At 41.8% G+C, this 57,671-nt stretch carries 49 protein-coding genes and 1 pseudogene (2 of these 50 cut by a window edge); 22 read left to right on the plus strand and 28 right to left on the minus strand.

The features are described from left to right. The 10 genes from NVS78_RS09965 to rpsA form a co-directional block, all read right to left on the minus strand. Positions 1-577, minus strand: partial view of a DUF4843 domain-containing protein gene (locus NVS78_RS09965; protein ID WP_286359078.1) — the 5' portion only. 116 nt of this gene lie to the left of the window's left edge; the window shows 577 of its 693 coding nt (coding positions 1-577); its start codon is at positions 575-577; its stop codon lies beyond the left edge, outside the window. 29 nt (positions 578-606) lie between these two features. Then, positions 607-2,088 carry a RagB/SusD family nutrient uptake outer membrane protein gene (locus tag NVS78_RS09970; RefSeq protein WP_286359079.1) on the minus strand — a complete coding sequence of 494 codons (1,482 nt, stop codon included), beginning with the start codon at positions 2,086-2,088 and terminating at the stop codon, positions 607-609. Positions 2,089-2,112: 24 nt separating this feature from the next. Next, a complete protein-coding gene (locus NVS78_RS09975) occupies positions 2,113-5,469 on the minus strand; it encodes a SusC/RagA family TonB-linked outer membrane protein (RefSeq protein ID WP_286359080.1) in 3,357 nt (1,118 codons plus the stop codon). Positions 5,470-5,715: 246 nt separating this feature from the next. Further along, positions 5,716-6,906 carry a FecR family protein gene (locus NVS78_RS09980; protein ID WP_286359081.1) on the minus strand — a complete coding sequence of 397 codons (1,191 nt, stop codon included), beginning with the start codon at positions 6,904-6,906 and terminating at the stop codon, positions 5,716-5,718. 55 nt (positions 6,907-6,961) lie between these two features. Continuing rightward, positions 6,962-7,516: a sigma-70 family RNA polymerase sigma factor gene (locus NVS78_RS09985; protein ID WP_286359082.1), complete on the minus strand. Its 555-nt coding sequence runs from the start codon at positions 7,514-7,516 to the stop codon at positions 6,962-6,964. 474 nt (positions 7,517-7,990) lie between these two features. Further along, positions 7,991-10,264, minus strand: a complete 2,274-nt coding sequence (locus NVS78_RS09990; protein ID WP_286359083.1) for a Gldg family protein — start codon at positions 10,262-10,264, stop codon at positions 7,991-7,993. Positions 10,265-10,303: 39 nt separating this feature from the next. Next, positions 10,304-12,592: a Gldg family protein gene (locus tag NVS78_RS09995; protein WP_286359084.1), complete on the minus strand. Its 2,289-nt coding sequence runs from the start codon at positions 12,590-12,592 to the stop codon at positions 10,304-10,306. An 11-nt stretch (positions 12,593-12,603) separates the two neighbouring features. After that, positions 12,604-13,533, minus strand: coding sequence for an ABC transporter ATP-binding protein (locus NVS78_RS10000; protein ID WP_286359085.1), 930 nt, complete (start codon positions 13,531-13,533; stop codon positions 12,604-12,606). A gap of 206 nt (positions 13,534-13,739) precedes the next feature. Continuing rightward, positions 13,740-14,678, minus strand: coding sequence for a ribonuclease Z (locus tag NVS78_RS10005; RefSeq protein WP_286359086.1), 939 nt, complete (start codon positions 14,676-14,678; stop codon positions 13,740-13,742). A 7-nt stretch (positions 14,679-14,685) separates the two neighbouring features. Then, a complete protein-coding gene (rpsA, locus tag NVS78_RS10010; RefSeq protein WP_434802136.1) occupies positions 14,686-16,533 on the minus strand; it encodes a 30S ribosomal protein S1 in 1,848 nt (615 codons plus the stop codon). Between the two features lie 251 nt (positions 16,534-16,784). Between rpsA and NVS78_RS10015 the strand changes: the two genes are divergently transcribed. Continuing rightward, entirely contained in the window at positions 16,785-17,204 is a 420-nt protein-coding gene (locus NVS78_RS10015) for a carboxypeptidase-like regulatory domain-containing protein (RefSeq protein WP_286359088.1), read from the plus strand. Between the two features lie 480 nt (positions 17,205-17,684). On the opposite strand, the gene trmD is transcribed toward NVS78_RS10015, so the two are convergent. The 4 genes from trmD to NVS78_RS10035 form a co-directional block, all read right to left on the minus strand. Then, the gene (gene trmD / locus NVS78_RS10020) at positions 17,685-18,377 is read right to left on the minus strand and encodes a tRNA (guanosine(37)-N1)-methyltransferase TrmD (RefSeq protein ID WP_286359089.1); all 693 of its coding nucleotides are present in this window, start codon (positions 18,375-18,377) and stop codon (positions 17,685-17,687) included. Between the two features lie 368 nt (positions 18,378-18,745). Further along, positions 18,746-20,866, minus strand: a complete 2,121-nt coding sequence (locus NVS78_RS10025) for a S9 family peptidase (protein ID WP_286359090.1) — start codon at positions 20,864-20,866, stop codon at positions 18,746-18,748. 89 nt (positions 20,867-20,955) lie between these two features. Then, positions 20,956-21,735 (minus strand): amidohydrolase, encoded by a 780-nt coding sequence (locus NVS78_RS10030; RefSeq protein WP_286359091.1) that lies wholly within the window; start codon positions 21,733-21,735, stop codon positions 20,956-20,958. Positions 21,736-21,737: 2 nt separating this feature from the next. Continuing rightward, positions 21,738-22,286, minus strand: a complete 549-nt coding sequence (locus tag NVS78_RS10035; protein ID WP_286359092.1) for a 1-acyl-sn-glycerol-3-phosphate acyltransferase — start codon at positions 22,284-22,286, stop codon at positions 21,738-21,740. A 301-nt stretch (positions 22,287-22,587) separates the two neighbouring features. Between NVS78_RS10035 and rplU the strand changes: the two genes are divergently transcribed. The 6 genes from rplU (at position 22,588) to NVS78_RS10065 (ending at position 26,187) form a co-directional block, all read left to right on the plus strand. Further along, positions 22,588-22,899, plus strand: coding sequence for a 50S ribosomal protein L21 (gene rplU, locus NVS78_RS10040; RefSeq protein ID WP_041502054.1), 312 nt, complete (start codon positions 22,588-22,590; stop codon positions 22,897-22,899). Between the two features lie 33 nt (positions 22,900-22,932). Next, positions 22,933-23,193 carry a 50S ribosomal protein L27 gene (gene rpmA / locus NVS78_RS10045; protein WP_041502055.1) on the plus strand — a complete coding sequence of 87 codons (261 nt, stop codon included), beginning with the start codon at positions 22,933-22,935 and terminating at the stop codon, positions 23,191-23,193. Between the two features lie 134 nt (positions 23,194-23,327). Beyond that, positions 23,328-24,602, plus strand: coding sequence for a serine--tRNA ligase (gene serS, locus NVS78_RS10050; RefSeq protein WP_286359093.1), 1,275 nt, complete (start codon positions 23,328-23,330; stop codon positions 24,600-24,602). Between the two features lie 74 nt (positions 24,603-24,676). After that, on the plus strand, positions 24,677-24,979 hold the full coding sequence (locus tag NVS78_RS10055; RefSeq protein WP_059025688.1) for a DUF4286 family protein: 303 nt from the start codon (positions 24,677-24,679) through the stop codon (positions 24,977-24,979). Between the two features lies 1 nt (position 24,980). Continuing rightward, positions 24,981-25,535 carry a crossover junction endodeoxyribonuclease RuvC gene (gene ruvC / locus NVS78_RS10060; protein ID WP_059025687.1) on the plus strand — a complete coding sequence of 185 codons (555 nt, stop codon included), beginning with the start codon at positions 24,981-24,983 and terminating at the stop codon, positions 25,533-25,535. Positions 25,536-25,566: 31 nt separating this feature from the next. Continuing rightward, positions 25,567-26,187, plus strand: a complete 621-nt coding sequence (locus tag NVS78_RS10065; protein ID WP_286359094.1) for a LysE family translocator — start codon at positions 25,567-25,569, stop codon at positions 26,185-26,187. On the opposite strand, the gene glsB is transcribed toward NVS78_RS10065, so the two are convergent. Next, positions 26,184-27,137 carry a glycine N(alpha)-acyltransferase GlsB gene (gene glsB, locus NVS78_RS10070; RefSeq protein WP_286359095.1) on the minus strand — a complete coding sequence of 318 codons (954 nt, stop codon included), beginning with the start codon at positions 27,135-27,137 and terminating at the stop codon, positions 26,184-26,186. The two genes, NVS78_RS10065 and glsB, sit on opposite strands and share 4 nt — an antisense overlap. Positions 27,138-27,228: 91 nt before the next feature. Next, on the minus strand, positions 27,229-28,044 hold the full coding sequence (gene glsA / locus NVS78_RS10075) for a lyso-glycine lipid O-acyltransferase GlsA (RefSeq protein WP_286359096.1): 816 nt from the start codon (positions 28,042-28,044) through the stop codon (positions 27,229-27,231). A gap of 146 nt (positions 28,045-28,190) precedes the next feature. Between glsA and NVS78_RS10080 the strand changes: the two genes are divergently transcribed. Next, entirely contained in the window at positions 28,191-29,882 is a 1,692-nt protein-coding gene (locus tag NVS78_RS10080) for a tetratricopeptide repeat protein (protein WP_286359097.1), read from the plus strand. A gap of 76 nt (positions 29,883-29,958) precedes the next feature. Here the strand turns inward: NVS78_RS10080 and NVS78_RS10085 are convergent, their stop codons facing one another. The 7 genes and pseudogenes from NVS78_RS10085 to thrS all read right to left on the minus strand — a co-directional run bounded on the left by NVS78_RS10085 (position 29,959) and on the right by thrS (position 36,894). Next, complete coding sequence (locus NVS78_RS10085; protein ID WP_286359098.1) at positions 29,959-31,296, minus strand: PhoH family protein; 1,338 nt, start codon at positions 31,294-31,296, stop codon at positions 29,959-29,961. A gap of 69 nt (positions 31,297-31,365) precedes the next feature. Further along, complete coding sequence (lepB, locus tag NVS78_RS10090) at positions 31,366-32,739, minus strand: signal peptidase I (protein WP_286359099.1); 1,374 nt, start codon at positions 32,737-32,739, stop codon at positions 31,366-31,368. Between the two features lie 68 nt (positions 32,740-32,807). Then, positions 32,808-33,539, minus strand: a complete 732-nt coding sequence (dapB, locus tag NVS78_RS10095; protein ID WP_286359249.1) for a 4-hydroxy-tetrahydrodipicolinate reductase — start codon at positions 33,537-33,539, stop codon at positions 32,808-32,810. Between the two features lie 142 nt (positions 33,540-33,681). Further along, positions 33,682-34,035: a 50S ribosomal protein L20 gene (gene rplT / locus NVS78_RS10100; protein WP_041502065.1), complete on the minus strand. Its 354-nt coding sequence runs from the start codon at positions 34,033-34,035 to the stop codon at positions 33,682-33,684. A 90-nt stretch (positions 34,036-34,125) separates the two neighbouring features. Beyond that, on the minus strand, positions 34,126-34,320 hold the full coding sequence (rpmI, locus tag NVS78_RS10105; protein ID WP_286359100.1) for a 50S ribosomal protein L35: 195 nt from the start codon (positions 34,318-34,320) through the stop codon (positions 34,126-34,128). Between the two features lie 59 nt (positions 34,321-34,379). Continuing rightward, positions 34,380-34,913 (minus strand): annotated as a pseudogene (gene infC, locus NVS78_RS10110) (translation initiation factor IF-3); the annotation flags it as partial. 28 nt (positions 34,914-34,941) lie between these two features. Continuing rightward, positions 34,942-36,894: a threonine--tRNA ligase gene (gene thrS / locus NVS78_RS10115; RefSeq protein ID WP_286359102.1), complete on the minus strand. Its 1,953-nt coding sequence runs from the start codon at positions 36,892-36,894 to the stop codon at positions 34,942-34,944. A 298-nt stretch (positions 36,895-37,192) separates the two neighbouring features. Here thrS and NVS78_RS10120 point away from each other — a divergent pair, with 298 nt between their 5' ends. Together NVS78_RS10120 and NVS78_RS10125 are read left to right on the plus strand one after the other, a co-directional pair. Continuing rightward, entirely contained in the window at positions 37,193-38,677 is a 1,485-nt protein-coding gene (locus NVS78_RS10120) for an ABC transporter permease (RefSeq protein WP_286359103.1), read from the plus strand. 31 nt (positions 38,678-38,708) lie between these two features. Beyond that, a complete protein-coding gene (locus NVS78_RS10125) occupies positions 38,709-39,041 on the plus strand; it encodes a hypothetical protein (protein ID WP_286359104.1) in 333 nt (110 codons plus the stop codon). A 1,177-nt stretch (positions 39,042-40,218) separates the two neighbouring features. On the opposite strand, the gene NVS78_RS10130 is transcribed toward NVS78_RS10125, so the two are convergent. Further along, positions 40,219-40,854 (minus strand): redox-sensing transcriptional repressor Rex, encoded by a 636-nt coding sequence (locus tag NVS78_RS10130; protein ID WP_041502070.1) that lies wholly within the window; start codon positions 40,852-40,854, stop codon positions 40,219-40,221. A 264-nt stretch (positions 40,855-41,118) separates the two neighbouring features. On the opposite strand from NVS78_RS10130, the gene NVS78_RS10135 reads away from it, so the two are divergent. Next, positions 41,119-42,393: a bifunctional folylpolyglutamate synthase/dihydrofolate synthase gene (locus NVS78_RS10135; protein WP_041502071.1), complete on the plus strand. Its 1,275-nt coding sequence runs from the start codon at positions 41,119-41,121 to the stop codon at positions 42,391-42,393. 69 nt (positions 42,394-42,462) lie between these two features. Here NVS78_RS10135 and NVS78_RS10140 read toward each other — a convergent pair whose 3' ends face one another. Further along, the gene (locus NVS78_RS10140) at positions 42,463-42,885 is read right to left on the minus strand and encodes an META domain-containing protein (protein WP_041502072.1); all 423 of its coding nucleotides are present in this window, start codon (positions 42,883-42,885) and stop codon (positions 42,463-42,465) included. A 284-nt stretch (positions 42,886-43,169) separates the two neighbouring features. Between NVS78_RS10140 and NVS78_RS10145 the strand changes: the two genes are divergently transcribed. The 6 genes from NVS78_RS10145 to nqrF all read left to right on the plus strand — a co-directional run bounded on the left by NVS78_RS10145 (position 43,170) and on the right by nqrF (position 49,114). Continuing rightward, positions 43,170-44,525, plus strand: coding sequence for a Na(+)-translocating NADH-quinone reductase subunit A (locus NVS78_RS10145; protein WP_041502073.1), 1,356 nt, complete (start codon positions 43,170-43,172; stop codon positions 44,523-44,525). Positions 44,526-44,592: 67 nt separating this feature from the next. After that, positions 44,593-45,747, plus strand: coding sequence for an NADH:ubiquinone reductase (Na(+)-transporting) subunit B (locus NVS78_RS10150; protein ID WP_041502074.1), 1,155 nt, complete (start codon positions 44,593-44,595; stop codon positions 45,745-45,747). A gap of 22 nt (positions 45,748-45,769) precedes the next feature. Next, positions 45,770-46,453, plus strand: a complete 684-nt coding sequence (gene nqrC / locus NVS78_RS10155; RefSeq protein WP_041502075.1) for an NADH:ubiquinone reductase (Na(+)-transporting) subunit C — start codon at positions 45,770-45,772, stop codon at positions 46,451-46,453. Between the two features lie 5 nt (positions 46,454-46,458). Beyond that, positions 46,459-47,103, plus strand: a complete 645-nt coding sequence (locus NVS78_RS10160; protein WP_041502076.1) for an NADH:ubiquinone reductase (Na(+)-transporting) subunit D — start codon at positions 46,459-46,461, stop codon at positions 47,101-47,103. Positions 47,104-47,127: 24 nt separating this feature from the next. Continuing rightward, positions 47,128-47,748, plus strand: a complete 621-nt coding sequence (gene nqrE / locus NVS78_RS10165) for an NADH:ubiquinone reductase (Na(+)-transporting) subunit E (RefSeq protein WP_041502077.1) — start codon at positions 47,128-47,130, stop codon at positions 47,746-47,748. Positions 47,749-47,845: 97 nt separating this feature from the next. Then, positions 47,846-49,114, plus strand: coding sequence for an NADH:ubiquinone reductase (Na(+)-transporting) subunit F (gene nqrF / locus NVS78_RS10170; RefSeq protein WP_041502078.1), 1,269 nt, complete (start codon positions 47,846-47,848; stop codon positions 49,112-49,114). Positions 49,115-49,214: 100 nt separating this feature from the next. Here the strand turns inward: nqrF and NVS78_RS10175 are convergent, their stop codons facing one another. After that, positions 49,215-49,703 (minus strand): hypothetical protein, encoded by a 489-nt coding sequence (locus NVS78_RS10175; protein ID WP_041502079.1) that lies wholly within the window; start codon positions 49,701-49,703, stop codon positions 49,215-49,217. 45 nt (positions 49,704-49,748) lie between these two features. Beyond that, positions 49,749-50,231 carry a hypothetical protein gene (locus tag NVS78_RS10180; protein ID WP_041505404.1) on the minus strand — a complete coding sequence of 161 codons (483 nt, stop codon included), beginning with the start codon at positions 50,229-50,231 and terminating at the stop codon, positions 49,749-49,751. A 158-nt stretch (positions 50,232-50,389) separates the two neighbouring features. Between NVS78_RS10180 and glyA the strand changes: the two genes are divergently transcribed. Continuing rightward, positions 50,390-51,670, plus strand: coding sequence for a serine hydroxymethyltransferase (gene glyA, locus NVS78_RS10185; RefSeq protein ID WP_041502081.1), 1,281 nt, complete (start codon positions 50,390-50,392; stop codon positions 51,668-51,670). A gap of 225 nt (positions 51,671-51,895) precedes the next feature. On the opposite strand, the gene coaD is transcribed toward glyA, so the two are convergent. Next, positions 51,896-52,375, minus strand: coding sequence for a pantetheine-phosphate adenylyltransferase (coaD, locus tag NVS78_RS10190; protein ID WP_041502082.1), 480 nt, complete (start codon positions 52,373-52,375; stop codon positions 51,896-51,898). 236 nt (positions 52,376-52,611) lie between these two features. On the opposite strand from coaD, the gene NVS78_RS10195 reads away from it, so the two are divergent. The 4 genes from NVS78_RS10195 to NVS78_RS10210 all read left to right on the plus strand — a co-directional run. Then, a complete protein-coding gene (locus NVS78_RS10195) occupies positions 52,612-54,456 on the plus strand; it encodes a biotin/lipoyl-containing protein (protein WP_041502083.1) in 1,845 nt (614 codons plus the stop codon). A gap of 87 nt (positions 54,457-54,543) precedes the next feature. Next, positions 54,544-55,452: an RluA family pseudouridine synthase gene (locus NVS78_RS10200; RefSeq protein ID WP_041502084.1), complete on the plus strand. Its 909-nt coding sequence runs from the start codon at positions 54,544-54,546 to the stop codon at positions 55,450-55,452. Between the two features lie 141 nt (positions 55,453-55,593). Continuing rightward, positions 55,594-56,115, plus strand: coding sequence for an FUSC family protein (locus NVS78_RS10205; protein WP_041502085.1), 522 nt, complete (start codon positions 55,594-55,596; stop codon positions 56,113-56,115). A 48-nt stretch (positions 56,116-56,163) separates the two neighbouring features. Then, positions 56,164-57,671 carry the 5' portion of a MutS-related protein gene (locus NVS78_RS10210; RefSeq protein ID WP_041502086.1) on the plus strand. The gene runs 274 nt beyond the window's last position, so the window shows 1,508 of its 1,782 coding nt (coding positions 1-1,508); its start codon is at positions 56,164-56,166; its stop codon lies beyond the right edge, outside the window.

The raw sequence follows: 57,671 nt of genomic DNA on the forward strand, positions 1-57,671 counted from the left end.
CACTTGCACTCATGTTCTCCATGCTGCTTATACCTGTTGCTTTGATAAACTCGGCATATTTAGTCTCCGTATATCTGCCCAAATAAGAAGAACTGATACGCTCATCCCACCAGGTAGGTGTAATGGCCATCGAGGTAAAATTGACGATCAACCTCGTATTCGCGAGAGGACCGACATGAAAATCATCACTTGCAACAATCTTCAAAACCAAACGTACGCGTTTATTGTCCAAATTAGGAGTCTTGTTTAACGTAAGTACGAGGGTATCCTTATCCTTCCCGGCCTCCCAGACTTGATCATTGTTGAAACTATAGTCATTTGCAGCCGCAGTCGTCAAATCCTGATCTACTTCTATCCGATACTTACAATTACCCGTAATCTCTTTCCCGGCATAACCGATCTCTATCTTTACCTCTCGACTGTTTGCCCCGGGATAAAAGAAAAACGATTCTACGATACTATCAGCGGAAGTATTGGAAAAATAAACGTACCGTTCCGCATCGTATGTATCCAATTTATCTTCACTACAGGAATAAAAAACGGAAAACAGTATTGTTAATATGAATATATATCTCATAATACTACATTTTAATTTATTAATTAACGTCATAATAATACGTTTTCACTATCAGGTATCGGTAAATAGCTCCGTCCTGTCAGATCTATCGAACTGGCACCGTCCCACAAGGAACGATTTAATCGCTTGTACATAAAGAAAGACTGTCCCTCACCCATAAACTCTCTCCGGGCATCAATCAGCATAAAGTCCATGAACTCCGTGGCGTTATTGATATTCGGCCAAAGGGTGATATCATTCCGCCTTTCTTTAATCTCCTGCAACAACGTACAGGCTCCCTCAACGTCTCCGTGCGATGCCAAATACTCGCCCATGATATAATACAATTCGGCCTTACGAATCACCGGAATAGCTTCTACATCGGTAGTTCCTTGTCTGTTCTTCACGGAAACACGACCACCGTCCCGATAATTCATAGTCAGATAGAGATAACGCACGTCACTTCCCAAAGCATCTCCGCTGAACAATCCATTCAGATTCCTGTAATAAAGAGGGGTCGTACTCAGGTAAGGTTTAAAATTATCCGCATTTTTCTCGTTATAAAATGCCATGATAACATCACCTAATAATTTTTTATTTCCACTTTCACTTGTTCCATCTATATCCCATTCGTAATTAAAGTCAAAGGGGTTCGACCACCTATCCTCTTTCAAGTTACACACGGCATAGGCTTCGTCATAGGCCTCTTTTTGCAATCCCATATAGGAATAAACCCGGGCTAAAATAGCTCTTGCAGCAGCATAATGCATACGATATCCCGGGCGTTTCTCAAAGTAAGAAACAACCTTCGTCTCGTATTCGTTCCAAAACAACGTAAACCTGGTATCTCTTAAAACTTTACCTATACGCACAACAGATCGATCATCTTCTATAACATAGGATGAATCCCATTGTACCAACAAAGGCTGGGCTTCTTTCAAATCGTTCACGATTCTTTCCAACGTTTGATTCACGGTTAACGGTATATTTATCGTACCGTTAATATCCGTCACATAAGGAATGTATCTTTTACCGTCATCTTTAGCGGGAGCAAACAAACGCAACAAATCGAAATGCACGAACGCCCTCATGGCTAAAGCTTCTCCGTAAATTTTTGCCTTCTCTATCTCTCCGAATTCAAAAGCACTCGCACTCTCTTTGGATACATGGTCGATCAAGTCATTACAATCGGCTATCACATGATACATCTCACTCCATATCGTACTGGCGAGACTTTTTACGACATTTCCCTTGTAAAGAAAATTATTGATATCTTTCTGATCATCCGTCAGACACTCTTCCGTATAGTATTGTCCTAAAATATCCATAAACCCCCAGCTCAGGTTTTCTCCATACAAAGAAGTTTCTGACAACCCCATATAGATACCATTCAACTGCATCCGATAACCGCTGCCCGTTGAATACAGATCATCACTACTCACCTGATTATCAGGTTTTACATCGAACCAATCTTCACATGACATGAAGGTGATGATACTTATAAGAAATAATATATATTTTACTCTTTTCATATTTTGCAACTTTTAATCCATCGATCAGAAACCAATATTTAAAGTGAAGTTCACTGAATTCGCATAAGGATAATTCGTTCCCCGCTCTGTCTTCACCGTAGAGAGTCTCCAAATATCTGTCGTTCCCACAGAGAACCGCAACATATTGATACCATATTTCTGCAATTTTTCTCCCGAGAAATCATACTCCAATGTCAAGGAATTCCATTTCAATTCATTATCACGCTGCATAAAACGAGAAGTAGGTTTCGTATCGACTTCACGATCTTTTATATCCTTATACATGGTGATATCACCGGGATTTTGCCAACGCAATTCCATGGCTCGCTTATCCACATTCTTTTTGAAATCGGCATTTTCGACTTTCGATATCAATGTAGTATTGTAAAAATCTCCTCCGAACTTATAAGTAAAGGCCGTAAACAAAGAGAATCCTTTATACCTGAAGTTAAGACCGAACGAACCGTCCGCTTTCGGCGTTTTGTCTCCAATAACACTCATCTCCGTGGCTTTCCATTCGTACCCCACAGTCCCGTCTTTGTAAACATAAAGTTCTTTACCCGTCGCCGGATCGATACCCAAGGATTTCATTCCGTAAACGGCCGTCGTGGATTGTCCCTCTTCATATTTGGTCAATACACGGGTTACATCGTTCTCCTGATCCGAATAGTATTCGTTTACCTTATCATTATAAGCCTTCAAAGCATCCGAGATCTTCTTAATCTTATTCGTCACATGAGCCAAATTGGCAAATACGGCCAAATAGAGATCTTGACGATTAATGATGTTACTTCTCAATTCTACCTCGAAACCTTTATTCTCGGTTTTACCCACATTACTGGTGTAAGTACTGAAACCGGTTGAAGAAGGTAGCGTAACATTATCCACCAATCCGTTGGTAATCTTTATATAGTAAGAAGGATGGATGTAAATAAGATCATTTAAAATTCCCAATTCGAGACCGACATCAAACAATTTTGTTTTTTGCCACTCCAAGTCCGTGTTACCTCTCGTGCTCATCAAAGACGCTCCAGGACCTGTTGCATACCAACGAGAAATATCAATCTCGTGCATCGGAATCGCTGCATATGAAGGGAAGTTCAAGGATCCCTCGGTTCCGTAAGATCCGCGAAGTTTCAACTTAGAAATAACGGAATTTTTCATAAACGGATAATTGTGAATATTGATACCGGCACCGAATGCCCAGAAAGGCGCGAAACGACGATCGGAACCGTATTCGGAAGAACCGTCCATCTTAACAGAGACATCCCCCAGATAGATATCATTATAAGAATAATTAAACATCAAGGTAAAACCGAGCGTTCTTCTCTTCTCATCGCTTGAAGTCGGCTTATCCACCACCTCTTTAGCAAAACTGATAGAGGTAAATTCCCCGGAAGGGAATCCCCTGTAAACAGCTGCATTGTTCTCCCTTTTGGAAGTTGAAACGTCCATTGCGGCGGAAAGATTCATATTATGTTTACCTACCAACTCATTATAAGTTAAAGAAACACGCCCCTGCCATGAAACATCATCGCCGTCGGTGCGACTTAATTGCCCTTGCAAAGACATATCGTCGCCCGCTTCTCTTTCGCTATACAAAGACTCCGGATGGGTGAATTTATCTCCCCTGTCTCTCCTCTGATTTATCTGCAATCTTCCTTCCAATTGAAGTGTAGGATAGATATACCATCTGATACTGAATTGTTCGGTCAACTCGTTGTATTTAGACTTGTCATAGTTTCCTATATTCGCTTCATACAAAGGATTCGGATTAAAACGATCTGAATGTAAGTCAAAATCCTTCAATGACTTCACATACTTTCCGTCAGCATCTTTATACTCGAGATAAGGCAATAAGGTCGTATAATCGGAAAAATTTCCATAGGGAGATTCATGACTTTTCACGACACCATACCTGATCAAATTGGAGACCTGTACCTTTTCCGTCAAATAGCGGAAATCAAAAGAGACGTCGAGCCCTTGTCTGTAAGAACCCTTCATCGCCCCCTTCTGATCATCAAAAGCAAAATTAAGTCCGTATCTCATCTCTTTAGAACCGCCTTCCACCGTCAAACTATGAGTATGGTTGAAATTGTTTCTTAAAGGCTTACTCAACCAATAGGTATCGACGCCGCGGGCTAAAAGTTTCATTTTCTCGTTATACAAAGTTCGAGAAACGGGATCCGTAAAGTCGTACAAACCAGCAGCTTTTTCAGCCTCCACTTTTTCCTCGGCGTTCATCAGATTATAACCGTGCAAATTAGGCATTTCCAAAATACCCGTCATATTATAGGTAAATTGAACTTCTCCGGCTTTAGGAGCTACTGTCGTGATAACAACAACACCGTTAGCGGCTTCAGCTCCGTATCGCGCCGTGGCTGCCGCATCTTTCAAAATAGTCATACTTTCGATACGGTTCGGATCCATATCGTATACGCGCTCGATCGATACCTTAAATCCATCCATGATGAAAAGAGGCAGATTCGGATTATTACGCAATACCGATTTGGATACACTGCTCCGATCCAAATCTTTCACACCGATACTGGCCTGGCCGCGGAGCCGTACTTCCGGCAAAGCATTCGGGTCCGAACCCCATAAATTATTATCTATGATCCGGAAAGAGGGATCGAAAACCTGCAAAGCGGCAACGGCATTCGTCTTGGAAACCTTCAAAAGCTCTTCGCGAGTCACACTCACCGCATTCCCCGTAAAAGCGGACCTCCGAATATTACCGTACCCGGTAACAATAACTTCTTCCACCTGTTTTACCTCGAGCTCCATCTTAACTATAACCTCTTTTTGAAAATCCGTAACGGTTACCTCTTTGGTAATCATTCCCACGAAACTTACCAACAGACGAACCGTATCCTTCCTGGGAAGAGACAAACTAAAGTTTCCATCTACATCGGAGGTTACCCCCAAATGGGTTCCTTTGACAACAATCGCAGCACCGGGCAGAGGCTGATCTTTCTCGTCGAAAATTTTTCCACGAATAGTAACCTGTTCCAAAACGGCAGTTTTCGACTGTCTTTTTTGAATAACAATCACGTTTCGGGTAATAACGAAAGTGTATTCCGTATCCTTTAAACACACTTCGAGAATTTCAGAAACCGGGGCATTCTCAAAAGAACGCGTAATCAAAGGAATCTTTTTCATCTCCTCATTATTACACATGTAATCGTAATTGGTGTTTTCTTTAATGTAATCCAACACCTGCATAAACGTTGACTTCTCGAATTCCACGGTTAACTTAGGCTCTGTCGATGACTGTGCCCGACAAATTGCGAACCCGAACACTTGAAGCAAGATAAAAAGAGATAAGATCCTACTTATCTTTTTTCCCATCATCAATAAGTTTGACTTCTTTTTTTTCATGTAGATTAGTTTTAAATTACTAAAAATGAAACCCGCCTTCCATTCGTTTGCCTCCTTTTATGCGGGTTTCACCGCTGTTTGTAGATTGGTTGTAGAATTTGCCGAAAATTGATATTAGATTTTTCAACTAATTATTATATATTTTTATTTTACAATATGAATTTTAATTAAAAAACTACAGTTCAAAATATAAATTCCCCTTTTAGATATCTCCTGACTCTATCAATTAACTAATTACCAATAAATTTAAATATGCTTTAACTCTTTTACACTAATCACACCGTTATGTAATGTAAATTCTATATCCGTAGTATAATTTAAAAATTCATCCAATAACTCCTGTAACGAAATATTATTCGGAGGTGTCCCCGTAAAACGCGATTCCCGTAAAGAAGGTTTCTCAAACAGAACTTCCACGTCATACCATCGACAAATTTTTCTCATAATCATTTCCAAGGTCTCTCCTTCGAAATTGAACTTACGCTCCATCCATGATATCACATTTTTTGTATTTACACGACGTACATTTATCTCGTTGGCAACAGAAAGAGAGAGCTGTTCCCCGGGCATCAATTGTAAAGAGGTATCTCCGGTACACATCCTTACCTTACCGGATAGTAAGGTTACCCGCGATTCGTGTTCATTCTCATAATTCATCACATCGAATGAAGTTCCCAACACCTCCACGAAGAAATTATTTCCTTTTACGATAAAAGGTCTCTCCTCATCTCTATTAACCTCGAAATAGGCTTCCCCCTCTATATAGATCTCCCGCCTATTTCCAGCAAAAAACCTCGGGTATTTTATCACGGTCTCCGCATTCAGATACACTTTCGTACTGTCTTCCAAAACGATGTTGAATACACACCCTTTGGGAACGATTAAAGTATGATAGGTCATAGAATCGACCAACGTATCCCGCTTCACCCGAGTATAATCTAAAGTCTGTATACCCGTCATGAAAGAAACTCCTAACGTATCCAATTTTTTAGCTTCTGCTTCTCCCGATAAAGCAATCATGGAATCATTGTCTAAAATCAAACGGATTCTATTCCGGTCTATAGGTTCCATCGACGGAACTTTTGCGACGCTTCCGTCAACCGGTAAGAATCCTTGATGAATAAATATCCACGAAGCCATGATCAAACATGCGAAACAAGCCGCGTAAGCAAACATTCGGGACATAGACCTCTGTTTTTTCGTCGTTTTTTTACTCTTGCGTACCCGCTCCAAAAACAACAAAAAATCTCCTGTCGTATCGTATTTTTCATACTCCTTGAAACGCCCCATCAAAATGCGGTCATTCTCCAACTCACTTTTCAATTCCGCCCACTCTTCCTTTTTCAATAACTCTTCCAACTCTCGTCTTTCCGCTAACGTTAGTGTTCCAGCCCAGGACTTAAGAATCAACTCTATATATCGCTTTTCTTCCTTCATATCAATTATAGAATACTTAAATCTTTACTCGGTATTACTCTTTTTTTTCAAAAAATCAGAGTTCGTATTCCATTTTCACATTTATTAAACAATCACGTAAATACTTTATACTTCTATTTTTCTGAACTTTCACCGTATTAATACTAATTCCCAATTTATTTGCGATCTCTTTTCCCGAAAAACCATTTATACTCAACTCAACAATCTTTCTTCGCATCCGAGGTAAAGTTCTTATATGCATATACAACAATCTCGTAACTTCTTCCCGCACGACTCTGATTGAAAAATCATGATCATCCTCCTCTTCTTCGTTCTTTATCAATTTATCTAAAATCCGTTCCCGCGTTTTTTTATTCCTTATGTAGATCAAAGAATTATTGTGTAGAGACTTATACAAATAGCTTAATAACTCTGCCGAGGTTGAGAAATGAGCATCCGAATTCCATATGCCCACCATCAACTCCTGCACAATATCTTTAGCCGTATCCATATCGGACACGAAGGATTCCGTATAGGTACACAAAGCCGCATAACAGGCTGCATACAATTGCTCCCAGCTACGTTCATCCTTCCTGTTAATCCCTTCCAAAATGCTTTCTAATCTTATCATTGTTGGAATCCCCCCTTTAATTATTATAGCACACTTTAAATTTAAAATCAACGTACATTTCCCTACCCCTATCAAAAAACCATCGATTTTTAATGATACGGGACAGATTGTTATAAAAATTTTAAACTATTGATTCTTAGAATCAAGAACTTTCAAAACAAGAGTATTAAAGGCTTTTCAAGGATCATAATTAATTGATCGTTTTTTGTAACGAAAAAAACACCTACAAGCACTCACTTACCCTTTACTAATTAAATAATACGTATGTATCCTTTTGGTATTATCGATTTAACAAATCTTTTTGTTAAAACTTATCACGCATACATTCACCTCCACTTTAAACGATTCCGAAAGACAATAATAATTATAAAATTATGAACCTCATTTCCCTCTTCTTAATTATTATATTTTTTTATATTAATCAAAAAAACATGGTGTCGCCAAACGACACCATGAAAATATAAGAAACTAAACCTACCGGCTCCTTCTTCTGATCCAGACCAAAAGAGCTAACAGTAATATCAATCCGGGGATTACCCAGGTAAAAGCGACTTTAGTAATCTTAGCACCTTCCTTTCCCAAAAAGATATCGTTATCTATGGGAAGAGGACGGCGAACATCAACCGGAGCTTCCCCATCCGATAACCAATGGAAAGACCCTAAAATAATATAATAATTCTCAGCGCGTATCTCCTCTCTTCTCTTAAATAACTCTATGTTACTGATACAATCAGCATCTCCCAACACGACAATCTTCTGTTCCTTTTCACCGATCTTCCGGGATAGGGCTAAAGCCGTTACATAACGTTGCTCTCTCTCTCCGACCGCCGGATTCAATTTTACCGTATCATCTATAAAATTAGTCGTTTCCAATTCATTCCATACGCCTGTCGAATCGGTCACTAAAAGAGGTGTTACCGTAAACCCTTTATCGGTAGCATATTCCAGTCCCATACATCCCGGCATTGTGGCACAGGAGTTCCATTTGGCCATCCCTTTAAAATAATAAGACAACTCCCATGATTCCGGAGTCGGTCTGCTCAACACCATATCCGGAGAATAATTTTCCGAGGGTTGTACCAATACTCCGTTCACGAAAGAAACTCCCAGAGGTTCGACCAACGAATTCATATACCTTTGATATCCGTTCTCCCCGATAAGTACCAGATTTCCCCCCCTCTCGATATAACGATCCAGCTTTTCTCTCTCCTCATCCGTCAACTCCTTCCTCATATCGGCAATCACCAAGATCTTAATGACGGCAGGTATTTCTCCGGTAAGTTCGACCTCTTGCACATCGAATCCCTGATTAACCAAAGCCTGACGGAACCATTTATCCTGAGCGAAACGAATATAATCCCGGTCTCCTTCCCGGTTAATATTCCGTTCTCCATGTCCCGTTAAAAATCCCACGGTAGGCAACTCCATTACCATACGCTTGAATGCGGCAGAAATCTCCGCTTCACCGGGATCCCTGAACATATCATTGTAAAGGCGTAAAAACATTTTTTCTCCGCTCTCCCGCTCTATTTGCCGAACAAAATAGTTACCCTCCGGACGTAAATCGATCACGCTTCTGATCTGTTCAGGCGATAAATACCTGGAAAACTTCAACTTATGAATTCCTGCAAACCTTCTGGCCCGATCTTCAAAAGAGAGTTCCGGGTAAAAGTTTTCCATTTGCTTATTTACAACCGTATCATAATAATAGACGTATTTCAATTTAATCTCCGGCTTGAAACGTATGTATCTCCAGAAAGAGTATTTATCGGAATTCACGTACTGGGGCAATGCCTTCATGTAATCCCGGTCCATCAGATTATTATAAGTGGTAATCGTCAATCCCCCTTTCAAAAGTTTCACGATCTCCTGACTATGGGGAGTCAGCGTATTGCCCTTCTCCCGGGAAACATCCACGAACCCCATCAAACGGGGACGGGAACTTAAATAGCCCACGCAAGCAATAATTAAAAATACTCCCGCGTATTTCATGGCATTTTTTCCCCACGATACGTGTTTAACCCGGGAAGAGAGACGTATGATCGCAAAAGTGACGAACATGGCAGGAACCATAATAAAGTAGATAAGGTCCTCGCTACAAATTAATCCCCCGATAAGCCCGCCTGTCCGACCGCGAATAGACAACCAGAAAGTCACATCCCGCACAAACGCAATCTCTTGCCACATCTGGTTGATATAATTCAGGAAAGACAAGATGGTCAGCGTACCGATAGCAGCGATAATCTGGTAGGAAGAGACTGACGACATAAAAAGTCCGATAGCCGCATAAGTACATATCAACAAATAAATGCCAAAAATTCCCGAGAGAATGGTCAACACATCGACATTCTCGACAAAACACAAAAGAAAAAGCAGGTAGACTAAAAAAATACCTACCAATACCAAAGCAAATATCATCATGGAAAGATATTTCCCTAAAATAATCTGAGCGTTGGTCATGGGAGAAGAGTGCAATAATTTCATGGTTCCGCCAGCCAGATCACGACTCACCAATCCCATGGTCAAAATAGGAATATACAGGAAAAGATATTCCTGCATCGAATAAAGTACCTGAACGAAAATATTCGTACTGACGCCCATCAATTTCCACCCCATCGTCTTTTCCAAAACCATCCGCGAAACTCCTTCGGAAAAAACCAAACCCGATTGAAAGGTAAAAATTATAAGAATCAACCAGGCTACAGGCGAGTAAAATAACATCTGCAACTCGGTTTTTGCGATTTTCATTATCATTTTCATCACATCAAAACATAAATAATTAACAAATTACCGGCCTTTCCGGCGTATCCAAATAATCATACCGGCAATAGCCAGCAAAGCCGGTAATATTCCCATGAATAGAACGCTCAAAAACTCCATGCCGTCTTCACTCACGAAAAGGTAGTCATCGATTAACTCCGGATAAGTTATTCTCACCGGAACCTCTTCATAGGAAAGCCAATAAAAAGCTGACCGCACTAAAGTATAATTCATGGCAGGTACGCCTTTTCGCCCCGAAGCGAACTCTCCGTTGCTGATACAATCGGAATCCCCCACGACAACCACCCGCTGCTCCTTATCGTTCACCTGGCGGGTTAAAGCCATTACCGTAATAAAGGGTCCCATCCTATCCCCGGATAAGGAATCATAGGTAATCGTCCCTTCAATAAAATTTTTCGTTCCGACTTCATTCCAACACCCGACCGTATCGCTGACCAAAATAGGAATCATGGAGTACCCCTTATCCGGCGTATAAGTCAACCCCGCACTCCCGGGCATCGCCACACACCCCTCCCTCTCTCTCATGTACGCCAACCCATCCCACAAAGCGATTCCGGCATCCGTAGGAATACTTTGAATTAAATCCGCTTGATAAACCTCTGACGGTCGTACCAATCTTCCGGACATAAACTGAACTCCAAAAGATTCCGCCACAGGATTCATCCGATCTTGTGCTGTCGGCTCTCCCAAAATCAATAAATTTCCCCCTCTTTCGATATAACGATCCAGACAGGCCTTTTCCGCCGAAGTCAAAGCCGACCTCAACTCAGAAATAACCAAAATATCTATTTCGACAGGAATCTCCTTTTCCAATGTTACCTCTTCTACGTCAAATCCTTGATTTATCAAAGCCGACATAAAACTCTTATCACTTGAGAAACGCTTGTATTCCCGATCTCCCTCCTTATGTATGCTTCGCTCCCCGTGTCCTTTCAGAAATCCGACATGAGGCAATCTCATGACCAAGCGTTTGATTGCAGCAGAAATCTCAGCTTCCCCGGGTCCCATCCTGAAACCGCCGAAATCGTAAAAACGCAAAAAAGTTTTTTGTCCGTTTTCCCGTTCCACGACCCGTACGGTCCGATTTCCCTCTTCACTCAAATCCTCTATATCCTGCATCTCTTCAGGCGAACGGAACTTCGAAAAATTCAACTCCAACTGATCACACAACCTTTCCGCTCTCTCTTTATCCTTCAAATCCGGAAAACGCTGATCCAACTCCTCATTATTCGCATCAGCATAGAAATAAACGTATTTCAATTTCATTTCCGGCTTGAAACGAACAAACTCGCGGAATTCCCGTTTGTCGCTATTTATTCTTCCGGGTAAGGTCGACCAGAAATCCTTATCCAAAATATTCGTATAAGTCGTAATCGTGAGCCCGCCTTCCGCTCTGGCAACGATATCCTGACTGGCAACCGATAACGAATTTCGTTTAGTCCGGGTGGCATCGTAATAAGACATTAATTTCGGCCGGGAACTGAGGTAACCTACCAGCATGACAAAAATCAATGCCCCGACATAGGCTCCCCAACGTACGGACCAACGACTCCTTTGTACCCGGTAACGTATATGAAGGGTAGCCCAAGTGAGGAATAAAGCGATAACGACTAAAAAGTAAATCACATCCTCACTGCATATCAAGCCCCGGATAAACTCTTCCGTCCGTCCCCTAATAGATAACCAGTAGGTAAGATCCCGTATAAATTCCATATCTTGCCATACCATGCCTACATAATTCAACACGGATAAAACGCCTAACGTGCCCAAAGCCGCCACGACCTGATAGGAAGTAATACTGGACATGAAAACACCGATAGCCGCATAAGCGCCCAACAACAAAAACAACCCCAATAATCCGGACAACACGTAAGGAAGATCCATCGAACGGATCGTACAAAGTCCCAAAACGGTATAAAACACCAATACTCCCATCATAGCCAGACCGAAGACCATTACTCCCAAGTATTTACCCAATATGATCTGACTGTTACGCAATGGAGACGAGTGTAACAATTTAATCGTGCCGCCCCCCAAATCCCGGCTTACGACTCCCATCGTCAACAAAGGGATGTAGAGATAAAGATAACTTTGCACGACAGTGAATATTTTCCCGAATAAAAAAGTTTTACCTCCGCCGGTATAGCCCATGGCTTGATAACGGACCGTCTCCTCAAACAAAGCAGAAGCGACCATACCGACCTGAAAAGTAAAAATAACCAGAATCAGCCAAGCCACAGGAGAATAAAACAAAGACTGCAATTCAGTCTTGGCTATTTTAAATATCATCTTCATACGCAATCTCTTTATTTTTTACTTTTGGTAGATAATTCGGCAAAAATGTTATCCAACGAACTCTTTTCCATTCGGATTTCCAATAATTGCCAATCATTAGCCACACTGGCTTGGACGACATGAGAAATGGCCTCTCTCGCATCCGTAAATTGAATACGATAATTGATACCTCCCAAATGCTCCGCACCGACCACTCCCGGAAGAGATTTTAAATCCTCCACGTCGGGCGTAGAAGCCAAAGAAGTAAATATACTGCTGGGCACGATATAATTATCAAACTCTTCCACGGTTCCGGCAAAGACCACTTGCCCCTCTTCTATCATCCGTATATAGTCACAGGTAGCCTGTACCTCGGGCAGAATATGAGTAGAAAGAATAATCGTTCTGTCTTCCGCTATCTCTTTTATCAAATGGCGAATCTCCACGATTTGATTCGGATCCAACCCGTTGGTAGGTTCATCCAATACCACAAATGCAGGATCATGAATGATAGCTTGCGCAATACCTATTCTCTGTTGATAACCGCCGGAAAGATTACGGATCAAACGCTTACTGAAATGAGTCAATCCGCAACGCCCCATTACACTCTTCACCGCCGTGGCCACTTCACTATCCGGAATTCTTCGGATATTAGCCGTAAACGTCAAAAACTCCTCTACAGTCAAATCATTATACAACGGAGGTTTCTGAGGTAGGAATCCGATATATCTCTTCGCCTCTACCGGATTTTCCCGCATACTTATTCCTTTAATGTAAATCTCTCCCTCCGTCTGCTTCAAAACCCCACACATAATATTCATCGTGGTAGACTTCCCGGCTCCGTTAGAACCCAACAAACCGTAAATACCATTACGGGTTATCTCGAAATTAATGTCTCGAATAGCCCATTGTACACTATAACGATGGGACAAATGTTCCACCTTCACAATTGATTCTTCCATATAAACATAGTTTTGAATAAATGACTTTATCTTTTTACCACGTATATAGAATACTCAAAATCGTTGTTGGTACTATTGTTCCTAAAGAATTTTTAAAATAAGCTACAAAGATTCGCTCTCCCTGAATATCGAGGTTCCCAAGTTGAATGTAGTCGCAATAAAAATTTCCCGTAGTCCGTACAGGTATAAACGAATTGTTATAAAAATTAAAGGCGAGCCCGTTTTATCAAAGGAATTTCAAAGACAGCTCCATCCTTGGAAAGTTCGGTATCAGGAAAAACGATACGAGCTTGTTCCAATAAAGGAGAAGGATCAATGTAACGGGATGAAAAATGTCCTAACAAAAGCCGTTTGGCCCCGGCCAGCACGGCCATTCGAGCTGCCTGGGTCGCCGTACTGTGGTAAGTCGCCTTCGCCAGATCCGCGTACTCGTCTCCATACGTGGCATCGTGATATAGAAGATCGACACCTCGCACGTATTCGGCAAAAGTTTCCCGGAAAAGAGTATCCGTCATATAGGCATAAGAACGAGGTGCCGGCGGAGGCGCCGTAAGACGTTCGTTAGGAATAATCTCTCCTTCAGGAGTTATAAAATCCTCTCCCTCTTTTAACCGATGCATAAAAGCCACCGGAACCTGAAAAGCCTCTGCCATCTCCCGACAGATACTTCTCTGCCTCTCTTTCTCGGCAAACAGAAAACCGTTTACCGGAGCTTCATACCGATGTTTTAATGGAAAAGAGCGAACGGTAACCAACTTGTCCTCGTATATCAATTCCGGCTCCCGTCCCAAATGATGAAAGATCAGGGGATAATTTAAGCGGGAGTTCATGAGTTTCAATTGAAATTCAATTATCTCCTGTAATCGCTTGTCGGCATAGACATGTAACTCGCCCCTGCGGTTTTGCATGGAAAAAGTAGATAACAGCCCAATCAGACCGAAAAAATGATCTCCGTGCAAATGAGAAATAAAAATACGATTGATCTTATTGTAAGGCACTTTAAAACGCCGGAGCTGATGTTGGGTACCTTCACCGCAATCTATAAGAAAGTACCGCTCAAGCACATTAAGTACTTGAGCGGCAGCATTTCTTTGAAGAGTGGGCACGGCAGAACCGCACCCCAATATGGTTAATTCAAATTTCACGAATCAATTACGCCTCTTCGTTTTTAGCTTCTTCTTCAGCTTTCGCCTCCATTTGATCTTTCAAAGCAGCCAACTCGGTGATATCTCCCAAAGTCGTTTTTTCCAACTTCTCTTTCACTTTCTTAACGGCTTTTTTCGTGGTTTGAGCTTCGTCTTTTCTCTTGGCCGATTCTACGGCTTTTTGCTCATCCTCAAAAATACGGGAATGAGAGAGAATAATCCGTTTGGCACCCTTGTTGAACTCAATTACCTTGAACGGCAATTTTTCATCTACCTGAGCCTGAGATCCGTCTTCTTTTACTAAATGACGTGGAGTGGCGAAACCTTCCACACCGTAAGGCAATGCGATAACCGCCCCCTTATCGAAAATTTCAGTAATCGTTCCTTCATGAATGGAATCAACGGTAAAGATAGTCTCGAATACATCCCAAGGATTCTCTTCCAATTGTTTGTGTCCCAAACTCAACCTTCTGTTCTCCTTGTCTATTTCAAGAACGACCACATCGATTTCAGCCCCGATCTGAGTAAATTCTGCCGGATGTTTCACTTTCTTCGTCCAAGAAAGATCAGAGATATGGATCAGTCCGTCTACACCCTCTTCAATTTCTACGAATACCCCGAAGTTAGTGAAGTTACGAACAATAGCTTTATGTTTTGTTCCCACGGCATACTTCTCTTCGATATTTTGCCAAGGATCGTTTTTCAACTGTTTGATACCCAAAGACATCTTTCTTTCATCACGATCCAAGGTAAGAATAACAGCTTCTACCTCGTCACCCACTTTCATGAAATCTTGAGCAGAACGCAGATGTTGAGACCAAGACATTTCCGATACGTGAATCAAACCTTCTACACCCGCAGCAATCTCTACGAAAGCTCCGTAATCCGCCATAACAACGACCTTACCCTTCACGCGGTCACCGACCTTCAGGTCCGCATTCAAAGCATCCCACGGATGAGGAGTCAACTGTTTCAAACCTAAGGCGATACGTTTCTTCTCATCATCGAAGTCAAGGATAACCACATTCAACTTCTGATCCAATTGAACGATCTCATTCGGATGGTTTACGCGCCCCCAAGAAAGGTCCGTAATATGGATCAATCCGTCCACACCGCCCAAGTCGATGAATACTCCGTAAGAGGTAATATTCTTAACAGTACCTTCAAGTACCTGTCCTTTCTCCAATTTAGAAATAATATCCTTCTTCTGTTGTTCCAACTCAGCCTCAATAAGAGCTTTATGAGAAACAACAACGTTTTTGAATTCCTGATTGATTTTAACCACTTTGAATTCCATGGTCTTACCAACGTATACATCGTAATCGCGAATCGGTTTCACGTCGATCTGAGATCCCGGCAAGAAAGCCTCAATACCGAATACATCCACGATCATACCACCCTTCGTACGACATTTTACAAAGCCCTTGATCACCTCATCGTTATCCAATGCCGAGTTCACACGATCCCAACTACGTAAAGCTCTCGCTTTTTTATGAGACAAGGTCAATTGGCCTTTTTTATCTTCCTGAGTTTCAACGTATACTTCTACCTTGTCACCCACCTTCAATTCCGGATTGTAACGGAATTCATTCAACGAAATAATACCGTCTGACTTGTAACCGATGTTTACTACAACCTCTCTCTTGTTCATAGAGATAACAGTACCCTCAACTACCTCTTTTTCTACCACGGAAGAAAGAGTGTCGGCGTATTTTTTTGCTAATTCTTCTTTTTCTGATGCAGAAATCACATCATCATTCGCATAAGCCTCCCAATCAAAATCCTCGTCAGCCTCAGCAGTTGCCACTGCCGGCGCCGTTTTTTTTACTTCTTCTTTTGCAAGTTCTACTTGCATTTCTTTTTGTTCTTCTGTCATGATTAATTCTTTCTCTGCTAATAAATTAGACATTATGTTTTCTAATAACGGGCGCAAAAATACAAATAAATCTTTAGCTTACAATGAATTTTACAAAAAAGTGGTACTCGAAAACACGATTTTATCCGTTCTCAACCGTACTGTTTCAAATTTGCAATTTAAATATTATTTACTATCTTCGAAAAAATTTAGAATCGTTGGCCTTAATATTAACTAAAAATTAAACCACCATGAAAACAATTTTAATGATTTTTTTAACGGCATTTATCTATCTCCCAAGTTTAGCCGGTAGTGTTAAAGTCGTAATTAAAGCCCCAAACGGAGAAGCAATTGAAGGAGCCTCCGTTGAATTGATAGATGTCAAAACAGGAAATACGGTTGCAACGGCAAGTACCGCCGCGGACGGTACATGCGAATTTAACATACCCGTTATGGGGAAAGAGTATAAACTGAGAATCTCATTCATCGGCTATAAAACGACAGAAACAGCCATATTCGTACCCAACGCCGGTAGTGCCACGTTCACCATCACCCTACGTGAAGATACGACAGAAACTACCGATTGGGTTGCTAATTTTCCGGAAACGAACTCAATACACATTCCAGCGAAAGGAATTGGTACCACTTCATTTCTATTAAAAGCTTATTAATTGACACGAACATGTTCTGTTCATGATAAACATCCGGCATATCCGGACCGTGACTCGAATTAAATTTAAAACGACTTGGATGAGATATTATTTTTAAATTTCAATAATCGTAATACTGGTAGGAATCATATATTTATTGTTTGTGACCACTCCTTTACGGAAACCTGTCTTTTTATTTTTTTAATCGTTTAGCGTTATTTTCATTGTTGTAGGGGATACCCAAACAGACAAATCGATTCACTGGAGGCTATCTGTACCGCCCTACAAACAATAACGGTATCTATTCGGGAATATCATTGGAATCATGATACGTACATTTCATTAAGCCTGATAGTTATTACCATCGGGCTATTTATTCATCGGCCAGCGATTCTTCATTTCAACTCGTTATTCATTCTGTTTTTTCACGCCAACCTTACACCCGTTTTCCTTCTCGGGTTCATTATATACGATAAAACCCTCAATACAGACAAGGCGGATTCACTCGGAAGACTCATCTTCCTCCAGCAAATCCGGACGCAATAACTTGGTTCGCTCGTATGCCTGCTCCTCCTGCCATTTGTCGATTAACGCGTGATTACCTGAAAGCAAGACCTCCGGAGCCTTCCATCCGTTAAAATCCGCCGGACGGGTATAAACAGGAGGTGCCAATAAATTGTCCTGAAACGAATCGCTCAATGCCGAACTCTCGTCATTCATAGCCCCGGGAATCAAACGAACAATGGCATCGGTCATGATACAGGCAGGTAATTCCCCACCCGTCAACACATAGTCACCGACAGATATTTCCCTGGTAATCAAATAATCCCGGATTCGTTGATCTACCCCTTTATAATGTCCGCAAAGAATCATAATATTCTCCTTTAACGACAATTCATTAGCCATTCGTTGATTAAATGTCGGAGCATCGGGAGCCGTATAGATAATCTCGTCATACTGACGTTGGGAGGTCAACTCCCGAATGCAATCAAAAACCGGTTGAATCATCATAACCAATCCCGCGTCTCCCCCGAACGAGTAATCATCCACCTTCCGATGTTTGTCTCTTGACCAATCCCGGATATTATGGATAAAAATTTCCACAATTCCCTTCTCTTTCGCCCGCTTAATAATGGAATGATTTAACGGACTCTCCATTAATTCCGGTACTACACTTAAAATATCTATACGCATACATTAATAATATTGAACGTTGAAAACAGCCTTCCATTTCGAGGCAAATATACGGAGAAAGTCATAGACTCTAAAGAACCTATTCCAACAAATACCCTCCTCAAAAAAATCGCTCTATAAGTTACCATCGTCCTCCCCTTGAATATTGACAGAAAACTACTCCCTACAAAAATTTCGATTCCGACATCGAAGCCATTAGTACGCAAAGAAACAGAAACAATAAACTACGTAAATGTAATTATATACCTTCGAGATACCACCTGTTTCAAAATATCACATACCGTCGACTTCCTATAACGGGACTTTCCTCGCGGACCGATTTCTTAGATAAAAAAACAGGAACCGCTATCCGGCTCCTGTTCCGTATTTCATTTCAAATAATCTTCAAAATAATTCGTCACTTTTTGCATCAAATGAATCCGGTCCCGGCCCCGTACATTGTGTTCGGCACACGGGTAAGGAAAATAATCCACCTGTACGTTATTTTTAATACACTCCCGGATAAAGCTCAAACTATGCTCCCACACAACTACCGGATCGACCGCTCCTTGGCAAATCAATAATTTTCCCTTTAAATCTTTCGCTTTATGAATAAGACTTACCTTCTCATAGCCTTCCGGATTCTCTTGAGGGCTATCCATATAACGTTCTCCGTACATCACTTCATACCACTTCCAATCGATAACGGGACCTCCGGCCACTGCTACCTTATAGATATCCGGATAATTGGTAATCAACGATATAGTCATAAATCCTCCGTAACTCCATCCGTGAACACCGATACGATCCGAATCCACCCACGGCTGAGAAGTCAGGAATTTAATTCCCTCTATCTGATCGGCCATCTCTTGTTGCCCGCATTGCCGATGGATGATATCCTCAAACGCTTTTCCCCGGTTAGGTGTTCCGTGATTATCCAATATAAACACCACGTATCCCCGTTGGGCCATATACATCTCCCACATACTCAAAGAGGCATTCCAGGAATTCTTAACCAGCTGCAGATGCGGCCCTCCATACACATAATGGATCACCGGATATCTCTTATTCGGATCGAAATCGATCGGTTTGATCAAACGATAGTACAGATCACTTCCGTCAGCCGCTTTTATCTTACCCAGAGTAATATCTCCGAATTTATAGTCCTTCACCGGATTTTCGGCCGTCAAAATACGACGCATCTGTTTCCCGTTATTAGCTACCAAATCAATGATCCGGGGAACATATTGGCTGCTGTAATTATCCACGAAATAGGAGCAGTCGCTACTCATGTTAATCATGTGCCATCCTTCGGCGGAAGTCAAACGACTTCTTTTTCCGCTTTTCAAATCCACCCGGAAAAGCTGTTTCTCAACCGGGGAGATCTCGGACGAAAGATAGTATGCATATTTGCCCGCCTTATCCATAGCGACAAACTCTACATCAGCTTCCACCGGAGTCAAACGTTTAAGTAATTTTCCGTTCCCGTCATGCAGATAAAGATTAAAATAACCGTCCCGGTTATTCGTCCGGAAAATAAAACGATCCGAACCGTTGACAAAATGCAATTTATCCTGCGGCTCCACGTAAGTATCCGATTTTTCCTCGAACAGAGTCGCTATCAATTTACCTGTTGACGCATCGTATTTATTCAAGCGCATATGATTCTGTCCCCGATTCAAGACCTGCACGTAAATGGCATCCCCTCGGGGGCTCCATGTAATATTAGTCAGATATTGTTCCCTACCAAAATCATCCGCATTCAAAAACACGATACGTTGGGAAGCCATATCGTATATACCTAAACTTACCTGCTCCGATTTCATTCCGGCCATCGGGTATTTAATCTCACGTAACGTACCCGTACGGCTCTCGATATCCAACAAGGGAAAAGAGGTTACTTCACTCTCGTCTTTACGGTAAAAAGCCATTTTTTTTCCGTCAGGAGCCCAAAATATCCCCTCGTTAATATTAAATTCATTTCTGCTCACGAACTGCCCGTTCACGATATTCTTATCCTCATCCTCTGTCACGGCAAAACTATTTCCTCTCTTATCGACATAATAAAGATTATTATCCACCGTGTAGGCATAAGCCTCAGCCGGTGCACAATAAGTTATATTAGCAGCACCCTTGGGAAACACGACGGTATTTTTCAACCTTTTACCGACCACATCGATCTGGAACTCCTTACCTTGACGTCGAACGGCCAATGTCCGTTCATCCAACCAGGAGAACTGAGGAAATCCCTTCAATTCCGTTCCTAAAATCCGATTCAACTCCTCCGTTGTCAATACGACCCTTTTTTCTCCCGTGGCCGCATTTTCACTTATCAAATTTTTGTCGGAAAGATAAGTATAATTATTACTCTCTCCCTGCCACGCGATATATTTCGACTGCGGATAGAGGTGATATCCCACGATAGCCTCTTCCATTGTCAAAATTTTTTCCTGCGCAGCCAAACTTAACATCATACACAATCCCATTAAGGTTAACCCAATTTTTTTCATTTCTTACATTTTTAATAGCTTCGGATACAAAATCCGTTGCCGTTAACTGTTATTACTACTTATGATCTACAATACACGCAAAATTACTACTATTTCTGAATAATAAACTTATCCTGGTCTTCCAGTACGGGAAATCTCTTCCGAAATTCCCGTAAACCGACCAAATCGATATCCATCTGACGAATATCATCTTCGTAAGCCTCACATCGCACCAGCACCTCTCCCTTGGGAGAAACAATCGCAGAATCACCGGAATACTCCAATCCGTTCCCGTCTTTCCCGACACAATTCACACCTATTACATAACATTGATTCTCTATCGCTCTCGCCCGCAACAATATTTGCCACGCTTCCCGCCGGACGGCAGGCCAATTGGCCACGTAAACAGCCATATCGTACATTTCCGTATTCCGGCTCCACACCGGAAAACGCAAATCATAACATATGAAAGGTGCTATTTTCACCCCTTCGTATTCAATGAGCAATTTTTTATTTCCGGACGTAAAATGTTTGTCTTCTCCCCCCATGGTGAAACAATGACGCTTATCATACCACTCTACCTTCCCATCCGGAAAAACAGCCAATAAGCGATTATAAAAACGCTCCTCCTCGCGAAAGATAACCGATCCCATAATTAAAGCCTTCTTCCGGGAAGCCCATTCCAATAATTTCGAGAAAGTCTCTTCGTAGAAAGGAGCTATCTTCTCCTTGCCCTGCATGGTAAAACCGGAGGAAAACATCTCCGGCAAAACAATGATCTGCGCCCCCGATACACGCTCTAACCGCTCCTCAAAACAGCTCAAATTTTCAGGAACATCCTCCCATGCCAACCGGGCTTGTATAACAGCAATATTCACCTTTTCTCTCATAATCAATCGCCAGTAGAAAAATTCTCAGGATGACGAGGGTGAGCATCCTTATAGGTCGACATGATATAACGCAAATCGGCATCCGGATCATCCGACGGCTCAAAGCGGGTTCCCCACGTACAATACTTGTATTTGTAATCGATACGTCCTAAATAAACCGGAACCCCGGCTTGTTTAGCAATTACCAAAAAACCCTTTTTCCATTTTTTTCTTTTTTTTCGACTTCCTTCCGGAGTAATCGTCAAATACATGGTGTCTCGTTTCTTAAACTCCTCCACCATCTGCTCCACCAAATGGTTGTCCTTATTTCCCCGGTCTACCGGTATTACATGCATCGCACGCAATATCATTCCCAACGGAAAAAAGAAAAACTCCTTCTTCATCAATATAAACGTGGGTATCCCCTTACTCATAAAAGTTAACTTTCCCCAAATAAAATCCATAATAGAAGTATGAGGAACGGAAATAACCACGGCTTTCTTATCCTTCGGCAACTCTCCGACCATTTTCCAACCGAAAAGCATCATGATAAAACGAGCAATATATTTCATACCATTACCATTTATAAAACTAATCCCATGCAAAAATAAAACAAATCCCGGAGATAAAATCGATTTCTCCGGGATATAATCATTTTCGAGGCAAATCTCACTCTACCCTAACCCGTTTCACCGCATCAACGGCCAACACTTCTCCCGGTACAAACGAAGAGTCATGTCAGTTTTGATTTTTTCATTGTAAAGGTTGTTATTCAAAAAACTATTATTACCTTTGCCGAGCGAAAATTTAACCTCAGGGGTATGAAAAGCGGAATCATCCCACCCCATGGTATTAACTTTAATAATAAAAACAATGTACGCTATTGTAGAAATCGCAGGACAGCAGTTCAAAGTAGAAAAAGACCGTAAAGTCTATGTACACAGACTGGAAGCAGAAGAAGGCTCACAAGTAGAATTTGACAAAGTATACTTGGTGGAAAACGAAGGTCAGGTAAAAGTCGGAACTCCTATCGTGGAGGGAGCAAAGGTTACGGCCAAAGTACTATCCCACTTAAAAGGGGACAAGGTAATCGTTTTCAAAAAGAAAAGAAGAAAAGGTTACGCTAAAAAACAAGGTCATCGTCAATATTTGACTCAGCTTCAAATTGAAGAGATCAATGCTTAATTTATTTTGTAACTTCTAAAATTTTAATACGATATGGCACATAAAAAAGGAGTAGGTAGCTCTAAGAACGGTCGTGAATCTGAAAGTAAACGATTAGGAGTGAAGGTTTTTGGCGGACAGTTTGCCAAAGCCGGTAATATTATCGTTCGTCAAAGAGGAACCCAACATCACCCGGGATTAAACGTGGGCATGGGTAGAGATCATACTTTATTTGCTTTGATTGACGGAAACGTTGTTTTCACCAGAAAACAAGGAGATAAATCTTATGTCTCCATAGAACCTATTGCAGAATAAATAGAAAAATGCAAAATATTTAAACTCCTGCCTCTTAAAGACAGGAGTTTTTTTTATTTTTACAACCGCAAACAGGAGTTTCAGATCGATAACTCAATGATCGGAATCCAACGTAAATTATAAATCGAATCGATATGTTGAATTTAAAATTTATTCAAGAGAACAAAGAGACGGTTATTCGAAAATTAGCCGTTAAGAACTTTGATGCAAAGGAATTGGTGGAAAAAATCATATATCTCGATGATGCGAGAAAAAATCTTCAAAAAGAATCGGACGATAAGCTGGCAGAAATGAACACGATCTCCAAACAGATCGGTCTATTCATGAAAGAGGGGAAAAAAGCCGAAGCCGAGACGGCTAAAGCACAAACCACCCGCTTAAAGGAAGAGATTGCTGCTTTAACGGCGAGACACAGCGACACATTAGCAGAATTGAACGAATTTATCGTCAGACTCCCGAATCTTCCGCACGATTGTGTTCCTCCCGGTAAAAACGCGGACGATAACGTCATCGTGAAGATCAGCAATAATATCCCGACCCACGAGGAAGGCCAATTAGCTCATTGGGAGTTGGCAAAAAAATATCAATTGATAGATTTCGAGGTGGGCGTAAAAATCACGGGAGCCGGATTTCCTGTATACAAGGGATTAGGGGCCCGTTTACAAAGAGCATTAATCTATTTCTTTCTCGAAGAAAATACAAAAGCAGGATACGAAGAGGTCATGCCTCCTTTGGTCGTCAATGAAGATTCCGGGTTCGGAACCGGACAATTGCCGGACAAAGAGGGACAGATGTATTACGTTAACGAGGATCGCCTTTATCTTATCCCGACGGCGGAGGTTCCCGTTACCAACCTGTACCGTGACGTGATTCTGGATGCGGAACAATTGCCGATTAAAAATACCGCCTATACGGCTTGTTTTCGGCGGGAGGCCGGTTCTTACGGAAAGGACGTGCGCGGTCTGAACCGCCTGCACCAATTCGATAAGGTGGAAATCGTCCAGATTACTCGTCCGGAAGTATCCTACGAAGCCTTGGACGGTATGGTTAAACACGTGGAAAGTTTATTGATCCAATTAGGCCTTCCCTATCGGATCGTTCGTCTTTGTGGCGGAGATATGAGCTTTACCTCTGCTTTAACCTATGACTTCGAAGTTTATTCGAAAGCACAAGACCGCTGGTTAGAGGTAAGCTCCGTATCCAACTTCGAAGAGTTCCAAGCCAACCGTTTGAAATTACGGTTTAAAAACAAAGGAGACAAAAAGACAACGTTGGCGCATACTCTGAACGGCAGTTCGTTAGCCCTTCCCCGTATCGTGGCCGCTTTGTTGGAAAACAACCAAAGTCCCGAAGGCATTCGCGTGCCGGAAGTATTGCAGCCGTTTATGCAAACCGATTTGATAAAATAATAACCATTACCTCTGAAAGCCGAATTGTTCGTAATCGGGCTTTTAGAGGTAAACAGTTCATTCCTATATCATCCATGCGCTACGTTTACAACACCACCTTCCACGTGGAAAACGACACAGAAGCTTCCTTGATCAACTGGATGCAAAATCATCACCTTCCCGCTATTCGGGAGAAAGGATTATGTAGCGATATACTGTTCACCCGGATAAAAACACAAGAACCGCAAGGCAAATCGTTCTCCTTGCAATTGATCTTTCCGGCGGAAAAAGATTATCAGGCTTTCCTCGAAAAACATCAGGAGGAGTTATTGAAAAAGCTACTCGATCAATTTGATCAACAAGTTCTCTATTTCAGCACCTTATTGGAGGAAATATAACATGGAAAAACTCATAATGGGAATCGACCCGGGCACTAATTTTATGGGGTATGCCATCATTCGGACTACCGGGAAAAATTGCAGGCCGGAACTTGTCGTTTCCGGAGTCGTCGATATGAAAAAAGTAGAAGATCCTTATCTTAAACTACAACGTATTTTTCAACGTACCCTACAAGTCATCGATAGTTATCACCCGGATGAATTAGCCATTGAATCCCAATTCTACGGGAAAAATATTCAATCCATGCTAAAATTGGGACGCGCACAAGGGGTTGCCATTGCTGCGGCCCTACAACGTAATATTCCCATATTCGAATACGCTCCTAAAAAAATTAAAATGAGCATCACGGGAACCGGAGAAGCTTCTAAAGAACAAATCGCCTTGCTTTTAGGCAAATTCATGGTCATGCCGGATACGATCTCCACGTTGGACGAAACGGACGCTATTGCCATCGCCTATTGTCACCATTTGCAAGGCTCCCTGCCCACAACCGGAGGTTCCAAATGCAAGGATTGGGGTGATTTCATCAAGCAGAATCCGGATAAACTGATTTGACAGCTTTTAAACGAACGTAAAAGAGGGAAACATGAACATAATCGGATTTTTAAGTGCTTCCATTCTATTGACCTTAATGCCGGGACCGGATATATTGTTCGTGATCACGCAAAGTATCCTCCGGGGAAAAAAAGCGGGAATCATATTCGCCACGGGATTGTGTACCGGATTGATCGTCCACACGGCAGCCGTAAGTTTAGGGCTCTCCCTTTTGTTATACAAATCTCCGATAGCATTCATCATACTGAAATTCATGGGAGCCGCCTACCTGATTTACCTGAGTGTCCAATCTTTCCTTCACAGGAATTCGGACACACTTGCCATGCCCCGGCATCAGCAGGCAGAACAAAAATTATACAAGAAAGGGATATTAATGAATATTTTGAATCCGAAAGTGCTCCTTTTCTTTATAGCCTTCTTTCCTCAATTCGTAAATCCGACAAAAACGAACGTCTCGGGGGAAGTTCTCCTCCTCGGAGTCCTATTCATGCTTCAGGCCTGGCTCGTATTCTCGTTCGTGGCTATCCTCTCAGACAGACTATCCCGTCGCCTGATGCAACAGAAATACTTCTCCTTAGCCATGCATTACATCGAATCTTTCGTCTACTTAGCCATCGGCATCAGCCTCATATTCGTCGGCATCTCATACTAAAAACGCCTTAAACGCAATATTCTCGGAATGTAGGTTGATATATGGCGAGCCTTTTTCGTCTCGTAAACATCCTCGATTTTAATAATAATAGCCGTCTCTTCCACCCCTCCGAATGTCGGGTTAATGGCCGTACCGAAAGTCCTCATGGAAGGAGAGAGACTCATGTAAGCGTTCACCAAAGGCGGGATATTCTCTCCGTGCTCCCGAACACATTTGGATAAAATCTTATAATCCTCCTCGTAATTGGCCCCGATCAGAATCCGACTGAATTTTTTCTCGTCAATATGAATCTCTAAAGGGTGAATCGGTTCTACAAGTCTTTCCCGGTCTCTAAAATATTTCCTCATAAAGTAAAGTATAAGATCCCGGGCCTCCCGGTTAAAACTCGTGTACATCGTCACTTTGCCGAAAAAATACTTCATCTCGGGATTTTCAACGGTTAAAGCTCCCAAACCATCCCACAAATTATCCAAAGCAAACAAAGACTTGCGTCCCATTTTCGTTGATTGATAAAGCGGTTGCACGAAAGAACGCCCTAACTCGATCATCTTCGTCAGGTACTCCTTCTTAAACTTCTCCGACAATCTAAAAAGTTCAGTGGTAGCTAAATTCGGTTCTCCTTCCGCGTTCAAAGAAAGATTATCGCACAATATGTAGCGATACCCTCCCAATATCTCACACTCCTTCGGGTCCCAAACAATCAATTGCTGGTAAGGTGTGCCCTCGTCCGTATCAAACTCATCGATATCGACAGCCTTACCGGTTCCTCCTCCTGCCGTACGAAAGGTCAACTCGCGTAAACGACCTATCTCTTGCATGACACAAGGAGCGTTATGAGCATTCAAAGAGTAAATCTCATTCCCTCCCTTATTCGTCTTGCGAACAAACTTGTCTTCCGTCAACTCGGCGATCAGTTTCGCCTTTTCCACAGGATATATAACCGGTTGCATGGTATCACGATTTATCTACGTACAAAAATAAAAAAAATATAGAGTTTTTACCCTTCATTCCAGACTTTTAATTGCCTGTCAAAACGAACCTCTACATCCGATAAACCATATCCCGAATAATTTTTGCCCACTCTTTAGAGGTCTTACTATTGTCTAAAGTCCGCCACGGTATGGGCTTCCCTATCTTTATCGTAAAGGAGGCTCCTCTCTTTTTAAAGGTTTCTTTCGGCAAAAACATCATCTCTATATTTATTTTTAAACCGATCCTGGTTCGAAAATTCGCCAGATTATAAAAAAAGTTCGAATTTCTTCCGACAACCCGTATCGGCACGATATCCCGATGATGTTTGACCGCTTTACTGACGAAACTTTTTTGCCATTCAGGATCTTGTATCACACCATGGTACTTACGACTTACCATACCGGCAGGAAACATGATCACCTGACAATCGGAAGCATACGCCTCATCGATAGCCGCAGCAGCCTCCTTCGCCAACCCTCCGTGCTTGTTAACCGGCAAAAAGATATTGTTCAAATTCTTCAGGTTCATCAACAAATCATTGACCGGAAACTTTAAATTCGGATACTTCTGACCCAAAAAAGAGATTAAAATGATTCCGTCAGGTCCTCCTAAAGGGTGATTGGAGGCAAAAATATATCTCCCGTCAGGATCCGGCAGATTCTCCGCACCCTCTACCTGGAAGGATATATCCAAATATTCTAATATGCCGTCGGAAAAATCCAGTCCCTTCCGATCCCCGTATTTAGAGATAAAATCATTTATTTGATCCTGGCAAATAACTCTCTTTAAAAAAGAATACACAAAACCGGGAATCCATCTGGCCAATTTAGGATTCTTACTTTCAAAAAGTTTTTCTATATAGACAGGTTTAACTCTATCTTCCATCATCAATCTATTCAAAAATCAAAATTTCGGACAAAGATAAAAATAAATTTTACAAACCTTATTCATTTAAATTCGTTAGAGTGATTATGAAATAGTGAATAGAAGAATTAAATGAAGAAAATAAGTTAAACTAAAAAAAGAGTATTATGAAAAAACTAACCTTAATAACTAGTAGCGCATTCATTCTTGCACTCTCATTCCTAATGGGAAGCTGTAATTCCATGAAAAAATTGGAAAGAGAAGCCATCGAAACGGCCGTTATAGGACAGGTAAGTCCGGAACAGCTCATTTCGGTGGACGGGACTGTAAACTTCAACTACAATATTGCCTTCGCACCGAAACAATTCTATAAAAAATTGACGTTAAAAGTGACGCCCAAAATGCAATATCCCGGCGGTGAAGAAGTTTTATCTCCCCTTTACTTCCAGGGAGAAAAAGTAAAAGGTACGAACTATCCGGTGATAGAATACAAAGGGAACACATTCTCCACTCACAACCTGTCCTTCCCGTTTAAAGAAGGGATGCAAAAAGGCGTATTGATGGCAGACATCGAAGCGATGATGGGCGACAAGTCGGTAACCCTGACTCCCGCTATTTTAAACTCCAATGGAGTAAAAGTATGGAAAACATATGCTTATACCATTCCTTCCGATCCTAACGCAATCCCCCTATTCACGGAAACATTCGTAAAGGATGTCCCGGCTACGGGTGTCGGAGTGGTAAGCGGTTATGTACTTTTCCCCTTAGCACAATCCGTTATTCCTGATGCACAGAAAAAATCAAACATCATGATGCAGGCAAGCAAACAGATGAAAGCAGTTTTGGCAGATAAAAACGCTCGAATTACCAATATGATCATGTTCGTTTCCAGCTCTCCGGAAGGAGCCGAAAGGTTAAACAAGAACCTGACGACCAACCGGTTTAAAACATCAAAAGCCTTCTTCGAAAAGGACTTAGGCTTTACCAATACCCCCATGGCTAAAAATTCCAAATTCATAGTAGCTAATACGGTAAACGAAAACTGGGAAGGTCTTTACTTATTACTCAACGACTCTAACATCAAGGATAAGGAGATGATGGTAAGAGAGATGAAAAATGCCACGACCAATGCCCAACGCGAAACCCTATTGGAATCATACATCAAAAAAGTTCCGCAACTGAAAGATGTCATTCTTCCCGTACTCCGCAGAGCTGACTTTTTCGTATTCTACACGGTACCCGCAACCATTCAGGTTGAAAATCAGGTAACGGCTTATTATTTACCTCAATTGCAGGAAAATTCCGTACTCTCTTCACAAACGGATGCAAACTTATTAAACGATTTAGCCGCAATGGCCATCCAGAATAAAGAATACGGTAAAGCCAAAAAATTATTGGAATCAGCCCTTGTTATGAAACAACAACCGGAAACATACAATAATTTGGGTATAACCTATATGCAAGAAGGCAACAAAGCAAAAGCAAAAGAGATGTTCGGTAAGGCCTCCGTCAAAAAAGAAGCTAAATACAATATGGGATTAATTCTCATGCAGGAAGGCAATTATAAACAAGCCATCCCTTATTTGAAAGAGATGCCGGATATCAACTTAGCTTATTCCCAATTAATGGCCGGAGATAATCGTGCCGCTTTAGATACGTTCAAAAAATTAAATTTGACAAACGGTTATGAATACTATTTGATGGCCATCGCTGCCGCCAGAGTAAAGGATACCTCTGCCATGGCCATGGCATTACAAAAAGCCATTCAAATGGATCCTCAATTAAAGGAAAAAGCTACTACCGACAGAGAGTTCTATCCGTACGCTCAGGAGACCGTCTTTATGGACATTGTTGAGTAACAATAATTTTTATATAAGAAAAGAGGTGACCGGGATTCCGGTCGCCTCTTTTCTTTATCGATCGCGTGACGACAGGTTACAACAAATTACTCGCCACCTCGGCTAAGTAACTTCTCTCCCCCTTCTCCAAATGTACATGAGCGAAAATATCTTGTCCCTCCATCCGGTCAAACAGATGGGACAAACCATTGGATTGCCGATCCAAGTATGGAGAATCGATCTGATCGAGGTCTCCGGTAAATACCATTTTTACCCCTTCTCCGGCACGGGTGATAATCGTTTTGACCTCATGGGGGGTCAGGTTTTGAGCCTCATCCACGATAAAAAAGACATCGGACAAACTCCTTCCCCGTATAAAAGCCAAGGCTGAAATCACCAACCTTTCATCTTTCAGCATATCGTCTATCATGCGGCTTTCCTGACTATGCATATTGTAGCGATGTTTTATCACCCCCAAATTATCGAACAAAGGTTGCATATAAGGGCTGACTTTTTCGGTCGCATCTCCGGGCAAATAACCCAGATCTTTATTGGAGAGAGCCACGATAGGACGGGCCAGGTATATTTGTTCGAAATTCTTATTCTGTTGCAAAGCGGCAGCTAAGGCAAGCAAAGTCTTTCCGGTGCCGGCCTTCCCGCTAAGGGCGACCAAGGATATATCCGGATTGAGTAAAGCATCCATGGCAAAAGCCTGTTCCGAATTTTTCGGGTATATTCCGAAAGCGTTCAATTTTTCCACTTTACGAACTACCTGTTTCACGGGATCATAACAGGCAAGCACCGAATTACTGCCGTTCTTCAGAATATAGTATCGGTTTCCTTTAATCTCCTGCCCCGGGAAAAAAGTAGCAACGGGAATTCCCCCGTTGTTTTCATACAGTTTGGCGATCAATTCCGGTGAAAAATCCTCTATCGTAACAACGCTTTTATTCAAAAAAGTATCTAAGTTTTTTACCTGGTCGGTCTTATAGTCTTCAGCCTGAATACCTAAAGATTTAGCCTTCATCCTAAGGTTCATGTCTTTCGTGACCAAGATTACCTTCTCGTCCTCTTTCTTTTTACTTAAATATTCAGCCACGGCCAATATTCGGTGATCAGGAATATCATCGCTAAAAGAAATTTTCATCTCGTCAGAAAAAGGGACTCCCGGTTGGATAAACAATCTTCCCTTCTCTTTTCCTAAAGAAGCTCCCTTTACGAAAAAATCCTGCCCCGCAATCTGGTCCAATTCGCGAACAAATTCGCGAGCATGGAAATTGATCTGATCGTTTCCCCGTTTAAACTTATCTAACTCCTCCAACACGACAATAGGAATAACGATATCATTATTCTCGAAATTATAAATTGACTTGTAATCATGAAGAATAACATTCGTATCTAATACAAATGTCTTTTTATTATTTTTAGCAGTCATTGTATATGTATTTTTTACACCGACAAAATAATAAATTTAATCGTATAAAAAAAACGGCTAAGCCGTTTTTTAATGAATAAACCGGAACATTCTGTTCCATCGTATCTTACTCAAAAATGATTTATCAGGATCTAAAGACAGCCAGATAAAATACGCCTTTCCGACGATATGATCTTCCGGAACAAATCCCCAATAACGGGAATCCGCCGAATTATGTCGGTTATCTCCCATCATCCAGTAATAATCCATCTTAAATGTATATTGGTCAGTCGGCTGACCATTGATATAAATGACGGAATCCTTCACCTCCAATTTATTCTCCTCGTATGCTCCGATCACCCGTCTATAAAGAGGTAAATTTTCCAAAGTTAAAGTTACAGTCTCCCCCTTCTTAGGTATGGGAAGAGGGCCGAAATCATCTCTTGTCCATGGATAATCGGAACTATACGGAAATACCTGCTCGTTACTCCGCTCTCTCGTCACAGAAATCACATTCGGAAGAGCCTTTACCTTTTCCAACATCTCCACGGTCAAAGGCACAATGTAAACATCTCCGTAATTCATCCTCAAATCCTCGTAAGAAACCCCCATATCGTGCAATTTAGCCAAATCCAAAGGACGACTTGTTTTTATGATGTACTTGTATTGCATTCCTTTGCTGTCCTCTGCTTTCTCTCCATTCACGTAAAGTTGAGCATCTCTCATCTCCAACACGTCCCCCGGCATTCCGACCGCCCGTTTAATATAATTCTCTCTCTTGTCCACGGGACGAGTTATAATCCGGTATTTTTTCTTCAAAGCATTTCCCGCGTACAAAGCGGCTTCCTCGTCGGACAACATGTATCCTAAACCCGCTCCTGCATTTTTAACCTTTATGGCCTCGTCCCTTACCTGAGAATAATAATCCGGATTCTCCATGCCGAGTACCACGGTATCTCCGGCCGGAAAATTAAACACGACAATATCGTTCCGTTTAACTTTTCCCGTACCGGCAATTCGTTTATAAGGCCATTGTATGGCTTCGGAATACGCCTTGGCAGATGTCGTAAAAGGTAACGTATGATGAGTAAAAGGTATCGACAACGGGGTATTCGGCAATTTAGGACCATAAGCTAATTTGCTCACGAAAAGATAATCTCCGACCATCATCGATTTCTCCATGGAGGAAGTGGGTATGGTATAGGCTTCAAAGAAAAACATACGAATCAAGGTAGCCGCAACAATAGCAAAAATCAAGGCATCGATCCACTCCACCACTTTTGTTTGTTTTTCTACCCCTCTCTTCTTCCAAAACGCCCAATGTATTTTTTTCGTAATATAAATATCAAAAATAACAGGTACGCCTAATAATAGCCACCAGGAACTTACCCAACAAGTCCACAATAAATATACCAATAAAACGATCCCGAATTTAAACCATTTGTTTATTAAGATATCTCTCATATTTTTCTATTTAGATTTACGATCTACTCCTTCTCCGTCCAAACGGAAAAGTGCATACAAACCGCCCATTATTTATTATTGTCCAACTGCAATAAATCTTCCATTCCGTAGATTCCCTTTCTGCCGACCAAGAACTCCGCGGCCATTATGGCCCCCAACGCAAAACCCTCTCTTGAAAAAGCCGAATGACAAATTTCGATCTCATCCGCATCGGATTTATACGTTACCGAATGTATACCAGGCACTTCCCCTTCCCGCTTTGCCGTAATAGGGATTTCCCCCTCTCTTACCGGTTCTCCGCCCAACTTCCACGAAGAATATTTCCCGTGCTGTTCCATGATCCCCTCTGCCAAGGCAATGGCCGTTCCGCTCGGAGCATCCAACTTATGAATATGGTGCGTCTCTTCCACGAAAACTTTATAACCTTCAAAGCGGGACATCGTCTTGGCTAACCAACGATTCAAATGGAAAAATATATTGACACCGATACTGAAATTAGAAGCATAAAAAAAACTACCCTGCGATTCGTTACACATGCCAATCACTTCCTCCCAACGACTCAACCAACCGGTCGTGCCGGAAACCACGGGGATTCGGTTACGAAAACACCAGGCGTAGTTATCCACGGCTGCAGCCGGCATCGTAAACTCAATCGCCACATCCGCTTCGCGTAACCGCTTACCCTGTTCGACAGAACGGTCACGATCATCCGCGATAAAAACCACTTCATGTCCTCTCCCACAAGCCATACGCTCGATCGCCTTTCCCATTTTACCGTAACCCAATAACGCTATTTTCATCATGTTAAAAATTTTACCTGCCCCCGGATTCCCCCCTTCCATAGTACCATTGCTTTATTCGGAACTCTACGCTACAAAGTTAACATTTAAAAATAAAAAAGGCCACCTTACGGCAGCCTTTTTAATCGATATTTCATAATCACTATGCTAACTCTTTCACTTTCGCAACAACAGCTTTGAAAGCTTCCGGTTGATTCATCGCTAAATCAGCCAAAACTTTACGGTTCATATTGATCTCTGCTTTATGAACTAAGCCCATAAATTTGGAATAAGACAAACCTTCCATTCTGACAGCAGCATTAATTCTCTGAATCCACAATGCTCTAAATTCTGATTTTTTCTTCTTTCTGTCACGGTACGCGTATAATAAACCTTTCTCATACGTGTTTTTGGCAACCGTCCAAACGTTCTTTCTTGCTCCAAAGTTTCCTCTGGTCTGTTTTAAAATCTTTTTTCTGCGTGCTCTCGAAGCAACGGCATTTTTAGCTCTTGGCATACTCTTTTGTTTTTTGAATGTTAGCGTTCCAATGGAAACTTCTATTTAGGCTTAACATTCTGGTTAATAACTGTTTAATCTAAAATAATCTTACATGCAAAGCATCTCTCTCACGCCCTTTACATTCGCTTGATCTACAATTGTCGAATGAGTAAGATTTCTCTTTCTTTTTGTGCTCTTTTTCGTCAAAATATGACTCTTAAAAGCATGTTTTCTTTTAATCTTCCCCGTAGCGGTCAAGGTAAACCTTTTTTTCGCGCTACTTACGCTCTTCATCTTTGGCATCTGTTTTAATTTTAATTGTGTTTCAGAAAAATATAATTACAAAATATCGATCAAAATTACTTTTTAGGAGCAATAACCACAATCATCTTTTTCCCTTCCAATTTCGGAGCTGACTCTACCTTCCCGTAATCATCCAATTCACTGATGAAACGCTCTAAAAGATCGGATCCCTGATCCTTAAACAATATAGAACGTCCTTTAAAAAACACGTATGCTCTCACTTTCGCCCCCTCTTCCAAAAAACCTTTGGCGTGCTTTAATTTAAAGTTAAAATCATGCTCATCCGTTTGCGGTCCGAACCGAATCTCTTTTATTACCACTTTAACACTTTTCGCCTTGATCTCTTTCTGCTTCTTTTTTAACTGATACAGAAATTTGCTGTAATCAATCACCCGGCATACAGGTGGATCCGCATTAGGAGAAATCTCTACCAGATCGGCTCCCGCGGCCTCCGCTATCGCTAAGGCCTCTTTCAAAGAATAAACCCCCGGTTCTACATTTTCTCCAACGACTCTCACAGAGGCAGCTCTGATCTGCTCGTTTATTCTGTGCTGTGGCTTGTCATTTTGACCTCTAAAGCCCCTACTTTCCATTGTTCGTGCTATAATTAATCCTCCTTTATTAGTAATTATAGATAGAGTCCAACTGGGATTCTACCTCTTTATTTATCATTGTCGCAAACTCTTCCGGTGTCATAGATCCTTTATCTCCCTCTCCCTGACGTCTCACGGAAACCCTATGCTCGTTCATTTCCTGTTCCCCGACAATCAACATATACGGGATCTTTTTCAACTCGTTATCACGTATCTTCCGACCAATCTTTTCGTTACGATCGTCTAAGACGGTGCGAATATCGTAATTATTTAACAAATTCAAAACATTTTGAGCATATTCGTTGTATTTTTCACTGATCGGAAGAATAACAACCTGCTCCGGAGTCAACCACAAGGGGAATTTCCCCATCGTGTGTTCGATCAAAACAGCAACAAAACGCTCCATACTTCCGAAAGGCGCCCGATGAATCATAACGGGACGATGTTTTTGATTATCGGCTCCGGTATATTCCAATTCGAAACGCTCCGGCAAGTTGTAATCCACCTGAATCGTTCCTAACTGCCATTTCCGGCCGATGGCATCCTTTACCATAAAGTCCAACTTCGGGCCGTAAAAAGCAGCTTCTCCCAACTCTACGGTGGTATTCAACCCTTTCTCCTCGGCAGCCTCTATGATAGCTCGTTCGGCCTTCTCCCAATTCTCATCCGTACCGATATATTTCTCTTTATTATTCGGATCCCGTAAAGAGATCTGAGCCGTATAATCCTTAAAATCGAGAGCCTTAAATATAATGAAAATAATATCGATTACCTTTTTAAATTCCTCTTTTAACTGATCCGGAGTACAGAACAGATGCGCATCATCCTGCGTAAATCCGCGTACCCGTGTCAACCCGTGCAACTCCCCGCTTTGCTCGTAACGATATACCGTACCGAACTCGGCAAAACGCACCGGAAGATCCTTATAGGAACGAGGTTTAAATTTATAAATCTCACAATGATGAGGACAGTTCATCGGTTTCAACATGAACTCCTCTCCCTCCTGCGGAGTGGTGATTACTTGAAAGCTATCTTTTCCGTACTTCTGAAAATGTCCGGAAGTCTTATACAAATTTACATTACCGATATGAGGCGTAATGACTTGCTCGTATCCATACTTTTTCTGTACTTTCCGCAAGAACGCTTCCAAACGATCCCTGAGCATCGCCCCTTTCGGCAACCACATGGGTAAACCGGAACCCACGGCCTGAGAAAAAGTAAATAACTCCATCTCTTTACCTATTTTCCGGTGATCCCGTAATTTAGCCTCCTCCATCATCTGTACCCACTCCTCTAACATTTTCTGCTTCGGAAAAGTGATTCCGTATATGCGGGTCAACATCTTGTTGTGCTCGTTTCCCCGCCAATAAGCGCCGGCAACACTGGTCAACTTAATAGCCTTTATATAGGAGGTATTGGGCAGATGCGGTCCGCGACACAAATCCGTAAAATCCCCCTGTCGATAATAGGTGATCGTTCCATCCTCCAGATCATTGATCAATTCGACCTTATAGGTTTCATCCAAAGATGAAAAATGATCCAACGCCTCCCGCTTGCTCACATCTATCCTGCAATATTCTTCGTTCTTTCTCGCTAACTCCAACATCTTTTTCTCGATTGCCACAAGATCTTTTTCCTGAATGGATACACCCTCTCCCGGATCTACATCATAATAAAAACCGTTTTCGATAGAAGGGCCTATCCCGAATTTTATTCCCGGATAGAGTTCTTGCAAAGCTTCTGCCATAAGATGTGCAGACGAGTGCCAGAAAGCATGGCGTCCTTCCTCATCATCCCACGTGTTTAGCTTAATCTCGGCATCTGTCGTAATTCCCCGCGTCAAGTCCCACGTGACTCCATTTACGGATATTGACAATACCTCCTTAGCCAACTTCGGGCTAATCGACTTCGCTATGTCCAAACCGGTGATCCCGGATTCAAACTCTTTTACATTCCCGTCAGGAAATTTAATCTTTACCATTTACGCTCTCTTTTAGTTACTATTGATGTAATTTACAATTTGCAAAAGTAGCAAAAACCATCGGAATAACAAAAGAAAAAGCCTTCCAATTAAACGATCTATATCGACAAAATCAATCCGAAACAATCCTCAGAATTCTCTCCTGTTTTTTTCCTCGCCCGAATCAATAATCCAAAAATGATTCTTTGTTAAAACAATACGACAATATTTTAAATAGATTTTTTGTTTTAATCACAAAACATCATTATATTTAAAAAGTTTTAAATCCGCCTTATATATACTGCAAAGATTATCGGTTATGAATACACGTTATGTATTTCACGTGGCTCGTTACGAGGCCAAGCAACAGGTTCGCGATTGGGTATTTTGGTTATTTACCCTTTTTTCTACAGCTGGCATTATCTCATGGCAAGTACTTTTACAAGGACAAGGATATAGTGAGAATTGGAAATTAGTAGCATTGCCTTGTTCCGTGCCACTTGTAAACGCGTATCTTTTCTGCGTCGTTCAGTCGTTATTCATTATCATCGTAATAACAGATTTCCCTCGTCGGGAAAATACGGGCGGCAGTTTAGAATCTATTTATGTCCGCCCGATGGAAAACGACGAGTATACTTGGGGACGGGTATTAGGATGCATGTCACTTTTCGCTGTCGTGAACATTTTCGTTATACTGGCTTGCGTGCTGTTTGTGAATTTGAAAAGTCTTGCATCTATTGATTTCAAATCTTATCTGTTTTATTTTCTAACTTTGAATATTCCGTCACTGTTGTTCATGACAGGCTTGAGTTTGTGGTCGTCACGAATAGTAAAGAATCGTTACCTGACACGAGTGTTATTGGTAAGTTGGCTCGTGCTATCCGTATCGTGGTTACCCTATCATTTACACGGAACCCTCGATTTTTTAGCAACGGGGATTCCCAACCTGTTTTCCGGCTTGCTGGGACACGTCGGATTAGGGTATTACTTATTGCATCGTTCTATTTTTTTATTAGTAGGATTAGGATTCGTGTCATATAGTGCAAGGAAGATGAACCGGCCGACCGGACACCCTCTACAAGTCAAATCGTACGTTATCAAATGGTTGTCATTAATCGCAACGGGTATATTTTGTGGCCTATTACTCGAAGGCAGTTATTTCCCGACTCGAAAAATCCGAGAAAATTACCGGGAAAGTTTTCGACACCATTGGATGGGAACTCCTTGTCACGTGGAACGTCACGAAATTCGCGCAAAACAGCAGGGAGACCGATTAATGATGGAGAGTAATTTAACATTATTGAACTTAAACGAATCCACGGTAAATAAACCGTTACTCTTCCTGAATCCCGGCCTGCAAGTGAAATCATTGAAAGAAAACGGCCAAACCGTACCATTCGATCGCGACAACCAGGTGATTATTATTGACCGAAAACTACCCACGGGGGATTCTTTGTGCATCAGAATGTATTACGAAGGAAACATCGATGAACGTTACACGGATTTGCAACTCCCGGACAATCGATACGAGAGCAGTTTCCGAGGAGATTTTTTCTTTCCGACGGGTAGACGAAGCGCCTTCGTAAGAGATAATTATTTATTATTGACCCCGGCTACGGCATGGTATCCGGCAGGCCTACCTCCTGTAAATCCCGTCCGCCCGATGTATAGCGGGCGCGATATGACTAAATTTCGTACGGTGGTTATTCGTCCGAATCAACGAGTTCTTTTTTCGCAGGGAGTAAAGTTTCGTGGTAAAGATTCTGTCGTTTTTGAACCATCGAGTTACTTATCCGGGTGGTAATTTTACGAGTCGAATATTAGATATAGACAGTTTGAAGTTTTCATTGAACACGTTTCAAGAACCGGATGTATTTTTAGAACACTTTGCCCAGGCCAAACCGAAAGGAATTAAAGCGTATTTCCAAAGTGATTTTTATTTTAATCCGGATTTAAAATTATCCGATTTAAGCTGGGCTGAGCATGGAGTAGCTCATGTCCGTTTTATCGAAACCCCGGTATCTTTTTTATTGGAGTTTAATGAAGGAAAATTCATGAGTGGACAAGTGGAACCAGGAATGACATTTTTACCGGAAAAAAGGGTTCGGCATGGAATTGATGGGAATACTGAACATTCCCATTTCCTCAAAAGGAGAAAAAGACAATAGAAGAGTCAGATACATCGGTTCATACGACACGGAAAGTGAATATTTCCACGAGATCGGACAATCCATCGCCTTAAAAATGGCAGTAGAAACAGTAGGAGCCGATGCACAGATCAGTCATCCGTTATTGAAATGGAGAAAAACAGGAAAGTGGAAATACACTCTCTGGAATGCCATGGCGATGTTTTACGACACTCGTTCAAATGTATATTCCGCAAAGTACCCCTTTGCAGATTTTCTGTTTAGAACTTTATATTCCGACAAATCGCATTTTGTATCCGGCCGTCTTGCAAAACCCTTTATTTACAATTTTTCAGGTAGAAACGAGAAACAATTGCAGGCTTACATACGGTATCACAGTTTAGAAAACGCTTTGCAGGACCGGGAAGTCGCTCCCAACATTTTATACCATACCGTTCGCGAGAACCTGTTTGAACTAACCAATTACTTGGGTCCAAAGATTTCTTTGGACTCTCTTTTCATGAGATTGGAAGAGGTCTATCACAAGCAACAAGGCATTATCAGCCTCGAGCAATTGGCAAAAGAGCTGAAGATAGAAGGAAACATACGGGATGTGTTTGACAAATGGTTAAGAAGTGGACATAATCAATATTTCGCTGTAAAAGATTTAACACGCAATTTTTACCCCGGAGACGAAGACCATCCGAACGGATGGGTTGAAATAAAAGGGAAAGTAATGAATCGGGGCAAAGAAGGCGGCTTTGTTTTCATGAAGCTAATCACGGGCCGGGGCAAAGAAAATTACGGTTGTTATATTAAACCGGGAGAGGCTAAAGCCTTCAGGTCGATCTCAACAGCAGAAGGATTGTATTATCCGTCGGCTGTTTTAAATACAGGCATGGCCATTAACCGTCCCAATGAATTCTCTTTCATATATAACGAGTTACCCTATTCCGGTAGTAAAGTCGAAAACCCAGCCGGGTGGATCGACATGGACACCTCCGCTTTCCAACCGTCTCACAAAGAAATCATCGTGGACAATTTAGACCCCGATTTCTCGTATGACGACCGAGCCAATCAGACGTTATTTCAAAAATGGTTCGGGGTAAAACGGACAGGGGATTTATACACTAAAAACATGGAAGAACGATTTTGGAATCCTCTTGTCTGTAAAAATTTTTACGGAAAAACAAAAAAAACGGCAATGAAAAGACATTGGTCACTCTTGAGCATGGAGCTTATTAAACAATATGGCCAAATTCGTGTAAATGGTTGTGTTCTGCACGGCAATATGGGAAGGAACTTTTATACGGGCCGGAGTAAAGTTCCATATGGCTTTTATTCCCCAAGCAACCATCAGATCGGCTACTCCCTGGGCACATTCGGCGGGAACCGTAATAATTCCTATGGCCACGTTACATTCGGCAGGCATTCCGCGAAATTGATCGATGTGATAAATTTCAATGTCATTAATCTTCGTTCCGATTTTGGAACGATCCACATCAAATGCCTTCTCTATATTCAACCCGAAATTACGCAGACCTTTATCATGAAGTAACGCACTACCCAAAGAACCTACCCCGACAAGAAAAGCGTTATTGATTTTATTGAACCCTAAGAAATCTTCCAAAATACAGACAAAATTATCCACCTCGTATCCTACTCTCGTCTTGCCCGATATTCCCGTATGAGACAAATCCTTTGTCACTTGCGTCGCATCAATCTCCATGTATTCAGCAATGCGCGTTGAGGAAACATATTTCTCCCCCTGTTTTTGTAAAGTCTTCACAAAAGAAAGATAAGCCGGCATTCGCCTCAATACGGGCACTGGAACTATTTTATTATCACTACTCATAAAGCGTTCAATAATTTCTGCAAAGGTACATCTTTTCGCGAATCATCTGCAAAAAATCATACTATTTCTTTTTTAACATTCCATGCCCATTCCCTCTCCCTCCCATCTCTTACAACATGTTTCTCCTGTAAATAACCCCATCCTTTAAAATTTGCAGGAAGCGAAAATAGCACCAGCCGCACGCTGAAATTTCCGATTTCGTATTCTTCTTTACCGTGATTATTGTTACTTTTGCACGCTCAATAAAAAGATTTTGTATCTATCATGAATTACAAAGAAACATTAGAATGGCTTTTTACTCAACTACCGATGTACCAAAGAGAAGGAAAAGCTGCTTATAAAGCTAATTTAGATAATACTTTAAAGTTGGATCAACATTTTGACTCCCCTCATCGTCAATTCAAAACCATACACGTGGCAGGCACGAACGGTAAAGGTTCCGTCTCGCATATGCTGGCCTCCATCCTTCAGGAAGCCGGATATAAAACGGGACTATACACATCTCCCCACTTGAAAGATTTCCGCGAGCGGATCAAAATCAATGGCGAAATGGTCAGTGAAGAATACGTCGTGAATTTTGTAAAAGACTACCGGGATCTTTTTGCCGAGATAAAACCCTCGTTTTTTGAAATGACCGTTGCCATGGCTTTCAAATACTTCGCAGATCAACAAGTAGATATAGCCGTCATCGAGGTCGGGTTAGGCGGCCGGCTCGATTCCACCAATATCATTAAGCCTTTGGCTTCTATCATTACGAACATCTCTTTCGATCACATGGCTCTTCTTGGAGACACGCTCGAGAAAATAGCACGCGAAAAAGCCGGTATCATAAAACCTCAAGTCCCGGTAATTATCGGTACGCGGGATACCGCAACGGATTTCGTTTTCGAGGATAAAGCGGACGAATGCCAATCGCTTCTTGAATTTGCTTCCGACAACTGGGAAGTAAACCGGAATTCTACAAACACCTATACCCTTCACCGTCGAAACGGGATCCTATTCGACAATATCCAACCGGATCTAAAAGGGTTCTACCAACGAAAAAATATTCCGACCGTATTAGAAACCGTTCTAACACTGAAAGAACAAGGGTTGTCTCTCCCGGATCATGCCGTCTACGCCGGGATCGCCCGTACGATACAAAATACCGGTCTGTTAGGACGTTGGCAGGAATTAAAGAAACATCCGTACACGGTATGCGATACCGGACATAATATAGACGGATTGACCGAGGTTGTCGCTCAAATAAATGCTTGTCGATACGAAAAACTACATTTTGTCATCGGTATGGTAAACGATAAAGATGTCGACAGCGTTTTGCATATCCTGCCCAAAGATGCCGCGTACTACTTCTGTAAAGCTTCCATTCCAAGAGCCATGAACGAAAAAATTTTAGCAGAAAAAGCCCGGTCTGTCGGATTAACGGGAGAAACCTTTCCCACGGTAGATGCCGCATATCGAGCCGCACAAAAAGCAGCATCACCCCGGGACATGATTTACATCGGCGGAAGCACTTTTGTCGTTGCCGAAATCGTATAAAAAAACATCCGGCAAATACCGGATGTTTTTTCTATGTACTGAAGAATCAATTGTAAATATTTATTTCAATCACTTTTTCTTTTCTATTTTTTCCGCTTTAAAAACAGCAATCACATTCCCGTCGTTTTTCAAACTCAATTTATCGTTTTTAATTACAAAACGATTCGTTTCGTCCAGCATCTTAAAAAAGGTTACCTCGATATCCATATTAGGACAGGCCATCTTGGTCGCTCCCATCTGACTAAAGGTCAATTTATCCTCCTCCGTGGCATAGGTCCCGAAAAAACGGTTACATCCGGCTTGTCCCGCCACCTTTTTCCCCGCCTTCTCAAAAGTGATACTGACTTGTTGGTTGCTATTTTTCATTTTTAACTCTTTACCGTTCAAACTTTCGGCAACCCAATTCACTCCCGTCAACGGCAAATTTTCCTTAGCCGATTTACACGAGACAGCCCCTAATACCGCCAGACAAAAAAACAAGATTTGTTTCATATTTCTTTTCTCTATTGTTTGGATACTCTTGATTAACCTTTGATTAGTTCTTGTATTTATACAAATTACATGCCAAAACAATCGATAACCCGTTTAAAGGTTCATTTCGTCAAAAAAACAACAAAAAAAAGCTCACGAAAAAAAAAGTAAGTCATCGTAAGAATTAACCTGACAATTACGGATAAAATTCAATAATAGGTTATATATTTGCAGGTATTTTGAAAACGTTTGTTTTACGATAGATTAATAAATAATTATCTACATATCAAAAATATAAAAGAACAATGTCCAAGGTAATAAAACTGAAAAAAGGCCTTGATATCAAGTTAAAAGGAGAGGCGGAAAAAACAGTGGCCTCCGTGGAGGGATGTAACCTATACGCGGTAAAGCCTACCGATTTCCGAGCGCTTACTCCTAAACTAATGGTAAAAGCAGGCAATGAAGTTAAAGCAGGCGACGTATTATTCTCGGATAAATACAGACCTGAAGTCCAGTTTACGGCCCCGGTTAGCGGTATCGTGGATACGGTAAACAGAGGTGAAAGAAGAAAATTATTAGAGATTGTCATAAAAGCGGATGCAGAAATCAGCTACAAAGATTTCGGTAAGGCTGATGTGAACAAATTAAACCGGGAGGAGATCATTTCCAAATTACTTGAAAGCGGAATATGGCCCATGATCAAACAACGTCCTTACGACGTAATTGCAAACCCGGAAACCACACCGAAAGCCATTTTCATCTCAGGCTTTGACTCGGCTCCGTTAGCTCCTGATTTCGAGTTCGCCTTACAAGGAGAAGAAGAGGCATTACAGACGGGTATCGATTGCCTGAAAAAGCTTTGCAATAAAAAGGTATATTTAAATCTCCGAGAAGGAACTCCTTCCCATTCCATTTTTGCAAAACTAAAAAACGTTGAGATCAACTATTTCAGCGGTCCCCACCCAGCCGGGAACGTAGGCATACAAATCCATCATTTGGATCCGATCAATAAAGGAGATATCGTATGGGTTGTCAATATCATGGATGTTGCCATCATAGGTCGGTTATTTTTAACAGGCCATTTCGATGCGCGTAAAATTATTGCCTTAGTAGGTTCCGAGGTGAAAAAACCAGCATACTATAAAACAATCCTCGGCGCAAATATCGGTTGTATCGTTAACAACAAGTTGAAGAACCAAGTACACCAACGGATCATTTCCGGAAATGTTCTCACGGGTTATAAAGTATCCCCGGAATCGTTCTTGGGTTATTACAACAATATGGTAACCGTCATTCCGGAGGGAGACGAATACGAATTTTTAGGTTGGGCCACCCCCGGATTCAACAAATTCTCCATGTCCAAAACCTTCCCCTCTTTCTTATTTCCCAACAAGAAATACGCGTTGAACGCGAATTATCATGGAGAAGAGAGAGCGTTTGTCGTCACCGGACAATACGAGAAAGTATTACCCATGGACATTCTGCCGGTTTACCTGCTAAAAGCCGTTTTAGCCGAAGACCTGGATAAGATGGAGCAATTGGGTATGTATGAAATTGCACCGGAAGACTTGGCTCTTTGTGAATTTGTTTGCACCTCTAAAACTCCGGTACAACAAATCGTAGAGCAAGGTATTGAACTGATGATGAAAGAACTGAGTTAATTGACGATTTTAGATTTTAGATTTCGGAAATCAAAAATCATAAATCATAAATTCAAAACAATAGAAAATGAACTTTTTACGAAATTATTTAGATAAGCAAAAGCCTAAATTCGAAGAGGGAGGTAAACTGCACAAGTTGCACTCCGTTTTCACGGGTTTCGAGTCTTTTCTTTTTGTGCCCAATCGCACAACGACTTCAGGTTGCAATATCAGGGATGCCGTTGATTTAAAAAGAACCATGATCATCGTGGTCATAGCCCTGATCCCGGCTTTACTGTTCGGTATTTACAATGTAGGTTATCAGCATTTCAAAGCAATCGGTTCATTAGCGGAAACCGGATTCTTCGAACTATTCTTTTACGGTCTATGGAGAGTTCTTCCCATGATCATCGTCTCTTACGTGGTCGGGTTAGGTATAGAATTCGCCGTGGCACAAATCAGAGGGCATGAAATTAACGAAGGCTTTCTTGTATCCGGCTTGTTGATTCCGTTAATCATGCCGGTAAACGCACCGTTATGGATGATTGCCGTGTCTACAGCCTTTGCGGTCATCATCGGAAAGGAAATATTCGGAGGAACCGGGATGAACATTTGGAATCCGGCTCTATTGGCTCGGGCATTTTTCTTTTTCTCCTACCCTTCTATGATCTCCGGCGATAAAGTATGGATCGCAGGAATGCCTGACGGTTTTTCACAGGCTACGCCGTTGGCTCAGGCCGCCCAAGGCACACCTCTAACCGCAGACTTCAGCACCATGTTTTGGGGGTTGATTCCGGGATCCATTGGAGAGACCTCGACCTTCTGTATTTTACTGGGTGCTATTTTATTGATTGCAACAGGAATTGGAAGTTGGAAAATCATGCTATCCACTTTTATCGGAGGATTCTGCATGGCTTACTTGTTAAACCTAACCTTACCCGAAACAAACCCGTATGCAGCCGTAGATGCTATCGATCATTTGGTGATGGGAGGGTTTGCCTTCGGCGCCGTATTCATGGCGACAGATCCGGTAACTTCAGCTCAAACCGAAAAGGGAAAATGGATTTACGGATTTATTCTCGGAGTAATGGCAATTCTAATCAGGACCTTGAATCCGGGGTATCCGGAAGGAATGATGTTAGCCATTTTGTTAATGAACACGTTCGCTCCGCTTATCGACTGGTTTGTTGTGCAAGGCAACATTAAACGCCGGTTGAAAAGGGCAAAAGTCATGGTAGATTGATCTAATTCTAAATCAAAGAGAGATGAATAAACAAGGAAATACATACACCTTTATATATTCCATTATACTGGTAGTCATCGTTGCCGTTCTGCTGTCCGTGATAGCCCTGTGGTTACAGCCTACCCAAAATGAAAATATAGAGAATGAAAAAAGACAGAACATACTGCGTTCTGTGAATATTACCTCCACCCCGGAAAACTCCAAAGAACTATTCGACAAATACATTACCAAACAATTTATTGTCAATTCGAAAGGAGAAGAAGTGGCGGGGAACGCTTTCGCGGTTGATCTCAGCAAGGAAGTGAAAAAATCGTGCGAAGATAGACAGCTTCCGGTCTACGTGGCCAATATCGATGGCGTGATCAAATACATCTTGCCGTTACAAGGAACCGGTCTATGGGGACCCATCTGGGGATATATTTCGCTAAACGAGGATAAAAATACCGTTTACGGAACCGTTTTCGATCACAAAGGTGAAACTCCCGGCCTTGGAGCAGAAATTACTCAAGATCAATTCCGTCGTCAATTTGACGGAAAAACAATCTTTGATAACGGTAATCTGGTCTCCATATTCGTGAAAAAAGGCGGAGGAGCTACCGGCCCGCATGAAGTGGATGCCATCTCCGGGGGAACCATCACCTCCAAAGGAGTAGAAAGCATGCTTAAAAATTACTTAACCTGTTACGAACAATTCTTAAAAAAATAATTCTGATGAGCGAAAAAGAAGCATTATTTTCAGCTAAGAACCTACAATTACTGTTAGGTCCTTTGAGCAAGAATAACCCGATCCTCGTACAGGTTTTGGGAATATGTTCTGCTCTTGCTGTTACGGCAAAATTAGAACCGGCCATCGTTATGGCACTATCTGTTACTGCCGTAACCGCCTTCTCTAACGTGATCCTTTCGCTGTTGAGAAATACCATCCCGACCCGTATCCGTATTATCGTGCAGTTGGTTGTGGTCGCAGCTTTAGTAATCATCGTGGATCAAATATTAAAAGCCTATGCTTACGATGTAAGTAAACAACTATCCGTATTCGTCGGTTTGATTATTACAAACTGTATCATCATGGGCCGAATCGAGGCTTTCGCTTTAGGAAACAAACCGTGGCCTTCCCTCCTCGACGGTATCGGCAATGGTTTGGGATACGGAATCATCCTGGTTATCGTGGCTTTTTTCCGGGAGTTACTCGGCTCAGGAACACTCTTCGGTATCAAAGTGGTACCACAGGCTTTTTACGATATGGGATACATGAATAACGGTTTGATGATTCTTCCTCCGATGGCCCTGATCATTGTGGGAATCATTATCTGGATACACCGTTCCAGGAATAAAGACTTAATCGAACAGAAGTAGTTAACCAAAAGATAAAATGAAGATATGGAAAACCTTTTAAATATATTCATTCGCTCTATATTCATCGACAACATGATTTTCGCATACTTCTTGGGTATGTGTTCTTATCTGGCCGTGTCGAAAACCGTTAAAACTTCTTTCGGTTTGGGTATAGCTGTCGTTTTCGTGTTACTGATTACCGTTCCGGTAAACTATTTGTTGGACAACTACGTGCTAAAAGCCGGAGCATTGACCTGGTTGCTGGGAGAGAGTGCGGCCAACATCGATCTCAGCTTTTTAAGTTTTATTATGTTTATCGCCGTTATCGCCGCGATGGTACAATTAGTGGAGATGGTCGTTGAGAAATTCGCACCGACTTTATACAATCAATTGGGAATATTTTTACCGTTGATTGCCGTTAACTGTGCCATCATGGGAGCATCATTATTCATGCAAGAAAGAGGCTACGCAAACGTAGCGGAAGCCACTGCATTCGGATTAGGGTCCGGTATCGGCTGGTTACTTGCCATCGTGGGAATCGCTGCTATCCGTGAAAAACTAAAATACTCGAATATCCCCGCTCCCCTGCGAGGTATCGGGATTACGTTTATCGTGACAGGATTAATGGCTATTTCATTCATGAGTTTTTTGGGTATCAATCTGTAAAACAATTCAGTGATTTAGAGATTGCCGATTCAGTGACGATTAATCACAGAATCTAAAATCACGGGATCACTTTATCAGTAAATCTAAAATTAATAAGATGACATTATTAGTAATAAATACAGCGATCGTCACGGCAGGAGTAATCGTGTTCCTTATCGTAACACTCATTCTCGTGGGCATGCTCCTGTTTGCCAAAGCAAAACTAACTCCCAAGGGGGAAGTGAAGGTCAGCATCAATCATGGCGAAAAAGAGATAACAACGGAACCCGGGTCAACCTTATTGGCCACCCTCGGAAATAATAAAATATTTCTTCCTTCGGCTTGCGGAGGAAAAGGCTCCTGCGGCATGTGCCGTTGTCAGGTAGAATCGGGTGCGGGATCCATTCTTCCCACCGAAACGGGCTTCTTCTCCTATAAACAGCAACACGATAACTGGCGTCTGGCCTGCCAGGTAAAAGTGAAAGAAAACATCGAGATGGAAATTCCCGAATCCGTATTGGGTATCAAAAAATGGGAATGTGAAGTCGTTTCCAATAACAACATTTCAACTTTCTTGAAGGAGTTCGTCGTGAAATTGCCGGAAGGGGAAACTTTGAAATTCAAATCGGGAGGTTATATTCAAATAGATGTACCGGCCATCGATGTTGATTTCAAAGATATTGAGGTAAACGAGAAATACCGGGCAGACTGGGAACGCATGAAGATGTTCGATTTGAAAATGCATAATCCGGAAGCCACTTACAGAGCCTACTCCATGGCCAACCACCCGGCAGAAGGGAATATCATCATGTTGAATATCCGTATTGCCACTCCCCCGTTCGACAAAGCAATAGGTGGATTCGCCCATGTAAACCCGGGCATCTGTTCATCTTATATTTTCACTCGCAAACCGGGTGATAAGGTGACCATTTCCGGACCTTATGGAGAATTTTTTCTACGGGATACCAATAACGAGATGATGTTTATCGGTGGAGGTGCCGGTATGGCCCCGATGCGTTCGCACATCTTCAATTTATTTAAAACCATGCACACGAAACGGAAAGTGACCTTCTGGTATGGTGCCCGAGCATTGCAGGAAGCCCCTTACGTGGATCAATTCAATAAGATACAAGAAGAAAACCCGAACTTCAGGTGGACCTTGGCTCTTGATAAACCGGATCCGGTGGCTGATGCGGCTGGAGTAGCTTATAAGCCGGGATTCGTACACCAGGTAATCTACGAACAATACCTCAAGAATCACGAAAATCCGGAAGATATTGAATACTATTTGTGCGGACCTCCTATGATGATTCAGGCCGTCACGAAAATGTTATACGATTTAGGTGTTCCCGACGAAAACGTTATGTACGACAATTTCGGAGGATAACATGAATAAAAAGGCCCTTGTTCCCAAGGGCTTTTTTATTTATTTACCATGTAGGCAAACAAAACATTGTACGGTCTCCGGGGAGATTTTATCGCCGCTTTTATTTCATTTGCCTGTAATTGACCGCGTAAAGGACAATAAACAGCAAGACAAAAAAGCCGGAAGTAAGGAATGAGACCCAGACGATCATCGAAAAACCTGCATAATAAGGAAGTACGAACAAAGCCAAAATCTGAGCTGCCGAATAAATATAAAACCCGACCTTTCTCAAATTAAACATAAAAATAGCCCCGATCAAACTAAACAAAGACAAAAACAAACCGGACAGATTAATCGCTGTTGCATGCAGGGCTGTCACTTGCATAAGATCCATGCTCGAATTCATCCATGCTTTAAGAAAACCGGAACCCGAACTTCCGCTACTTTGATACAACTGCTGTATTTCCATTGCAGAATTCTGAAGCCCCGCTGTAAACAATCCCATTAAATTACTTAAAATTCCCCAGCCACTCCCGATAAAAGTCAGGATACAAAGTACCGTTAAAAAGGCCGAACGTTTCGGTTTACTCGTTTCAAAAGGATTTTCCATAGTATTCAAAATTAAATTTGAAATCAAATATATAAAATATTAGAACTATTTTACCATATATTTATAATTTGCATAATACATCAAAACAAAAGCCGCATTGACCAATAAACCCAATACATTATAAATAAGAAATATCGACACGAATTGCACGGTCGTGTATACAAAAAAACCGAATTTATCCAATCGCCACATCCGATGTGCTCCATAAAGAGAAGCTCCGCTCAACACGAGTGAAATAAAAGAAGCCATCATTACAGTTTGCCCGGAAAGATACTCCTGGGGAACCATTCCATTCATCCAAAACAATTGCTCTATGTAACCGGATATCAATAGACTCACGAAGCTGACTAAAAGAGTGGATCCGCTACCGATAAAGGTCAGAATACAAAGTACGGTTAAAAAAGCAGGTCTTTCCGGTTCCCGGCCTCCTTCCCGGTTATCCGATACATAACTTCGCCCCGTTTCCATCAATTCATACACTTCTTCGGAAGAAGCGCCGCCGGATAATTCTTTTTCTCCTATCTTCATTATTTTACCTTTTATATTTCAATTTCCTTATTCCTTACGAATCTACGGGATAAAGGGTTTTTAGGATTAAAAAAAAACTTGAAATACTTTGTTTACAACGAGTATTAATATAATTTTGGCAAAGATTTTAGAATGTCTATATATTAAAAATTTAAATAATGAAAAGAGATACACAAATTTTTGACCTCATTGATAAGGAGTGTCAACGTCAAAAACAGGGGCTGGAGTTGATTGCCTCTGAGAACTTCGTAAGCGATCAAGTAATGCAAGCCATGGGTTCCTGTTTAACCAACAAATACGCCGAAGGCTACCCCGGAGCGCGTTATTACGGAGGATGTCAAATTGTCGACCAAACGGAACAGCTGGCTATTGATCGCGCATGCCAACTTTTCGGAGCCGAATTCGCCAACGTACAACCCCACTCGGGAGCACAAGCCAACGCTGCCGTGTTCTTTGCTTGCATGAAACCGGGAGATACGTTCTTAGGGTTAGACTTGGCACACGGAGGCCATCTTTCCCACGGTTCACCCGTGAATCTTTCAGGTATCAACTACCATCCGGTAGCTTACCACGTGAAGGAAGAGACCGGTATGGTGGATTATGATGAGATGGAGCGATTAGCCATCGAACACAAACCCAAAATGATCGTATCCGGAGCATCCGCATACTCTCGCGACTGGGACTACAAACGTATGCGTGAGATTGCCGATAAAGTAGGAGCTTTACTGATGTGTGACATGTCTCATCCGGCCGGTTTGATTGCCAAAGGATTACTGAATAACCCGATGGAATATTGTCATATCGTAACTACCACGACCCACAAAACACTTCGCGGTCCCCGCGGCGGTATGATCCTTCTCCCTAAAGATTTCCCAAATCCATGGGGTTTGAAAACACCGAAAGGAGAGATCAAAATGATGTCGCAGGTAATTAATTTCGCCGTTTTCCCCGGACAGCAAGGAGGACCGCTCGAACACGTGATTGCCGCTAAAGCCGTCGCTTTCGGTGAAGCGTTATCCGAAGAGTATACCAATTATGCCAAACAGATGTTAGCAAACTCCAAAGCCATGGCAAAAGCGTTCATGGACAAAGGATACAAAGTAATCTCCGGAGGTACTGACAATCACTCCATGTTAATCGATTTAAGAACCAAATTCCCGGATTTAACCGGTAAAAAAGCCGAAAATACATTGGTATTGGCAGACATCACGATCAATAAAAATATGGTACCGTTCGATACGCGTACCCCGTTCTCCACATCCGGTTTGCGGGTAGGTACTCCTGCCATTACGACCCGCGGCTTGAAAGAAGAACATATGCCTGTCATCGTGGATATGATCGACCGGGTATTAAGCAACGTCGATAACGCCGATGTAATTGCACAAGTAAGAAAAGAGGTAAACGCCATGATGAGCGACAGACCGATGTTCGCTTGGTAATATTATCGAATACGAATATAAAAAAGCTGCTTTTGAAGCAGCTTTTTTATTCGTGTTTTCGACAAATGAGGAATACATCCAACCTTTTGATCGTCCGGTTAATTATTCGGCCAAACATAAACTTTCGGTGTCTTTATCATCCTATTTTTATCTTAAATTGCCATTTAAAACCTTGCAAGGAACTACTTCCCCGTAATACCATTTTTCTGCTTCAGCCTTAAGTGCCTATTGAAAACAAATCAGATCTTCAGTCGTAATATTCGTGGGCAAAAATTTGGTAGCATCTCCTCCGTTCATAACAATATCCCGCACGATGGTCGAACTGATAAAGGTATGTTCCGGAGAAGTTAACAAAAATACGGTTTCAACGGAAGAATCCATAGCTTTATTTATCTGCCCCACAGCTCTTTCATATTCAAAATCAGCAGCCGTTCTCAAGCCCCGAATGATAAAACCGGCTTCTATCCGGTTACAATAATCAACCGTTAAGCCGGAATAACTCTCCACTCGAACCCGTTCTATACCCTTAAATACTTTCTGTATGATGGCAATACGAGTATCTATATCCAAAAATTCCCTTTTGACGGCATTGATACCTACAGCCACAATAATACGGTCGAATATCTTCAATCCTCTTTTGACGATCTCCTCGTGTCCCACGGTAAAAGGATCGAATGAACCCGGAAATACGGCAATTTTTTCCATTACAATTCATTTATGATTAAAAACAAACCCTAATTTTCTCATTTGCACACACATAGAATACAATACACAAGCAACTTCCCCCACATATTACAAATTAAAACTATTTTTCTGAATTAACAAAGGAATTGTTATTATTTCTCCTCGATTTCATTGAAAATTATTAGGATAAAAAAATAACTTTAGATATATTTGTGAAATAGTAAAATACAACACATAACAATTAATTCTTATAAAACATGGCACAAAAATTACTAATCAGAGACTTAACTCTTAGAGATGGTCAACAATCTGCTTTTGCGACACGAATGAAACAAGAACAGGTAGACCGGGTATTACCTTACTACAAGGATGCAAACTTCTATGCAATGGAAGTTTGGGGTGGTGCCGTTCCCGACTCTGTAATGCGTTACTTGAATGAAAATCCCTGGGATCGTTTGGAAAAAATCAAAGCCGGTATCGGAGACGTTTCAAAATTAACCGCTTTGTCGAGAGGTCGTAATCTTTTCGGTTATGCTCCATACACGGATGAAATCATCGAAGGTTTCTGTAAAAATGCTATCGAATCCGGACTTGGGATCATGCGTATATTCGATGCGTTGAATGATGTCAATAACGTAAAATCGACCATTAAATACGTGAAGAAATACGGCGGTATAGCTGACTGTGCAGTTTGCTACACCATTGATCCGAAGTATCCGAAACTCAGTTTAATGGATAAATTGAAGGGAAAGAAAAACCCGGAACCGGTGTTCACCAACGCTTATTTTTTAAACAAAGCCAAAGAGATGGAAGCTCTCGGGGCTGATATGATCACTATTAAGGATATGAGTGGTCTGATCAACCCGGCCCGGATTGCAGAGTTAATTCCGTTATTTAAACAAAATCTGAAAATTCCCGTCGATTTCCATACGCACTGCACTCCCGGATACGGGTTGGGAGCTGTATTGATGGCTATCGTCAAAGGAACCGATATCGTAGATACCAATATATGGAACTTCGCAGGCGGTCCTGCCGCTCCCGCTATCGAATTGATTTACATCTTCTGTCAGAAGTTAGGTATAGAAATGGATGTAAACATGGAGGCTGTAGCTAAAATCAATAAAGAACTTTACACGATCCGTAAAGAACTGGAAGCTTTCGACGCTGTTAAACAATTCCCGAAACCGTTCAATCCGCTCACGGACAAATTACCGGCGGAAGTGGATAAAGAGTTTGACAAAGCCATCGAAGCCGCAAAACAGAATAACGAAGAGGCATTGTTGAATGCCTGTCATGCCATCGAGGCTTATTTCAATTTCCCGAAACCGAACGAATTGGTTAAGAAAGCTGAAGTTCCCGGAGGTATGTATACCAATATGGTCGCTCAATTGAAGCAATTGAATGCCATGGATATATTGGAAGATGCCATGAAGTTGATCCCGACGGTTCGTTTAGCAGCCGGTCTTCCTCCTTTGGTTACGCCAACAAGCCAAATTGTCGGAGCACAAGCCGTAAACTGTGCTTTGGATATCAAAAACGGCAAACCCATGTATTCTAATGTATCCAACCAATTCGTTGCTCTTGTCAAAGGTGAATACGGAAAAACTCCGGTTCCCGTCGATCCCGCTTTTCGTCTGAAAATTGCCGGAACACGGGAAGAAACACCGTATGATACTTCAAAATACCAAATGCAGGAGAATCCCGTGTTGACGGCATTCGGAGGTGTTAAATTAGCGGAAAATGAAAAAGAAGTACTTCTGCTCGAACTCTTCCCGGCTGTCGCTAAAACGTTCCTAACCAAACAAAAAGAGGCTCGTTATATGGCTACTCATAAACAAGAGGAGACCCAATCCGCAGTCGAGGAGAAAAAAGAGGAACCGATTACAGGAAAAGTAGTTGAAGCTCCCATGCCAGGAAGCATTTTCAAGATTTTGGTAAAACCGGGAGATATCGTGGCTAAAGGACAAAACGTACTCATACTCGAGGCAATGAAAATGGAAAACAGCATTGCCACGGATTATGCCGGCAAGGTTAAACGAATCTTAACAAAAGAGGGAACAACCGTTGCAGCAGGCAGTAAACTAATCGAGATCGAGGTGTAAGCCTTCATTAAATAATTTTGAAAAGAGTGGCTTCCTTTAAGGGAAGTCACTTTTTATTATTACTTTTGCCGCAAATAACAAGGCGCCATGAATAAAACCAACCATCCCCGAAGACACAAACCTCAGATACGTCAATTTACGGTCGGAGAGGAAATTGAACTTTTGTCCTATCTATTCAAACAATTCCCGGAAAAGAGCAGAACAACCGTAAAATCCATATTGAGCAACCGACAGGTCAACGTGAACGGCCAAGTTACGACACAATTCAACGAGCCGTTAAAACCGGGGGATTATATTTCCATAAACATGGAAAAAGGAAACGTTGAATTTTCCAGTCCGCATATGGACATGGTGTATGAAGACTCCGACCTTATTGTTATCAATAAAAAGAGCGGTCTACTCTCCATGGCTACCCAAAATGAAAAAAAGAAAACAGCCTATCATATTTTAAGTGACTACGTCAAATCCATTGATCCACAGAATCGTATATTTATCATCCACAGATTAGACAGGGAAACCTCCGGTTTAATGATGTTCGCCAAAAATCAGCAAACACAGGAAAGAATGCAACAACACTGGAACGAAATGCTTCTTGAAAGGAAATACGTGGCCATTATTGAGGGGGAACCGGAAAAAGCGGAAGATCAGGTATCGACCTATCTTCAAGAAAATGAAGCCATGAATGTTTATACCTCCGACCGGGGAAAATGGGCCGTTACCCACTATAAAGTAATTAAATCCAATCGTCAGTACTCATTGGTTGAACTGGAATTGGAAACCGGACGCAAGAATCAGATCCGCATTCACATGGCAGAAATAGGACATCCCGTAACCGGAGACACCAAATACGGCGCACGCAATAACCCGATTAACCGTTTAGCCTTACATGCCCGTCAATTGAAATTCATTCACCCCTCAACCGGTCAGGTTATGAATTTTAGAACAGATGTTCCGAAACGTTTTAGTCTGCTCGTAAAGAACCGAACAGGTAATTAACGAAGTACCTGTTCAATTCGTATCTACGGTTAAATCCGCTTTAATCACTCTACCCGCTGATATTCCGAATCCTCTCGGTCTCCAGGAAGATTAAAGATCAAAAAGTGCAACTTTTCATTAAGTCTGACGATACAAGAGAGTATGAAACTTCGGGTAAAAACTATCTTAACCCGTATTAAACCGGGTTCGGCTATCGCAAAAGGCATCGTGGTACTACTCTCTTGTCTGCTGGGAGCATACATCACGGGAAGGTTCCATGAAGGTTCCAAATATATGGGAGCAATGCTTGCCGCCATTTCCGGAATTGTGGTGCTTCAAGATGATTTCAAGACATCCATCCACCAGGGATGGTTGCGAGTTGCAGGCACGTTTATCGGAAGTTGTATCGCTTACGCCTATCTTACCTGGTTTCCTTTTACCATTACAGGAATGGTGATCTCCGTACTCATTCTCGATTTGTTATGTATGGCGATCGGACTTCCTGACGGCAGCAAAATGGCCGCTATTACCTTAGTAGTAATCATGATTGTCTCTATCATGTCACCGGATATTTCTCCCCTGCTAAACGGTCTGTTGAGATTTACGGAAGCGACCGTCGGGGCCCTGATTGGAATTACCCTGGCCTGGATATTGCAACGTATCCCTGCTAAAAAAGGCTCCTGATCTCATTTATTACTCATTTTGAATTATCTTTGTAAAAATCCCATATCCATGCATGCAGAATTATATTATCAAGATAAAATAGCAGAAGCGACCTCACAGGTAAAGAAATTGAAAGCAACGCGTAACTACATTACATTTACCAAGATCATACTCTTTTTACTGATCATCTACTTTTTATATTCCCTGCTTACGACGGGAAACCTTTTTGCATTATACACCGGAATTCTTTCCATAATACTCTTCGTCTATATCAATTATACGGAAACCAAATTGTTACAAAAAATAACCTACTATACCGAATTACGTCATGGTGCAAAAATAGAGGTAGAGTACTTGGCGGGAGATTCGACGCACCTGCCTAAGGGAGACAAATTCAAAGATCTATCGCATGCCTACTCTCACGATTTGGATCTATTCGGAGAAAACTCGCTTTTTCAATCCGTCAACCGGACGGTTACCCCTAACGGGACTCAAAAACTCTCCGAGTGGCTGTGTTCCCCTCTAAAATCTAAAGAAAGAGTGCTACAAAGACAACAAGCCGTTCAGGAGTTAAGCGAAGATCCGGACTGGTGTCACAGTTTCAGAGCTATCGGTGTCAGCCATAAATTATCCGGTATCGCCATAAAAGAGATTCGGGAATGGTCCGAAGAACAATTACGACTCCCTACCGCCATGCTCCAACTATCCTACTATCTTCCGATAGTGACAATAGCAGGCTGGAGCTTATGTCTGTTTTCAATCATACCCTTTTCTTTACCGCTTTTATTATCGTTTATTCAATTAACGATCGTTCTCTCTTCCGCGAAAAAAATAAACCGGGTCCAACACCAACTGGATCAATTTATCCATTCGTTCAGCAATCTTCACCGATTGATGCAACACGTTCGATCCAAACAGGTAGATTCGGAGCGACTGAAAGAGATATATTATAAACTATACGAGCAAAAATACAACGCAGAAGAAGCATTCCGTTCGCTTCACAAAACATCGGAAAGTTTTGACCAGCGGGGCAATATATTAGCCGCCATACTGTTGAACGGACTTTTCATGAAAGATGTTCATCTTATCCGCCGATTAACTAAATGGAAGGAAAAATATGCCTCCTTCATCCCGGAATGGTTAGAATCAATAGGAGAATTGGATGTATTCGTGAGTCTCGCCAATTACCGCTTCAACCATCCCGATTACATCTTTCCCATTCCCGACGACGAGGTTATCTTACGCGGAGAAGCAATAGGTCATCCGATGCTCCCGGCATCGCAACGGATTGTCAACGATTTCCAGGTAGCACGTTTGCATGAATTCTATATCGTCACGGGAGCCAACATGGCAGGAAAGAGCACGTTTTTACGCACAATAGGCACTAACCTGATTTTGGCTAATTGCGGTTGCGTCGTATGTGCCAAAACCTTCCGTTTTCAGCCCATAGCTATCTTTTCAAGCATGAGAACTGCCGATAATCTGGCTAAAGGAACCTCCTATTTCCACGCAGAGTTATTGCGTCTGAAGCAATTGGTCGAAACAGCCGAAAAAGAAGATAAACTCTTTATTATTTT

It is taken from the genome of Gabonibacter chumensis (genome assembly GCF_024741215.1).
GTDB classification, from domain to species: Bacteria; Bacteroidota; Bacteroidia; order Bacteroidales; family Marinifilaceae; genus Gabonibacter; species Gabonibacter massiliensis.

Bases quoted from the DNA above. Each gene is read 5' to 3' on its own strand.
- NVS78_RS09970 (WP_286359079.1), bottom strand. From the start codon at position 2,088: ATGAAAAGAGTAAAATATATATTATTTCTTATAAGTATCATCACCTTC.
- NVS78_RS09975 (WP_286359080.1), bottom strand. From the start codon at position 5,469: ATGAAAAAAAAGAAGTCAAACTTATTGATGATGGGAAAAAAGATAAGT.
- NVS78_RS09980 (WP_286359081.1), bottom strand. From the start codon at position 6,906: ATGAAGGAAGAAAAGCGATATATAGAGTTGATTCTTAAGTCCTGGGCT.
- NVS78_RS09985 (WP_286359082.1), bottom strand. From the start codon at position 7,516: ATGATAAGATTAGAAAGCATTTTGGAAGGGATTAACAGGAAGGATGAA.
- NVS78_RS09990 (WP_286359083.1), bottom strand. From the start codon at position 10,264: ATGAAAATCGCAAAAACCGAGTTGCAGATGTTATTTTACTCGCCTGTA.
- NVS78_RS09995 (WP_286359084.1), bottom strand. From the start codon at position 12,592: ATGAAGATGATATTTAAAATAGCCAAGACTGAATTGCAGTCTTTGTTT.
- NVS78_RS10000 (WP_286359085.1), bottom strand. From the start codon at position 13,533: ATGGAAGAATCAATTGTGAAGGTGGAACATTTGTCCCATCGTTATAGT.
- rpsA (WP_434802136.1), bottom strand. From the start codon at position 16,533: ATGCAAGTAGAACTTGCAAAAGAAGAAGTAAAAAAAACGGCGCCGGCA.
- NVS78_RS10015 (WP_286359088.1), top strand. From the start codon at position 16,785: ATGAAAACAATTTTAATGATTTTTTTAACGGCATTTATCTATCTCCCA.
- trmD (WP_286359089.1), bottom strand. From the start codon at position 18,377: ATGCGTATAGATATTTTAAGTGTAGTACCGGAATTAATGGAGAGTCCG.
- NVS78_RS10025 (WP_286359090.1), bottom strand. From the start codon at position 20,866: ATGAAAAAAATTGGGTTAACCTTAATGGGATTGTGTATGATGTTAAGT.
- NVS78_RS10030 (WP_286359091.1), bottom strand. From the start codon at position 21,735: ATGAGAGAAAAGGTGAATATTGCTGTTATACAAGCCCGGTTGGCATGG.
- NVS78_RS10035 (WP_286359092.1), bottom strand. From the start codon at position 22,286: ATGAAATATATTGCTCGTTTTATCATGATGCTTTTCGGTTGGAAAATG.
- rplU (WP_041502054.1), top strand. From the start codon at position 22,588: ATGTACGCTATTGTAGAAATCGCAGGACAGCAGTTCAAAGTAGAAAAA.
- rpmA (WP_041502055.1), top strand. From the start codon at position 22,933: ATGGCACATAAAAAAGGAGTAGGTAGCTCTAAGAACGGTCGTGAATCT.
- serS (WP_286359093.1), top strand. From the start codon at position 23,328: ATGTTGAATTTAAAATTTATTCAAGAGAACAAAGAGACGGTTATTCGA.
- NVS78_RS10055 (WP_059025688.1), top strand. From the start codon at position 24,677: ATGCGCTACGTTTACAACACCACCTTCCACGTGGAAAACGACACAGAA.
- ruvC (WP_059025687.1), top strand. From the start codon at position 24,981: ATGGAAAAACTCATAATGGGAATCGACCCGGGCACTAATTTTATGGGG.
- NVS78_RS10065 (WP_286359094.1), top strand. From the start codon at position 25,567: ATGAACATAATCGGATTTTTAAGTGCTTCCATTCTATTGACCTTAATG.
- glsB (WP_286359095.1), bottom strand. From the start codon at position 27,137: ATGCAACCGGTTATATATCCTGTGGAAAAGGCGAAACTGATCGCCGAG.
- glsA (WP_286359096.1), bottom strand. From the start codon at position 28,044: ATGGAAGATAGAGTTAAACCTGTCTATATAGAAAAACTTTTTGAAAGT.
- NVS78_RS10080 (WP_286359097.1), top strand. From the start codon at position 28,191: ATGAAAAAACTAACCTTAATAACTAGTAGCGCATTCATTCTTGCACTC.
- NVS78_RS10085 (WP_286359098.1), bottom strand. From the start codon at position 31,296: ATGACTGCTAAAAATAATAAAAAGACATTTGTATTAGATACGAATGTT.
- lepB (WP_286359099.1), bottom strand. From the start codon at position 32,739: ATGAGAGATATCTTAATAAACAAATGGTTTAAATTCGGGATCGTTTTA.
- dapB (WP_286359249.1), bottom strand. From the start codon at position 33,539: ATGAAAATAGCGTTATTGGGTTACGGTAAAATGGGAAAGGCGATCGAG.
- rplT (WP_041502065.1), bottom strand. From the start codon at position 34,035: ATGCCAAGAGCTAAAAATGCCGTTGCTTCGAGAGCACGCAGAAAAAAG.
- rpmI (WP_286359100.1), bottom strand. From the start codon at position 34,320: ATGCCAAAGATGAAGAGCGTAAGTAGCGCGAAAAAAAGGTTTACCTTG.
- thrS (WP_286359102.1), bottom strand. From the start codon at position 36,894: ATGGTAAAGATTAAATTTCCTGACGGGAATGTAAAAGAGTTTGAATCC.
- NVS78_RS10120 (WP_286359103.1), top strand. From the start codon at position 37,193: ATGAATACACGTTATGTATTTCACGTGGCTCGTTACGAGGCCAAGCAA.
- NVS78_RS10130 (WP_041502070.1), bottom strand. From the start codon at position 40,854: ATGAGTAGTGATAATAAAATAGTTCCAGTGCCCGTATTGAGGCGAATG.
- NVS78_RS10135 (WP_041502071.1), top strand. From the start codon at position 41,119: ATGAATTACAAAGAAACATTAGAATGGCTTTTTACTCAACTACCGATG.
- NVS78_RS10140 (WP_041502072.1), bottom strand. From the start codon at position 42,885: ATGAAACAAATCTTGTTTTTTTGTCTGGCGGTATTAGGGGCTGTCTCG.
- NVS78_RS10145 (WP_041502073.1), top strand. From the start codon at position 43,170: ATGTCCAAGGTAATAAAACTGAAAAAAGGCCTTGATATCAAGTTAAAA.
- NVS78_RS10150 (WP_041502074.1), top strand. From the start codon at position 44,593: ATGAACTTTTTACGAAATTATTTAGATAAGCAAAAGCCTAAATTCGAA.
- nqrC (WP_041502075.1), top strand. From the start codon at position 45,770: ATGAATAAACAAGGAAATACATACACCTTTATATATTCCATTATACTG.
- NVS78_RS10160 (WP_041502076.1), top strand. From the start codon at position 46,459: ATGAGCGAAAAAGAAGCATTATTTTCAGCTAAGAACCTACAATTACTG.
- nqrE (WP_041502077.1), top strand. From the start codon at position 47,128: ATGGAAAACCTTTTAAATATATTCATTCGCTCTATATTCATCGACAAC.
- nqrF (WP_041502078.1), top strand. From the start codon at position 47,846: ATGACATTATTAGTAATAAATACAGCGATCGTCACGGCAGGAGTAATC.
- NVS78_RS10175 (WP_041502079.1), bottom strand. From the start codon at position 49,703: ATGGAAAATCCTTTTGAAACGAGTAAACCGAAACGTTCGGCCTTTTTA.
- NVS78_RS10180 (WP_041505404.1), bottom strand. From the start codon at position 50,231: ATGAAGATAGGAGAAAAAGAATTATCCGGCGGCGCTTCTTCCGAAGAA.
- glyA (WP_041502081.1), top strand. From the start codon at position 50,390: ATGAAAAGAGATACACAAATTTTTGACCTCATTGATAAGGAGTGTCAA.
- coaD (WP_041502082.1), bottom strand. From the start codon at position 52,375: ATGGAAAAAATTGCCGTATTTCCGGGTTCATTCGATCCTTTTACCGTG.
- NVS78_RS10195 (WP_041502083.1), top strand. From the start codon at position 52,612: ATGGCACAAAAATTACTAATCAGAGACTTAACTCTTAGAGATGGTCAA.
- NVS78_RS10200 (WP_041502084.1), top strand. From the start codon at position 54,544: ATGAATAAAACCAACCATCCCCGAAGACACAAACCTCAGATACGTCAA.
- NVS78_RS10205 (WP_041502085.1), top strand. From the start codon at position 55,594: ATGAAACTTCGGGTAAAAACTATCTTAACCCGTATTAAACCGGGTTCG.